General features: G+C 70.4%; 58 protein-coding genes and 3 tRNA genes (2 of these 61 only partly in view). 29 read left to right on the forward strand and 32 right to left on the reverse strand.

What is annotated here, in order from left to right:
- Positions 1-1010 carry the 3' end of an MMPL family transporter gene (locus tag ACZYRU_RS21935; protein WP_488959220.1) on the forward strand. Its footprint begins 1147 nt before the window's first position, so only the last 1010 of its 2157 coding nucleotides appear in the window; its start codon lies off the left edge, out of view; it ends in the stop codon at positions 1008-1010.
- Here ACZYRU_RS21935 and ACZYRU_RS21940 read toward each other — a convergent pair.
- Complete coding sequence (locus ACZYRU_RS21940; protein ID WP_488959221.1) at positions 1003-1467, reverse strand: Lrp/AsnC family transcriptional regulator; 465 nt, start codon at positions 1465-1467, stop codon at positions 1003-1005. The two genes, ACZYRU_RS21935 and ACZYRU_RS21940, sit on opposite strands and share 8 nt — an antisense overlap.
- Positions 1468-1563: 96 nt before the next feature.
- On the opposite strand from ACZYRU_RS21940, the gene ACZYRU_RS21945 reads away from it, so the two are divergent.
- On the forward strand, positions 1564-2502 hold the full coding sequence (locus ACZYRU_RS21945) for an EamA family transporter (RefSeq protein ID WP_488959222.1): 939 nt from the start codon (positions 1564-1566) through the stop codon (positions 2500-2502).
- Here ACZYRU_RS21945 and ACZYRU_RS21950 read toward each other — a convergent pair.
- From ACZYRU_RS21950 to ACZYRU_RS21960, 3 genes are all read right to left on the reverse strand, one after another.
- A complete protein-coding gene (locus tag ACZYRU_RS21950) occupies positions 2499-3068 on the reverse strand; it encodes an NADPH-dependent FMN reductase (RefSeq protein WP_488959223.1) in 570 nt (189 codons plus the stop codon). The genes ACZYRU_RS21945 and ACZYRU_RS21950 overlap by 4 nt on opposite strands.
- A 144-nt stretch (positions 3069-3212) precedes the next feature.
- Positions 3213-3767, reverse strand: a complete 555-nt coding sequence (locus tag ACZYRU_RS21955) for a YceI family protein (protein ID WP_488959224.1) — start codon at positions 3765-3767, stop codon at positions 3213-3215.
- Between the two features lie 107 nt (positions 3768-3874).
- Complete coding sequence (locus tag ACZYRU_RS21960) at positions 3875-4261, reverse strand: cupin domain-containing protein (protein WP_488959225.1); 387 nt, start codon at positions 4259-4261, stop codon at positions 3875-3877.
- Between the two features lie 92 nt (positions 4262-4353).
- On the opposite strand from ACZYRU_RS21960, the gene ACZYRU_RS21965 reads away from it, so the two are divergent.
- Positions 4354-4818 carry a MarR family winged helix-turn-helix transcriptional regulator gene (locus tag ACZYRU_RS21965; RefSeq protein ID WP_488959226.1) on the forward strand — a complete coding sequence of 155 codons (465 nt, stop codon included), beginning with the start codon at positions 4354-4356 and terminating at the stop codon, positions 4816-4818.
- 57 nt (positions 4819-4875) lie between these two features.
- On the opposite strand, the gene ACZYRU_RS21970 is transcribed toward ACZYRU_RS21965, so the two are convergent.
- Positions 4876-5073 carry a hypothetical protein gene (locus tag ACZYRU_RS21970; protein WP_488959227.1) on the reverse strand — a complete coding sequence of 66 codons (198 nt, stop codon included), beginning with the start codon at positions 5071-5073 and terminating at the stop codon, positions 4876-4878.
- Between the two features lie 323 nt (positions 5074-5396).
- Here ACZYRU_RS21970 and ACZYRU_RS21975 point away from each other — a divergent pair, with 323 nt between their 5' ends.
- Complete coding sequence (locus ACZYRU_RS21975) at positions 5397-6026, forward strand: ANTAR domain-containing protein (protein WP_488959228.1); 630 nt, start codon at positions 5397-5399, stop codon at positions 6024-6026.
- Positions 6027-6111: 85 nt separating this feature from the next.
- Here ACZYRU_RS21975 and ACZYRU_RS21980 read toward each other — a convergent pair.
- Positions 6112-6195: transfer RNA gene (locus tag ACZYRU_RS21980), tRNA-Leu, on the reverse strand.
- A 169-nt stretch (positions 6196-6364) separates the two neighbouring features.
- On the opposite strand from ACZYRU_RS21980, the gene ACZYRU_RS21985 reads away from it, so the two are divergent.
- From ACZYRU_RS21985 to pknB, 7 genes are read left to right on the forward strand one after another with little or no spacing between them, the layout of a single operon-like run.
- The gene (locus ACZYRU_RS21985; RefSeq protein WP_488959229.1) at positions 6365-7114 is read left to right on the forward strand and encodes an FHA domain-containing protein; all 750 of its coding nucleotides are present in this window, start codon (positions 6365-6367) and stop codon (positions 7112-7114) included.
- Positions 7107-7571, forward strand: a complete 465-nt coding sequence (locus tag ACZYRU_RS21990; RefSeq protein ID WP_179728620.1) for an FHA domain-containing protein FhaB/FipA — start codon at positions 7107-7109, stop codon at positions 7569-7571. The genes ACZYRU_RS21985 and ACZYRU_RS21990 overlap by 8 nt, the downstream gene beginning before the upstream one ends.
- Positions 7572-9038: a PP2C family protein-serine/threonine phosphatase gene (locus ACZYRU_RS21995; RefSeq protein ID WP_488959230.1), complete on the forward strand. Its 1467-nt coding sequence runs from the start codon at positions 7572-7574 to the stop codon at positions 9036-9038. It begins immediately after the preceding gene.
- Between the two features lie 8 nt (positions 9039-9046).
- Positions 9047-10435: an FtsW/RodA/SpoVE family cell cycle protein gene (locus tag ACZYRU_RS22000; RefSeq protein ID WP_488959231.1), complete on the forward strand. Its 1389-nt coding sequence runs from the start codon at positions 9047-9049 to the stop codon at positions 10433-10435.
- A complete protein-coding gene (locus ACZYRU_RS22005; RefSeq protein WP_488959232.1) occupies positions 10432-11964 on the forward strand; it encodes a peptidoglycan D,D-transpeptidase FtsI family protein in 1533 nt (510 codons plus the stop codon). Before ACZYRU_RS22000 ends, ACZYRU_RS22005 begins: the two co-directional genes overlap by 4 nt.
- Positions 11961-13490 carry a serine/threonine-protein kinase gene (locus ACZYRU_RS22010; RefSeq protein WP_488959233.1) on the forward strand — a complete coding sequence of 510 codons (1530 nt, stop codon included), beginning with the start codon at positions 11961-11963 and terminating at the stop codon, positions 13488-13490. The genes ACZYRU_RS22005 and ACZYRU_RS22010 overlap by 4 nt, the downstream gene beginning before the upstream one ends.
- Positions 13487-15367: a Stk1 family PASTA domain-containing Ser/Thr kinase gene (gene pknB, locus ACZYRU_RS22015; RefSeq protein WP_488959234.1), complete on the forward strand. Its 1881-nt coding sequence runs from the start codon at positions 13487-13489 to the stop codon at positions 15365-15367. The genes ACZYRU_RS22010 and pknB overlap by 4 nt, the downstream gene beginning before the upstream one ends.
- Before the next feature lie 12 nt (positions 15368-15379).
- Here pknB and ACZYRU_RS22020 read toward each other — a convergent pair whose 3' ends face one another.
- The gene (locus ACZYRU_RS22020) at positions 15380-16186 is read right to left on the reverse strand and encodes a DUF881 domain-containing protein (protein WP_488959235.1); all 807 of its coding nucleotides are present in this window, start codon (positions 16184-16186) and stop codon (positions 15380-15382) included.
- A gap of 44 nt (positions 16187-16230) precedes the next feature.
- Here ACZYRU_RS22020 and ACZYRU_RS22025 point away from each other — a divergent pair, with 44 nt between their 5' ends.
- The gene (locus ACZYRU_RS22025; RefSeq protein ID WP_488959236.1) at positions 16231-16740 is read left to right on the forward strand and encodes a cell division protein CrgA; all 510 of its coding nucleotides are present in this window, start codon (positions 16231-16233) and stop codon (positions 16738-16740) included.
- Between the two features lie 276 nt (positions 16741-17016).
- Here ACZYRU_RS22025 and ACZYRU_RS22030 read toward each other — a convergent pair whose 3' ends face one another.
- Both ACZYRU_RS22030 and ACZYRU_RS22035 read right to left on the reverse strand, forming a co-directional pair.
- Complete coding sequence (locus ACZYRU_RS22030) at positions 17017-17937, reverse strand: rhomboid family intramembrane serine protease (RefSeq protein WP_488959237.1); 921 nt, start codon at positions 17935-17937, stop codon at positions 17017-17019.
- Between the two features lie 10 nt (positions 17938-17947).
- On the reverse strand, positions 17948-18454 hold the full coding sequence (locus ACZYRU_RS22035; RefSeq protein WP_488959238.1) for a peptidylprolyl isomerase: 507 nt from the start codon (positions 18452-18454) through the stop codon (positions 17948-17950).
- 183 nt (positions 18455-18637) lie between these two features.
- On the opposite strand from ACZYRU_RS22035, the gene ACZYRU_RS22040 reads away from it, so the two are divergent.
- Positions 18638-18907 carry a hypothetical protein gene (locus ACZYRU_RS22040; RefSeq protein WP_488959239.1) on the forward strand — a complete coding sequence of 90 codons (270 nt, stop codon included), beginning with the start codon at positions 18638-18640 and terminating at the stop codon, positions 18905-18907.
- A 15-nt stretch (positions 18908-18922) separates the two neighbouring features.
- Here ACZYRU_RS22040 and ACZYRU_RS22045 read toward each other — a convergent pair whose 3' ends face one another.
- Positions 18923-19258: a DUF3817 domain-containing protein gene (locus ACZYRU_RS22045; RefSeq protein ID WP_488959240.1), complete on the reverse strand. Its 336-nt coding sequence runs from the start codon at positions 19256-19258 to the stop codon at positions 18923-18925.
- Positions 19255-20049, reverse strand: coding sequence for an SURF1 family protein (locus tag ACZYRU_RS22050; RefSeq protein ID WP_488959241.1), 795 nt, complete (start codon positions 20047-20049; stop codon positions 19255-19257). Before ACZYRU_RS22050 ends, ACZYRU_RS22045 begins: the two co-directional genes overlap by 4 nt.
- Positions 20050-20149: 100 nt before the next feature.
- On the opposite strand from ACZYRU_RS22050, the gene ACZYRU_RS22055 reads away from it, so the two are divergent.
- From ACZYRU_RS22055 to ACZYRU_RS22065, 3 genes are read left to right on the forward strand one after another with little or no spacing between them, the layout of a single operon-like run.
- The gene (locus tag ACZYRU_RS22055; protein ID WP_488959242.1) at positions 20150-20872 is read left to right on the forward strand and encodes a FadR/GntR family transcriptional regulator; all 723 of its coding nucleotides are present in this window, start codon (positions 20150-20152) and stop codon (positions 20870-20872) included.
- Complete coding sequence (locus ACZYRU_RS22060; protein WP_488959243.1) at positions 20869-21603, forward strand: sterol desaturase family protein; 735 nt, start codon at positions 20869-20871, stop codon at positions 21601-21603. The genes ACZYRU_RS22055 and ACZYRU_RS22060 overlap by 4 nt, the downstream gene beginning before the upstream one ends.
- A 12-nt stretch (positions 21604-21615) precedes the next feature.
- Positions 21616-22389, forward strand: coding sequence for an MBL fold metallo-hydrolase (locus ACZYRU_RS22065; RefSeq protein WP_488959244.1), 774 nt, complete (start codon positions 21616-21618; stop codon positions 22387-22389).
- Positions 22390-22395: 6 nt separating this feature from the next.
- On the opposite strand, the gene ACZYRU_RS22070 is transcribed toward ACZYRU_RS22065, so the two are convergent.
- The 4 genes from ACZYRU_RS22070 to egtB all read right to left on the reverse strand — a co-directional run bounded on the left by ACZYRU_RS22070 (position 22396) and on the right by egtB (position 28277).
- The gene (locus tag ACZYRU_RS22070) at positions 22396-23358 is read right to left on the reverse strand and encodes a hypothetical protein (protein WP_488959245.1); all 963 of its coding nucleotides are present in this window, start codon (positions 23356-23358) and stop codon (positions 22396-22398) included.
- Between the two features lie 103 nt (positions 23359-23461).
- Positions 23462-25087: an alpha/beta hydrolase gene (locus tag ACZYRU_RS22075; protein WP_488959246.1), complete on the reverse strand. Its 1626-nt coding sequence runs from the start codon at positions 25085-25087 to the stop codon at positions 23462-23464.
- Between the two features lie 935 nt (positions 25088-26022).
- Entirely contained in the window at positions 26023-26997 is a 975-nt protein-coding gene (egtD, locus tag ACZYRU_RS22080; RefSeq protein WP_488959247.1) for an L-histidine N(alpha)-methyltransferase, read from the reverse strand.
- The gene (egtB, locus tag ACZYRU_RS22085; protein ID WP_488959248.1) at positions 26994-28277 is read right to left on the reverse strand and encodes an ergothioneine biosynthesis protein EgtB; all 1284 of its coding nucleotides are present in this window, start codon (positions 28275-28277) and stop codon (positions 26994-26996) included. The genes egtD and egtB overlap by 4 nt, the downstream gene beginning before the upstream one ends.
- A gap of 116 nt (positions 28278-28393) precedes the next feature.
- On the opposite strand from egtB, the gene ACZYRU_RS22090 reads away from it, so the two are divergent.
- Positions 28394-29110 carry a flavodoxin family protein gene (locus ACZYRU_RS22090; protein WP_488959249.1) on the forward strand — a complete coding sequence of 239 codons (717 nt, stop codon included), beginning with the start codon at positions 28394-28396 and terminating at the stop codon, positions 29108-29110.
- A 26-nt stretch (positions 29111-29136) separates the two neighbouring features.
- Here ACZYRU_RS22090 and ACZYRU_RS22095 read toward each other — a convergent pair whose 3' ends face one another.
- From ACZYRU_RS22095 to recF, 11 genes are all read right to left on the reverse strand, one after another.
- The gene (locus tag ACZYRU_RS22095) at positions 29137-29478 is read right to left on the reverse strand and encodes a hypothetical protein (protein ID WP_488959250.1); all 342 of its coding nucleotides are present in this window, start codon (positions 29476-29478) and stop codon (positions 29137-29139) included.
- 48 nt (positions 29479-29526) lie between these two features.
- Entirely contained in the window at positions 29527-32409 is a 2883-nt protein-coding gene (locus ACZYRU_RS22100) for a DUF3427 domain-containing protein (RefSeq protein ID WP_488959251.1), read from the reverse strand.
- The gene (locus ACZYRU_RS22105; RefSeq protein WP_488959252.1) at positions 32406-32798 is read right to left on the reverse strand and encodes a (deoxy)nucleoside triphosphate pyrophosphohydrolase; all 393 of its coding nucleotides are present in this window, start codon (positions 32796-32798) and stop codon (positions 32406-32408) included. The genes ACZYRU_RS22100 and ACZYRU_RS22105 overlap by 4 nt, the downstream gene beginning before the upstream one ends.
- A 175-nt stretch (positions 32799-32973) precedes the next feature.
- A tRNA-Ala gene (locus tag ACZYRU_RS22110) sits at positions 32974-33049 on the reverse strand.
- A 64-nt stretch (positions 33050-33113) separates the two neighbouring features.
- Positions 33114-33239, reverse strand: a complete 126-nt coding sequence (locus ACZYRU_RS22115; RefSeq protein WP_488959253.1) for a DLW-39 family protein — start codon at positions 33237-33239, stop codon at positions 33114-33116.
- Positions 33240-33297: 58 nt separating this feature from the next.
- Positions 33298-33371 (reverse strand) — tRNA-Ile (locus ACZYRU_RS22120).
- Positions 33372-33555: 184 nt separating this feature from the next.
- Complete coding sequence (locus ACZYRU_RS22125) at positions 33556-34059, reverse strand: DUF3566 domain-containing protein (protein ID WP_488959254.1); 504 nt, start codon at positions 34057-34059, stop codon at positions 33556-33558.
- Complete coding sequence (gene gyrA, locus ACZYRU_RS22130) at positions 34059-36725, reverse strand: DNA gyrase subunit A (protein WP_488959255.1); 2667 nt, start codon at positions 36723-36725, stop codon at positions 34059-34061. Before gyrA ends, ACZYRU_RS22125 begins: the two co-directional genes overlap by 1 nt.
- A gap of 65 nt (positions 36726-36790) precedes the next feature.
- The gene (gene gyrB / locus ACZYRU_RS22135) at positions 36791-38860 is read right to left on the reverse strand and encodes a DNA topoisomerase (ATP-hydrolyzing) subunit B (protein WP_488959256.1); all 2070 of its coding nucleotides are present in this window, start codon (positions 38858-38860) and stop codon (positions 36791-36793) included.
- 258 nt (positions 38861-39118) lie between these two features.
- Positions 39119-39709, reverse strand: coding sequence for a DciA family protein (locus tag ACZYRU_RS22140; protein ID WP_488959257.1), 591 nt, complete (start codon positions 39707-39709; stop codon positions 39119-39121).
- Complete coding sequence (gene recF / locus ACZYRU_RS22145) at positions 39702-40862, reverse strand: DNA replication/repair protein RecF (RefSeq protein WP_488959258.1); 1161 nt, start codon at positions 40860-40862, stop codon at positions 39702-39704. The genes ACZYRU_RS22140 and recF overlap by 8 nt, the downstream gene beginning before the upstream one ends.
- 98 nt (positions 40863-40960) lie before the next feature.
- Between recF and ACZYRU_RS22150 the strand changes: the two genes are divergently transcribed.
- Together ACZYRU_RS22150 and ACZYRU_RS22155 are read left to right on the forward strand one after the other, a co-directional pair.
- Positions 40961-41497, forward strand: coding sequence for an NINE protein (locus tag ACZYRU_RS22150; RefSeq protein ID WP_488959259.1), 537 nt, complete (start codon positions 40961-40963; stop codon positions 41495-41497).
- A complete protein-coding gene (locus tag ACZYRU_RS22155) occupies positions 41497-41907 on the forward strand; it encodes a DUF2752 domain-containing protein (protein WP_488959260.1) in 411 nt (136 codons plus the stop codon). Before ACZYRU_RS22150 ends, ACZYRU_RS22155 begins: the two co-directional genes overlap by 1 nt.
- Before the next feature lie 4 nt (positions 41908-41911).
- Here ACZYRU_RS22155 and gnd read toward each other — a convergent pair whose 3' ends face one another.
- The 3 genes from gnd to dnaA form a co-directional block, all read right to left on the reverse strand.
- A complete protein-coding gene (gnd, locus tag ACZYRU_RS22160) occupies positions 41912-42796 on the reverse strand; it encodes a phosphogluconate dehydrogenase (NAD(+)-dependent, decarboxylating) (RefSeq protein WP_488959261.1) in 885 nt (294 codons plus the stop codon).
- Between the two features lie 49 nt (positions 42797-42845).
- Complete coding sequence (dnaN, locus tag ACZYRU_RS22165; protein ID WP_488959262.1) at positions 42846-43991, reverse strand: DNA polymerase III subunit beta; 1146 nt, start codon at positions 43989-43991, stop codon at positions 42846-42848.
- Between the two features lie 366 nt (positions 43992-44357).
- Positions 44358-45860 carry a chromosomal replication initiator protein DnaA gene (dnaA, locus tag ACZYRU_RS22170; RefSeq protein ID WP_488959374.1) on the reverse strand — a complete coding sequence of 501 codons (1503 nt, stop codon included), beginning with the start codon at positions 45858-45860 and terminating at the stop codon, positions 44358-44360.
- Between the two features lie 652 nt (positions 45861-46512).
- Here dnaA and rpmH point away from each other — a divergent pair.
- From rpmH to ACZYRU_RS22220, 10 genes are all read left to right on the forward strand, one after another.
- Positions 46513-46650, forward strand: a complete 138-nt coding sequence (gene rpmH / locus ACZYRU_RS22175) for a 50S ribosomal protein L34 (RefSeq protein WP_075018668.1) — start codon at positions 46513-46515, stop codon at positions 46648-46650.
- A gap of 43 nt (positions 46651-46693) precedes the next feature.
- The gene (gene rnpA, locus ACZYRU_RS22180; protein WP_488959263.1) at positions 46694-47098 is read left to right on the forward strand and encodes a ribonuclease P protein component; all 405 of its coding nucleotides are present in this window, start codon (positions 46694-46696) and stop codon (positions 47096-47098) included.
- Positions 47095-47418, forward strand: coding sequence for a membrane protein insertion efficiency factor YidD (gene yidD, locus ACZYRU_RS22185; RefSeq protein WP_488959264.1), 324 nt, complete (start codon positions 47095-47097; stop codon positions 47416-47418). The genes rnpA and yidD overlap by 4 nt, the downstream gene beginning before the upstream one ends.
- 3 nt (positions 47419-47421) lie before the next feature.
- The gene (yidC, locus tag ACZYRU_RS22190; protein ID WP_488959265.1) at positions 47422-48495 is read left to right on the forward strand and encodes a membrane protein insertase YidC; all 1074 of its coding nucleotides are present in this window, start codon (positions 47422-47424) and stop codon (positions 48493-48495) included.
- A complete protein-coding gene (locus tag ACZYRU_RS22195) occupies positions 48492-49061 on the forward strand; it encodes a Jag family protein (RefSeq protein ID WP_488959266.1) in 570 nt (189 codons plus the stop codon). The genes yidC and ACZYRU_RS22195 overlap by 4 nt, the downstream gene beginning before the upstream one ends.
- Positions 49062-49114: 53 nt before the next feature.
- On the forward strand, positions 49115-49891 hold the full coding sequence (gene rsmG, locus ACZYRU_RS22200; RefSeq protein WP_488959267.1) for a 16S rRNA (guanine(527)-N(7))-methyltransferase RsmG: 777 nt from the start codon (positions 49115-49117) through the stop codon (positions 49889-49891).
- A 185-nt stretch (positions 49892-50076) separates the two neighbouring features.
- Positions 50077-51027 carry a ParA family protein gene (locus ACZYRU_RS22205; protein WP_488959268.1) on the forward strand — a complete coding sequence of 317 codons (951 nt, stop codon included), beginning with the start codon at positions 50077-50079 and terminating at the stop codon, positions 51025-51027.
- A complete protein-coding gene (locus ACZYRU_RS22210; RefSeq protein ID WP_488959269.1) occupies positions 51024-52064 on the forward strand; it encodes a ParB/RepB/Spo0J family partition protein in 1041 nt (346 codons plus the stop codon). Before ACZYRU_RS22205 ends, ACZYRU_RS22210 begins: the two co-directional genes overlap by 4 nt.
- 107 nt (positions 52065-52171) lie before the next feature.
- Positions 52172-52636, forward strand: coding sequence for a GNAT family N-acetyltransferase (locus ACZYRU_RS22215; RefSeq protein WP_488959270.1), 465 nt, complete (start codon positions 52172-52174; stop codon positions 52634-52636).
- A gap of 174 nt (positions 52637-52810) precedes the next feature.
- A complete protein-coding gene (locus tag ACZYRU_RS22220) occupies positions 52811-53344 on the forward strand; it encodes a hypothetical protein (RefSeq protein ID WP_488959271.1) in 534 nt (177 codons plus the stop codon).
- Here the strand turns inward: ACZYRU_RS22220 and ACZYRU_RS22225 are convergent.
- The 3 genes in view from ACZYRU_RS22225 to ACZYRU_RS22235 are tightly spaced (at most 10 nt apart) and all read right to left on the reverse strand, a layout consistent with a single transcriptional unit that may run on beyond the window.
- A complete protein-coding gene (locus ACZYRU_RS22225) occupies positions 53290-54510 on the reverse strand; it encodes a sensor histidine kinase (RefSeq protein WP_488959272.1) in 1221 nt (406 codons plus the stop codon). The genes ACZYRU_RS22220 and ACZYRU_RS22225 overlap by 55 nt on opposite strands.
- 2 nt (positions 54511-54512) lie before the next feature.
- On the reverse strand, positions 54513-55181 hold the full coding sequence (locus ACZYRU_RS22230; protein ID WP_488959273.1) for a response regulator transcription factor: 669 nt from the start codon (positions 55179-55181) through the stop codon (positions 54513-54515).
- Positions 55182-55191: 10 nt separating this feature from the next.
- Positions 55192-55818: the 3' portion of a lysophospholipid acyltransferase family protein gene (locus tag ACZYRU_RS22235; RefSeq protein ID WP_488959274.1), read on the reverse strand. It continues 141 nt past the right edge of the window; 627 of the gene's 768 nt are visible here — the last part of the coding sequence; its start codon lies off the right edge, out of view; its stop codon occupies positions 55192-55194.

Consider the following 55818-nt stretch of genomic DNA (forward strand, 5'->3'; position numbering starts at 1 on the left):
CCTTCGGGATGAAGACCCACCAGGCCAGCCTCGAGACCCTGCCCGCCGACATCCCCGCCGTGCAGACGCTGCGGGCGATCACGAAGGCGTTCCCCGCCGAGGGGACGGCCGCGCAGGTCGTCGTGACGGGCGCTCCCGAGGACGAGGTCCGGGCTGCTCTCGAGCGGCTCACCGCTGCGGCGGGACGCGACGGGTTCGCCACCGACGGCGTGCAGGTACGCACCTCCAACGACGGCGGTACGTCGGTCGTCGACCTGCCGCTGCCCTACGAGGAGTCCGACGACCGGGCCACCGCAGCGATCGAGCGGCTCCGGTCCTCGCTCGCTCCGGCCGCGCTCGACCGGCTCGGCCCGGACAGCTCCTGGGCGGTCGGCGGCGGCGCGGCCGAGTCGCTCGACCACAACCAGCAGCGCGACCAGCGGATGCCGTGGTTGCTGGGGTTCGTGCTGCTGCTGACGATGGTGATGATGGTGCTGGCCTTCCGCAGCGTGCTGCTCGGCCTGGTCTCGACCGTGCTCAACCTGGCGTCGGTCGGCGTCGCGTTCGGGCTGCTGTCGATCGTGTTCCAGCACGGCGTCGGCGCGGACCTGCTCGACTTCACCAGCCCCGGCTTCGTGATCGAGTGGATCCCGATCTTCGTCCTCGTCGTGCTCGTGGGCCTGTCGATGGACTACCACGTGTTCGTGCTCAGCCGGATCCGTGAGCTCGTCGACCGCGGCCTGCCGGCGCGTGAGGCCGTGCACCGTGGCATCGCCGACACCGCGGGCGTGATCACCAGCGCCGCCGCCGTGATGGTCTCGGTGTTCGCCATCTTCGCGACGCTGTCGATGATGGAGATGAAGATGATGGGCGTCGGGCTGTCCGCCGCGATCCTGATCGACGCGACGGTGATCCGGCTGGTCGTGCTGCCGGCGGTGCTGGTGCTGCTCGGGGAGAAGGCGTGGCCGCGGCGGGCCCGGCGCCCCGTTGCCTCGACGGCTCCCGCGCAGGAGCCGGTGCTGGTCAGCTGATCGCGAGCGGCGAGACCTCCTTCGTCGTACCGAAGGCGAAGGTGGTCTCGATCGACGCGAGCGACGGGATCCCCCGGAGGCGGTCGCGGAGGAACGCCTCGTAGGCCGGGAACGACGCGACGACGACCTTGACCAGGTAGTCGGCGTCGCCGGCCAGCAGGTAGGCCTCGGTGATCTCCGGGACGTCCCGCAGCTCGCGCTCGACCGCGTCGACGACCTCGGAGGCGTGCGACGACAGGGTCAGCCGGACGAACGCGGTGATCGCGAGGCCGACGGTCTCCGGCGCGACGACGGCGCGGTAGCCGGTGATCACCCCGGCCTGCTCCAGCGCCCGCACCCGGCGCAGGCACGGCGACGGCGAGAGCCCGACCCGGTCGGCGAGCTCCTGGTTGGTGAGCCGGCCGTCGAGCTGCAGCTCGAGCAGGATGTGCTGGTCGATCGCGTCGAGGGTCGTCATGTGGCAGATCCTGCTACAGATCCCGTTTCTTGAGGCATTTTCGGCAATCGCCTGCCGTCACGATTTCCCTAATCTTGCGGCGTGAACGAGAGCGGGATGAGGAGATCCGGGTACGTCGCCCTCGCGGCGACCGTGCTGCTGTGGGCGTCCTTCGCCCTGTCGTCGCGGGCGATCGGCGGCTCGACCCTGACCGAGCACGACGCCGCGCTGGTGCGCTTCGCCGTACCCCTCCTGGTGCTGGCGCCCCTCCTCCCCCGCACCTTCCGGGCCCTCGCCCGGGAGCGGGCCGCGACCGTCGTACTGCTGCTGGCCGGCGGCCTGCCGCACTACCTGCTGTTCGCGCTCGGTGCACGACTGACCAGCGCCGGCCTCACCGGCCTGCTCGTGCCGGGCACGGTGCCGCTGTTCGTCACCCTGCTGCTCCTGCGGCAGCGCACCGTGTCACCGCGAGCCTGGGCTGCGCTCGGCGCGATCGTGGCCGGCGTCGTCGCGAGCGCGACGATGATCGGCGACGGCGCGGGGCCGGGCGGGATCGGCGTCCTGCTGCTGGCCGGCGCGGTGTGGGCGGTCTACACGCTCGGCCTGCAGCGCACCTCGTTGAGGCCGCTGGAGATCGTCGTCGGCGTGTGCGCCGGCTCGACCGTCGCCGCGCTCGCGGTGATGCTCAGCGGCCTCGCGCCCTCCCACCTGCTCACCGGATCGGTGCGCCCCACCGACCTGTTGTCCTTCGTCGTCCTCCAGGGCATCGGCACCGGTCTGCTCTCCACGCTCTGCTACACCCACGCCGTCCGCACGCTCGGCGGTGGTGTCGCCGCCGTCGGCGGCGCGCTCAGCCCGGTCGTCACGGCCGTGGCCGCCGTACCGCTGTTCGGTGAGGCGATCGGGACCGGCCTGGCCGTGGCGCTGGTGCTCGTCGTCGCAGGGGTGCTCGGGTTCAACGCGGCGCCACGGCCGGCGCGGATCGGGCGTCCAGTGGTGCGCGACGAAGTCCGCGTGCTCCAGCTGCGCCCCGTGACCGCAGCGGTCGATGCCTAGGGGTTGCGGGGCAGCACCGTCAGCACGCGCTCGACGTGGTCGCGGAACTCCGTCAGGTAGCCGCGCAGGAAGTCCGCCGTGCCCTCGTCGGTGACCTGCCCGTCGACGTACACCTCGGGGTTGAAGTAGATGTAGGCCTCGGGCGCGGTCATCTGGCGCGCGTTGCAGAAGCTGAGCACCCCGCGCAGGCTCTGCTGCGCGACGGCCGTCCCGATCTGGCCGATCGAGGCGCCGATGACGCCTGCCGGCACGTGGTCGAAGGAGTTCTGCCCCCACGGCCGCGACGCCCAGTCGATCGCGTTCTTCAGCGCGCCGGGGATCGACCGGTTGTACTCCGGGGTGATGAACAGGAGGGCGTCCGAGGCCGCGATGGCGTCCTTCAGCGCCCGGGCCTCGGGCGGGTAGTCGGCGTCGAAGTCCGGGCTGTAGAGCGGCAGGTTGCCGATCGGGATCTCGGTGAACGCGAGGTCCGCCGGCGCCAGGTTGATCAGGGCCTGGCTCAGGATCCGGTTGATCGAGGTCGAGGAGAGGCTGCCGACGAAGTATCCGACCTGGTACGTGCTCATGGATGGGCTCCTCACGACGGGTGTCCTCCCAGCGTGGCACCGCCGGGACCGACGCGACAGCCCCGGACCTTCGGCGCTTTCGCCGTACGACGACACCGGCCCGCCGCGCGTGAGCGTGACGGGCCGGTGTGGTGCTGGTGGAGCTCAGGCGTTCTTGATGGCGGAGATGTCGAACTCGAGCTTGATCTTCTCCGAGACGAGGACGCCGCCGGTCTCGAGTGCGGCGTTCCAGGTCAGGCCCCAGTCCTTGCGGTTGACGGTGACGTCGCCCTCGAACCCGACGCGGATGTTGCCGAACGGGTCCTTGGCGGAGCCGTTCTCCTCGAACTCGATGGTGACCGGCTTGGTGGTGTCCTTGATGGTCAGGTCGCCGGTGATGGCCCACTCGTCGCCGTCGCGGGTGACGTGGGTGGAGACGAACTTCCACTCGGGGAACGCGGCGGTGTCGAAGAAGTCCGGCGAGGTCAGGTGACCGTCGCGGTCGGTGGAGCCGGTCGAGACGCTGGCCGGGTTGATGGTCACGGTGACCGAGGAGGCGGCGGGGTTCGCGGTGTCGATGTGAGCGGTCGCGTTCCAGTCGGTGAACTGGCCGCGGACCTTGGTGACCACCGCGTGGCGCGCGACGAAGCCGAGGCGGCTGTGCGCGGTGTCGAGGGTGTAGTCGCCGGTGATGTCGGTGAGGGCGGTGGACTCGCTCATGGTGCTGGCTCCTGAGGCGGTAGGACTTTGGTTGATGAGTCAACCATCTCGGAAACACGTTGACATGTCAACCAACTGTTGGCGTGACGCCGCTCACCGCCCGGCGGTCACCGGATCCAGGCCGGTGCGACCGGATCCCCGGCGCCGTCGCCGAGCGGGGTCGCGAGCCCGTCGGCGGGACCGGTGACGACGAAGGCAGCCCCGGTCGACGTACCGATCCGCCGGCGACTGCCGCGCGGGAGGACCACGGTGTCGCCGGCGGCCAGCTCGATCGACCGCTCATCGACGACGACGGTCGCCACCCCGTCCAGCAGGTGCCAGGCCTGCTCGACGTCGAAGGCGTGCTCCGGACCGTACTGGCCGGCCTCCATGTCGACGCGCCACAGGCTCAGCGGCCCGGAGCCGCCCTGGGTCGGCGACGCGAGGGTCGTCATCGTGGCGTTCGGAGTGGTCGTGACCCGGGCTTGCGCACGGGCGATCTTGAGAACCGACATCTCTGCTCCTCGATATAGACAATGTGGTTGTCGATCACAGTAGACCGCACGTGCGATACCGTCAACCAGGTTGTCGATCAGGAGGCGATGTCGTGAACGAGCCCGCGTGGCGCGTGATCCTGCTGCTCGCCGGCGCCTTCCGAGACGGCGTCGACGCACTCCACGCCGAGCTCGCCGAGCAGGGACACGCCGAGGCCCGCCCGCTGCACGGCTTCGCCCTCCAGGCGATCGGCCCCGACGGCTGCACCATCAACGAGCTCGGCCACCGCCTCGGCGTCTCCAAGCAGGCCGCGGCCAAGACCGCCGCGGGCCTGGCCAACGCCGGCTACCTGCTCCGGGAGCCGGTCCCCGGCGACCGGCGCGCGGTACTGCTGCGGCGCACCCCTCGGGCCGACGAGCTCCTGGCCGCGAGCGCCGCCGGTTTCGAACGCGTCGCCGATCGCTGGCGCAGCGAGCTCGGCGCGGTCGAGTACGACGCCATGGTCGACGCTCTCGCCCGGATCGCCGGCAACCGGCCCGTCGGCGACCTGCCCGGCTGGCTCACCCAGCGTCCCTGACCGCTGGCGATCAGAGGTCCAGCACGAGCCGCGGGCACGCGTCCCGGGAGACGCAGATCAGCATCGACGTGGCATGACGTCCACCCCGGCGGCCCGGACCGCGTCGAGCACGCTCTGGTCGGGCGGTACGTCGACCAGCCGGCCACTGCTCGCCAGCTCGACCTCGAAGCCGCCGCTCCCGTCGGCCGGGGCGATGACGGCTGCGGGGGCGAAGCGCTCGAGGTGCAGCTCGTCGGCCCGGCCCTCCGCCGCCATCGCGGCAGTCAGCTGTGGGAGTTGCTGCGCCACAAGGTGAACCCGATCCCCGGCGTCACCAGCGTCGAGACCACCGCGATCCTGCAGGTGCACAAGCTGCGCTACACCACACCGGTCTGATCCGTCGCCGGCCCGGCTGTTCGAGGCGGCCCCCGGGGCAGGATTCTCGACCCCGAGAACCTCGACAAGACACGAGTCTGCAGCCCCCGACTCGCCGTGACCTCGCGGTACCCCCGAGCGATCGACGGCAGTCGGTCTCCGGCCCCTCGAACCGGTTGCGCCGCTGCTGGCGGAGCATCGAGGGGGTCTGCGATCCTGCTGTGATGGCCGACGAGCGAGAAGCCGTCACTGGCCGGTTCGCCTTCGACCTCGCGACCGGCGACTGGCAGTGGGACACCGAGACCTACCGCATCCACGGGCTCGCACCCACGACCGTCGAGCCCACCCTGCAGACCGTCCTGGACGCCGCCGCACCCGACGATGCGACCCGGATCAAGGACGCCCTGGACGCCATGGTCGCCACCGCGGCTCCCTTCAGCATCGCCTACCAGCTGACCGGCGCTGACGACGTGGAGCGATCGGTGGTGCTCGTCGGCCAGCGGGCGGTGTGCGACCCGGACGACGTCACCACCATCGAGGGCTACTTCATCGACCTCACCGACGACCTCGACGCCGTCGCGCGCGACGCCGCGCAGGCCGCCGTCGAGGCCAGCGCGGAGCACCGGGCCGTGATCGAGCAGGCCAAGGGCGCACTGATGATGGTGTACGGCTTCGGCCCGGACGCAGCGTTCTCGATGCTGCGGTGGTGGTCGCGCAACCGCAACGTCAAGGTCCGCGAGCTCGCCGGGGACCTGATGCGGGCCAGCCAGGACGGCGAGGTCAGCATCCCCGCCTTCCGGGGCAGCGTGGACCGCCTGCTGCACGACCTGACCGACCGCGAGGCCGCCGACTGATCACGTCGTGGACGCTCCGCGGCCGCGAGCGCCGGCGGGTCGAGAAGCACGAAGGCCCCGGTCTCTCGACCGGGGCCTTCTCACGTGCGCGAGGGGGGAGTTGAACCCCCACGTCCTTTCGGACACACGGACCTGAACCGTGCGCGTCTGCCTATTCCGCCACTCGCGCGTCACTGTCATGCAACAGCCGGGCAAGGTTATCCCAGCCATCACCCCACGCCCAAAACGGGGGGTGCGGCAGCCAAGGTCCCGGGTACGACGAGGCGCCACCGATACGATCGTGGAACCGTCGGGCAGGGGGCTCGGCGACTGAGGCGTGCGGAAGGAGGGCGAGCGACGTGGGTGGACTGCAGCGGTTCGAGCAGCGGCTCGAGCAGGCGATCTCCGGCGTGTTCGCGCGCACCTTCCGCAGTGCGGTGCAGCCGGTGGAGGTGGCTGCGGCGCTCCAGCGCGAGCTCGACAACAAGGCGCAGGTGCTGTCGCGGCAGCGGCGGCTGGTGCCCAACAGCTTCGTCGTGGAGCTGTCGGAGGGCGACCTGGAGCGGCTGGCGCCGTACGACTCCGCGCTGGCGACCGAGCTGGCCACCCAGCTGACCGAGCACGCCGAGCTGCAGTCCTACGTCTTCCCGGGCCCGATCCGGATCGTGTTCGAGTCGGCCGAGGACCTCGGGACCGGGCGGTTCCGGGTGCGCAGCCAGGCCGAGGCCGAGGTCACCGACCAGAGCCGCCGCTCCAGCAGCCAGCGCACCCGTGCGGTGCTCGAGGTCAACGGCACGCAGCACCCGCTGCGGGCGCCGGGCCTGGTGGTCGGGCGCGGCAGCGAGGCCGACCTGAGGATCAACGACCCCGGCATCAGCCGGCGACACGCCGAGTTCCTGATCACGGCTCCCACCCCGCAGCCCGGTACGACGACCGCCGGCACCGTCCACGTCGAGGTGCACGACATGGGATCGACCAACGGCATCCGCGTCGACGGCCAGAAGGTCGCTCGCGCGGCCCTGCGTGACGGCTCCCGGGTCCAGATCGGTCACACGTCCCTGGTCCTCCGACTGCTCCAGGAGACAAGTCAGGTGGTGGACGGTGTCTGAGCTGACCCTGTTCCTGGTCCGGATCGCCTACCTCGCGATCCTGTGGATCTTCGTGCTCTCCGCGATCTCGGTGATCCGCTCCGACATGTTCGGTGCCCGCGTGCCCGCGCCGGCTGCGCCCGGCAAGCAGCCGCGCGCGCCCAAGCCGGCCAGCCCGCGCCGCGGCCAGCCGACCAAGGTCGAGGTCGTGCAGGGCGTCAACACCGGCATCGTGGCCGACCTGTCGCAGGCGCCGGTGCTCATCGGGCGCGGCAACGACGCGGCGATCCGCCTCGACGACGACTACGTCTCCACCCGGCACGCGCGGATCGTCGAGTCCGGCGGCCAGTGGTACGTCGAGGACCTCGGCTCCACCAACGGCACCTACCTCGGCAGCCAGCGACTCACCCAGCCCGTCCCGGTCGGCCTGGGCTCGCAGATCCGGGTCGGGAAGACCATCGTGGAGCTGAGGAAGTAGATGAGCGACGAGACCTTCCCGGCCGAGCCGGACGAGGTGCCGCACGACCCCCAGCCCGACACGGTCGACGTACCCCTCCCCGTGACGCGCCCACTGCTCCAGCTCGACGGGTACGCCGTCTCCGACGTCGGCCGGGTGCGCAAGGACAACCAGGACTCCGGCTACTCCGGCCCGTGGCTGCTCGCCGTCTGTGACGGCGTGGGCGGCGCGGCGCGCGGCGACATCGCCTCCGGTACGGCGATCAGCGAGCTGCGCCAGCTCGACGAGTCGCCCGGCTCGGTCGACGTGATCGACCGGGTCAACGACGGCCTCCACGAGGCGCACGTCTCGATCGGCGCGCAGGTCGACCAGGACCCCGCCCTCAACGGCACCAGCACCACCGCGACGGTCGCGCTCTTCGACGGGCAGCGGTTGGCGGTCGGCCACATCGGCGACTCGCGGGCCTACCTGCTGCGCGACGGCGAGCTGTCCCAGCTGACCAACGACCACACCTTCGTGCAGAGCCTGATCGACGAGGGCCGGATCACCGAGGCGGAGGCGCGGGTCCACCCCCACCGCAACCTGATCCTCAAGGCGCTCGACGGCCTCCACGACGTGGAGCCCGACCTGTTCGCGCTCGAGCTGGTGCCGGGCGACCGGCTGTTCCTGTGCAGCGACGGCGCGTGCGGCGTGCTCGAGGACGACCGGCTCACCGAGCTGCTATCCCACGGAACGCCCGAGTTCTCCTCGATCGAGCTGGTGCGCGCCAGCCTCGACGCCGGCAGCTCCGACAACGTGACCTGCGTGGTGGCCGACGTGGTCGACCCGTCCGAGCACCCGCCGGCCGACCCGATGGTGGTCGGTGCGGCCGCCGACATGAGCCGGCGGCGGGCGCGCAGCCTGTTCCGCGGCCACCGCTCGGGCGACACCGGTGAGCTCGAGCCGGTGCCCGCCGAGATCCCGGGCGTCGGCTACGCGATCCCCGAGGACCCGATCGTCGACCCGGAGGCGCTGCGCTACGCGCCCCAGCCGCCGCCACGGTTCGCCTGGGCCCGGCGCCTGCTGGGTGCCGCGATCGTGCTCGGCATCGTGTGGATCGCCGTCGGCACGGCGTACTGGTGGAGCCAGCAGAAGTACTACGTCGGCGAGGGCACTGGCGACAGCGACGGGTACGTCGTCATCTACCGCGGCGTCGACGTCCCCGGCCTCTCCCACGTCTACGAGGTCTCCGACCTCGAGGTCGCGGACCTGCAGGAGTCCACGCAGGAGGAGGTCCGGGGCGGCGCGATGATCTACGGCACCGTCGAGCGGGCCCGCGCGGCGATCACCCGGATCGGCGCCAACGGGCGCCAGTCCGAGGAGCCGCCGGCCACCACCCCGCCGGCCACCACGACCACGGCGCCCCCGGCCGGCTCGGCGTCCCCGTTCACCACCCCGACCGAGGGCGGCGCCGCAGACCTGACCACCCTCGGCTCGCAGGGGTCGTGAGGCCCGCCATGGCCACCAACTCCGCGCTGATGGGATTCGTGCACCGCCGCCGGCGGGGCGCGGAGCTGTTCCTGCTCGTGCTCGCCCTGGTCGTCGGCATCGGCGCCTACGCCGCCGTCGGCCTGGGCGTCGACGGCGAGGTGCCCGCCAACCTGATCGGGTACGGCGGCTGGCTGACCCTGCTCGTCGTGGCGGCCCACGTGGCGGTCCGCATCGTCGCGCCGTACGCCGACCCGGTGCTGCTGCCCGTCGTGGCAGCCCTCAACGGCCTGGGCCTGGCGGTCATCCACCGCGTCGACCTGGCCAAGGACACCGGCCTCGCCAGCCAGCAGCTGACCTGGATGACGCTCGGCGTCGCGCTCTTCGTCGGCACCCTGATCGCGCTGCCCGACCACCGGCTGCTCGCCCGGTTCACCTACACCTCGGGCCTGGCCGCGATCGTGCTGCTGGTCCTGCCGATGGTCCCCGGCCTCGGCACCTCCATCAACGGCGCGAAGATCTGGATCTCGCTCGGCCCGTTCAGCTTCCAGCCCGGCGAGGTGGCGAAGCTGCTGCTCGTCATCACCTTCGCCGGCTACCTCGTCGTCCACCGCGACGCGCTCGCCCTCGCCGGGCGCCGCGTGGTCTTCGTCGACCTGCCGCGCGGCCGCGACCTCGGCCCGATCCTGATGATGTGGGTGGTCAGCCTCGGCATCCTGGTGCTGCAGCGCGACCTCGGCTCCAGCCTGCTGTTCTTCGGCCTCTTCCTGGTCATGCTGTACGTCGCCACCGAGCGTCCCGGCTGGCTCGTCGTCGGCGCCATCCTGTTCTTCGGCGGCGCCACCGCGGCGTACCGCATCTTCGGCCACGTGCAGAGCCGCGTCGACATCTGGTTGCACCCGTTCGCCGACGCCGACGGCAAGGGCTACCAGCTGGTGCAGGCGCTCTACGGCTTCGCGTGGGGCGGCCTCGTGGGTCGCGGCCTCGGTGAGGGCATGCCCCAGCGGGTGCCGTACGTCGAGTCCGACTTCATCCTCGCCGCCATCGGCGAGGAGCTCGGTCTCACCGCCGTGATGGCGGTGCTGCTGCTCTACGGCCTCGTCGTGGAGCGGGCGCTGCGCGCGGCCCTCATCTCCCGCGACGGCTTCGGCAAGCTGGTCGCGACCGGTCTCGCCGCGGTGTTCGCGCTGCAGGTCTTCGTCGTCATCGGCGGCGTCACCCGGCTGATCCCGCTGACCGGCCTGACCACACCATTCCTGTCGTACGGCGGGTCGTCCCTGGTCGTGAACTGGGTGATCATCGCCATCCTGCTGCGTATCTCCGACCAGGCCCGCCGGCCGCTGCCCGACCTCGCGCCCGACGCGGAGGACCCGGACGAGCAGGCCACCCAGATCGTGAAGGTGGTGCCCGAGCGATGAACAAGCCGATCCGAGCGGTCTCCATCTTCTGCATGTTCCTGTTCCTCGCCCTGATGGCGAACGTGACCTACGTGCAGTTCGTGAAGTCCGGCTCCTACAACAAGGACCCGCGCAACGCCCGGGTCGCCGAGGCGTCGTACAGCCGCGAGCGGGGCCAGATCATCGTCGGCGACGAGCCGGTGGCGACGAGCAAGCCGGTCGACGACCGCTACAAGTACCTGCGGGTCTACCCGGAGGCCGGCGCCCGGATGTTCGCCCCGGTCACCGGCTACCTGCAGCTCGGCAGCCAGACCGGCATCGAGCGCAGCCAGAACGCCGTGCTCACCGGCGAGGACCCGCAGCTGTTCGTGACCCGGCTCGTCGACCTGCTCAAGGGCGAGACCGCGCAGGGCGGCAACGTCGTGCTCACCCTCGACGCGGCCGCGCAGAAGGCCGCGTTCGAGGGCCTGCGCGACACCCTCGGCCCGCGCGGCGAGGGCTCCGTGGTGGCGATCCAGCCGAAGACCGGCCGGATCCTCGCGATGGCCAGCTACCCGTCGTACGACCCCAACGAGCTGGCCAGCCACGACTCCGCCAAGGCGTCGGCCGCCTACAAGGGGCTCGACGCCGACGAGCGGGAGCCGCTGCTCAACCGGGCGATCCGCACCCGCCTGTTCCCCGGCTCCACGTTCAAGCTGGTGACCGCGGCGGCCGCGATCGAGAACGGCAAGTTCCACGCCGGCGACCAGGTCCCCGCGGGCGCGACGTACCAACCGCCGGGCACCACCCACCGGATCGCCAACGACGGGCGCAGCCAGTGCAGCCCGGCGAAGGTCTCCTTCGCGACCGCCATGGAGTGGTCGTGCAACACGACCTTCGCGCAGCTCGCGGTCGACGTCGGCCCCGACAAGATGCGCGCCCAGGCCGAGGCGTTCGGCTTCAACAGCGACTACCTGCGCGACCTGCAGGGCCAGGTCCAGTCGGTCTACCCGGCCAGCGTCGATGTCCCGGAGAGCGAGGGCGGCGGCACCCGCGAGCTGAGCCTGGCCGAGACCGCGCAGACCGGCATCGGCCAGAACACCGTCCAGGCGACGCCGCTGCAGATGGCCATGGTCACCGCGGCGATCGCCAACCAGGGCACGTTGATGCGGCCCTACCTCGTCGAGAAGGTGCAGACCGCCGGCTTCAACGTGCTGCGCACGAGCGAGCCCGAGGTGTTCAACGAGCACGCCGTGTCGGCCCAGACCGCCGGTGAGCTCACCCAGCTGCTCGAGGCGACCGTCGACAACGGAACGGCGTCGCCGGCCGCGATCCCCGGCGTCAAGGTGGCCGGCAAGACAGGCACGGCGCAGCGCGGCGACTCGTTGTGCAGCGCGGGCGGCAAGCCGCCGTACGCCTGGTTCGTGTCCTTCGCCCCGGCGGAGGACGCCGAGGTGGCGGTGGCAGTCATGATCGAAGAGGCGCCGGACGTGGCGTGCGGCGAGATCGCGGGCGGCCAGCTCGGTGGTCCGATCGCGAAGGCAGTGATGGAAGCGGTGTTGAAGAAGTGACCGAGCAGAGCAGGTACGCCGACCGGGCCGGTCGCTACCGCCTCGACTCCGTGATCGCCACCGGCGGCATGGGCGTGGTCTGGCGCGCGACCGACACCCGGCTCGGCCGGCCGGTCGCGGTCAAGGTGCTCAAGCCCGAGTACGCCGACGACGCGACGTTCCGCAGCCGGTTCGAGGGCGAGGCGCGCAGCGCCGCCGCGCTCCACCACCCGGGCATCGCGGGGGTCTACGACTACGGCGCCGGCGGCCACGCCGAGGGAGCCGGCGACGACCTGCCGCCGTACCTCGTCATGGAGCTGGTCGACGGCCAGCCGCTCTCGGCGCTGCTGTCCAACGCCCGCGCCAGCGGCCGCACCCTCGACACCGGGGTGGTGCAGGACCTGATGGCGCAGGCCGCCGACGCGCTCGGCGTCGCCCACCGCGCCGGCATCGTGCACCGCGACGTGAAGCCGGCGAACCTGCTCGTGACCTCCGACCGCACGGTCAAGATCACCGACTTCGGCATCGCCCGCGCGCTCGACTCGGTCGCGCTGACCCGCACCGGTTCGGTGATGGGCACGCCGCAGTACCTCAGCCCCGAGCAGGCCCGCGGCAACCCGTCGACGCCCGCCTCCGACGTCTACTCGCTCGGTGTCGTGGCCTTCGAGTGCCTGTCCGGGCGCCGCCCGTTCGAGGCCGAGACGCCGGTCGCGACCGCGCTCGCCCACCTCCAGCAGCCCGTCCCGCAGCTGCCGCCGAGCGTGCCAGGGCCGCTCGCGGCCGTCGTACGCCGGGCGCTGGCCAAGGACCCGGCCGAGCGGTACCCCGACGGCGCCGCCTTCGCCGATGCGCTCCGCTCGCCCGAGGTGGCGGCCGCCGCCGCGACCCCCGATCCCGACGAAGGGACCCGGGTGCTGACCGGCGTCGTGCCGCCCGTGCCCGCCCCGGTGCCCGCCAGCCCGCCGTCGCAGCCGATGCGCCGCCTGGACAGCCCGGCGGCGTATGCCGGCGACAGCCGGCCCGCACCGGACGACGACGAGCGGCGCAGGTCGCCGTGGCCGATCGCGGTCGCCGTGATCGTGCTGGTCATCCTCGCCGTGGTCGCGGCCGTGCTGCTCCTCGGCAACCGCGGCGACGACACCCCCGTGGTCGAGGACACGACGACGCCGACCTCGGAGCCGACGACGGAGCCCACGACGGAGCCGACCACCGAGCCCACGACGGAGCCGACCACCGAGGCGCCGAAGACGGTCGAGGTCGACGAGGACCAGTACACCTGCTTCAGCGACTACCACGACGCCGTCGCCGACCTGCGCGCCGACGGCCTCAAGGTCACCTGGGAGCAGGACTCCCAGACCAACGACGGCGGCTGCGACGAGGGCACCGTGTCCCGGTTCTCCCGCAACGGCACGCTCACCGTCGGCGACGCGATCGTCGTCTACTACTGGGGCCCGGCCCCGGAGGAGCCGAGCACCGAGCCGACCGAGCCCAGCAACCCGATCACCCTGCCCACCGCTCCCACCGACCTGACAGGTGGTGCCCAGTGACCACTCCTCCGCACGAGCCCGGCGCCGGCCGGCCCGTCGTCGGCGGACGGTACGAGCTCGGTGAGCTCCTCGGCCGCGGCGGCATGGCCGAGGTCCGCAAGGGCACCGACACCCGGCTGGGTCGGGTCGTGGCCGTCAAGCGGCTGCGCACCGACCTCGCCAGCGACGCCACCTTCCAGGCCCGGTTCCGCCGCGAGGCGCAGTCGTCCGCGTCGCTGAACCACCCGGCGATCGTCGCGGTCTACGACACCGGCGAGGAGCGCACGACGCACCTCGACGGCAGCACCGAGGTGGTCCCCTACATCGTGATGGAGTACGTCGCCGGGCGCACCCTGCGCGACATCCTGCGCGAGGGCCGCAAGATCCTGCCCGAGCGGGCCCTGGAGATCACCAGCGGCGTGCTGTCGGCGCTCGACTACAGCCACCGCGCCGGGATCATCCACCGCGACATCAAGCCCGGCAACGTCATGCTCACCCCGTCCGGTGACATCAAGGTGATGGACTTCGGCATCGCCCGCGCGATGAGCGACGCCCAGTCCTCGATGACCCAGACCGCGGCCGTCGTCGGCACCGCGCAGTACCTCTCCCCCGAGCAGGCCCGTGGCGAGACCGTCGACTCCCGCTCCGACGTCTACTCCGCCGGCTGCCTGCTCTACGAGCTGCTGACCGGGCGGCCGCCGTTCGTCGGCGACTCGCCGGTGGCGGTCGCCTACCAGCACGTCCGCGAACCCGCCGTACCCCCGTCGCGGCACGAGGACGACCTCACCCCCGAGGTCGACGCCATCGTGATGAAGGCGCTCGCCAAGCGGGTCGAGGACCGCTACCAGTCGGCCGCCCAGATGCGCGCCGACATCGAGCGCTACCTCGCGGGACGGCCGGTGCAGGCCGTGCTGCCCTCCGAGACCAGCGAGACCTCGGTCGTCGCGCCGCGGCACGCCGCCCCGGTCGAGCACCACGAGACCGCGATCCGGCAGCCGCTGCCGCCCGACCGCGACCGCGAGAGCGACCGCCGCAGCCGGGCGACCCTGTGGGTCCTCCTCGGCCTGCTCATCGCCGCGCTGATCGGTACGGCGTTCTTCGTGCTGCCCCGGCTCTTCGACAACACGCCACCGCCGGAGCGGGTCCCGAACGTGGTCCGGATGACCGAGGACGACGCCCGCGCCGCGATCGGCAAGGCCGGCTTCGAGGTCGGCACCGTCAGCGTCCGCAACGACGACACCATCGAGGCGGGCCGGGTCATCGAGCAGAACCCGGTCGGTGACGACTACGTCGAGGCCGGCACCCGGATCAGCTTCGTCGTCTCGCTCGGCAAGGGGCAGTTCGCGCTGCCCTCGGTGGTCGAGCAGAAGCGCAAGGCGGCGATCCAGACCCTGGTCGACGCGGGGATCGCCGAGCGCAACATCACCTCGCGCGAGTGCGACACCGACGACCCCAAGAACACCGTCGTCGAGCAGACCCCGACCGCCAACACGATGGTCGACCAGGACGCCACCGTCCAGCTGTGCCTGTCCGACGGGCCGGAGACGGTGCCCAACGTGGTCGGCATGAAGCAGGCCGCCGCCGAGCAAGCGATCCGCGCCGCCGGCTTCGTACCCGTCGCCCGGGACGCCCGCGCCGACGACACCAGCCAGAAGAAGGGCCGGGTCACCGAGCAGATCCCCGCCGACGGGACGCTGCCGAAGGGTGCCAACGTCGTCATCCTGGTGTCGGTCTACGAGCCGGCGCCGCCGGTCGTCGACACCGACGGCGACGGGCTGCCCGACGCCGACGAGACTGCCCGCGGCACCGACCCGACCAACCCGGACACCGACGGCGACGGCGTCAGCGACGGCCAGGAGGTCGCCAACGGGACCGACCCGCTCAACCCGCTGGGGTGAGTCGGGGGCGCCTCAGCGCAGGGGCCGGGCGTACTGCAGGTCGACCAGGCCGTCGTACGCCGGCGCCTCGATCCGGTCCTCGACCTCGAGGTCCCATCCCATCTCGATGAGCGGGTTGTCGGCGTCCTTGCGGTAGCCGGCGACGATCGGGTCGCCGGCGACCGAGGAGTAGAGGTCGCCCTCGTCGCCGACCGCCTCGATGACGTAGGGCTGCGGGAACGGCTCGCCCTGGAGCTGGACCACGGGACCCTTGCAGCGGATGCCGGTCGTGGAGATCACCCGCTGGCCCGCGATGGTGACGGCGGTGGCGCCTCCCCGCCACAGCGCGTTGACCAGGGCCTGGATGTCCTGCTGGTGCACCACGAACCGGTTGAGGTTGAGCTGGTCGTCGGGGTCGAGGTGCCTGTTGCGCTCCACGGCGTCGTCGAGGAGCTCCTCCGGCGCGTCGGAGAGGGTGATCTTCAGGCCCGGCCCGGTGCGCGGCGTCATGCCCGCCGGGTCACGCAGCTTGGCGATCTCGCGCCGCGCGTCGCGCACTCCCTTGTCGCCGACGCCGGCGCTGAGCCGCTCGACCTGGTCGGACAGCTCCTGGTACCTCGCCTCGACCTTGCGGTAGTCCGACGCCTCGCCCTCGACCAGCCCCGCGAGGTCGGTGTAGCGACCGGGTCGCAGGTCGGATCCCTCGCTGTTGGTGGCCGAGACGGCGAGCAGCGCACCGCACAGCAGCACCACCGCAGGGGTGCCCACCCGCCACGCCTTGGAGCGATCGCGCGCCTCGGGTCGGCGGCCCGTCGTACCTCCGGCGTGGGCACCCGTCATACTGACAGTGTCCACCACCACTGAACCTGATCGAGGAGCCACCCGTGGCGAAGTCGTCCCGCCTGTCGAAGCGCAAGGAGCGCGAGGTCTTCGGCGACCCCGATCGCGGCCCGCTGCTGAGCATCCGCTTCGCCATCGCGCTGGTGCTGATCCTCGGCGGTATCGGCTGGATCCTCTACACGTACTACGGCATCCGCCCCTCGGACGGCTGGACCTCGACGTTCACGAAGAGCGGCAAGCCGGTCCAGCCGGGCGGTCCGTCCTTCTTCGCCGACCTCGACACGAAGAACTACCTGATCGGCTTCATCGCGTTCTTCCTCGGCCTGATGGTCTCCGCCCACCCGTCCACCCCGATGGGTCGTGGCCGCGGCGTCGTCATCAGCATGCTGGCCTGCTTCCTCATCGGCCTGCTGTGGATCTGCGTCTTCTACATCTTCCTGACGGGCAACGACCCCAAGGACATCCCGATCCTCAACGACCTGGGCCAGAGGAACCTGTTCGTCGGCATCGGGTTCATGGCCGTCGGCTTCGCCTTCGCCACCCGCTGGGAGTAGGCCTCCCGCTGCTCGTACGCCGCGCCGGCGGACCCTCGTGGTCCCGCCGGCGCGGTTGTTTTTCCACCGGTGGTTTTCCCCAAGGCTGTCCACAGCTGGGGAGAACTACATGGGTGTCATTCATCCACATCGGTGGAAAAGCCTGGGGAAAACGCCGACCCGGCAGAAACTGGCTCGAAAAAGCAGCCGACCCGGCAGAAAGTTCTGCCGGGTCGACGCGATTCGCGAGCCACTTTGTGCCGGGTCGACGCGATTCGCGAGCCAGTTCCTGCCGGGTCAGGTGAGGGTGAGCGTGCGGAGCACGGTGGCGGCGACGAGCACGGCGCCGATGGCCGACAGGCCCGCCGCCTGCACGGCCGTGCGACGCTCCTTCGGCGCCAGCACGAGCACGGCGGCGATCGCCGCGCCTCCGACCAAGCCGCCGAAGTGGCCCTGCCAGGAGACGTTGTGGACGCTGAAGGTCAGAGCCACGTTGATGCCGATCCAGACCAGCAGGCTCTGCACGTTGCCGCCGATCTTGAGGCCGACCACCAGGAGCGCGCCCATCAGGCCGAACACGGCACCGGATGCGCCGACGGTGGTGGCCTGCTCGTTGGACAGCCAGTAGACGGCCACCGAGCCGGCCAGTCCGGAGAGCAGGTAGAGCGCGAGGTACCGGCCGCGGCCCAGGATCGCCTCGAGCTGCGGGCCGAGCACCCACAGCGCGAGCATGTTGAAGCCCAGGTGCCACGGCTCGACGTGGGTGAACATCGAGGTGAGCAGCTGCCAGACGGCGCCGTCGCTGACGCCGCTCGCCCAGTGGGCGGTGGTGCCGGCGTGGCACTGCGCCTCGTTGATCAGCGGGTAGTAGCTGCCGTCGTTCTCCCGGCACGAGCCCGTGGCGGCGAGCGCGAAGAGCTCGTAGAGCTTGCTGCCGTAGCGGCCGGTCGCCATGATCGCCGCCCACACGACGACGTTGATGCCGATCAGCGCGATCGAGACCGCGCCCGGGTTGCCGGTGATCTGGCCGCCGTACGCCGTGCGCGCCTGGCGCACCGACGTGCGCCCCTCGGCGACGCACTCGGGGCACTGGAAGCCGACCGACGCCTCGCGCATGCAGTCGGGGCAGATCGGGCGGTCACAGCGCTGACAGCGGATCCAGGTCTCACGGTCGGAGTGCCGGTAGCAGGTCGGCACTCCGACCGGAGGGGTGCTCATGCGGGGTGGGTCAGCCGATGATCTCGACGGACTCGATGACGACGTCCTCGACGGGACGGTCCATGCGACCGGTCGGCGTCTTGTCGATCGCGTCGACGACGTCGCGGGAGGCCTGGTCGGCGACCTCGCCGAAGATGGTGTGCTTGAAGTTCAGCCACGTCGTCGGCGCGGTGGTGATGAAGAACTGCGAGCCGTTGGTGCCCGGGCCGGCGTTGGCCATCGCGAGCAGGTACGGCTTGTCGAAGGTGAGCTCGGGGTGCGGCTCGTCCTTGAACTGGTAGCCCGGGCCACCGGTGCCGGTGCCCTGCGGGCAGCCGCCCTGCAGCATGAAGCCCTCGATGACGCGGTGGAAGATCAGGCCGTCGTAGAACGGCTCGCCCGCACCCTTCGCCGAGTTCGCCTTCTCGCCCTTGGCCAGGCCGACGAAGTTGGCGACCGTCTCCGGCGCGTGGTTCGGGAACAGGTTGAGCGTGATGTCGCCCTTGTTGGTCTTCAGGACGGCCTGCTGCTCTGCCATGGAAGTGCCTCGTCTCCAGGTGGTACGGGTGTGGTGCGGAACGACCTCGATCCTACTGACGAGCACACGCACGGCCACACGCCCGGCCACCACTCGCCAGGGGTTGACCCCCGCCGCCGGGGACGTGGTGGGATGGAGTCGTCGACCCGGCCGGGGTCGGGAACGACGAAGGGAGCGCAGGGCATGGGAAAGCTGAAGAAGCTGGTGGTCCTCGGTGCACTGGGGGCGATCGTGAGTGCGGTGGCCAAGAAGCTGCAGGGCGGCAACGAGTCCCCGTGGCAGTCGGCCCCCGAGCCGACCTCGCCCGCGATGCCGACCGCACCGACCCCACCCGCTCCCCCTGCCGCGGCCGAGCCGATCGACGAGCCCGACCAGGTCCCGCCGCCGCCCGCGCCGGCCGACGCGCGCCCGGACCCGCTCACGGACCCGCTGCCGGAGGAGCCGCAGGACTAGTCGCCTGCAGCAGGCTCAGCCCTGCGCGAGCTCCGCGTGGTCCTCGCGCAGGCGCTGGGCGACCCGGCGCTCGACCCAGAAGATCAGGCCGGGGACGAGGCCGGCGATGAGCATCAGGCCGAGCTGGGGGATCGTCCAGCGCGCCTTCTGCGTGAGCAGGAAGGCGACGACGACGTACACGATGTAGACCCAGCCGTGCACCAGCCAGATCGGGGTGAGGTCGTCACCCAGCCGCTGGAGCGTGGTGCCGTCCTGGAGCAGGTACTTCAGCAGCGAGCCGACGGTGCCGACGAGCAGGAGCACGCCGACCACGAGCGCGAGCACGCGGTAGACGTTGAAGAGCTTGGTCACGGGTCCGAGCGTACGACGGGCTCCTCGCCCGCCTCGGCGTCGGCCTCCTCGAGCACCCGCTCGGACGTGGCGTCGCGCACGTAGCGGAACCACAGGAAGGCCGCGAAGGCGGCGAACACCCACCACTCGATCGCGTACAGGATGTTGCGCAGCCCGGTGAACCGGCTCGCCTCCGGCAGCTGGTCGAGCGTCGCGCCGTCGATCCCGGCCGCGGCGTCGGCGGCCAGCGGCTCCTCGGCGACCACGTAGGCGCCGTACAGGTCCTGGTCGACGCGCTGGACCAGGTCGGCGATCCGCAGCTCCGGCAGCACGTCGTCGCGCGGGTCGTCGTCCTCCTGGCCGCTGCCCTCGGGCGGCTGCAGCCAGCCGACCAGGTCGACCTCGCCGCTCGGCGGGGCCGGCAGGCTCGCGGGGTCGGTGCCGGCGGGCACCCACCCCCGGACCACGGGTACGGCGGGAGCGTCCGCGTCACCCACCGTGATCGGGGTGACCAGCCAGTCGCCGTCGACACCCGTCGCACCGGCCCGGCCGGACACCAGCACGGTGCCCTCGGGCAGGAAGGTGCCGCGCACCTCGACCGGACGTCCCAGGCCGGCCGTCGGGAACGGGTCGTCGGGGCCGATCAGGTCGGTCATCGCGACCGGCTTCGCGTGGGTCAGGTCGACCCGCTCGGCGTCGCGGCGAGCCTGCCAGGCGTCGTACTGCCACACGCCCATGCCGACCGCGATCGACACGCAGACCAGTCCGAGCAGGTGGGCACCCCACAACCGCATGCTCCACCACCGCACCACGTCAGCAGCCTACGAGTCGCCCGCACACCGGCGGGCATCGGGATCAGGCAACTGGTCTGACCACTTGACCACCTGCCGTAGGCCGGCCTACGGTGCCCCCATGGCCCTCCGCCCCGTCACCCGCCGCTCGGTGTCCGACCAGGTCTTCGACCAGCTCCTCGACGAGGTCGTCGACGGCGAGCTGCCCGCCGGCGAGCCGCTGCCCAGCGAGCGTCGTCTCGCCGAGGTGCTCGGCATCTCCCGCCCGGCCGTGCGCGAGGCACTGCAGCGGATCGCGCAGACCGGGCTGGTCGAGGTCCGCCACGGCGGAGCCACCCTGGTCCGCGACTTCCGCCGCGCCGCCGGTCTCGACCTGCTGCCGCGGCTGCTCGTCCGCGGTGGGCAGCTCGACACGTCGATCGGCCGCAGCGTGCTCGAGGCCCGGGCCGAGGTCGGACCCGGCATCGCCGCTCTCGCCGCCGAGCGCGGCGGCCCCGCTCTCGCCACCGACCTGGACGCCGTCTCCGACACGATGGCCTCGACCACCGACGCGGTCGCGTGGCAGGTGCTCGCCCTCGACTACTGGGACCTGCTCGTCGATGGCGCCGACTCGATGGTGTTCCGGCTGATGTTCAACAGCCTGCGCGCCGCCTACGAGCCCGCGCTCCCCGCGCTGGCGACCGTGCTCGCCGGCGAGGTCGGGCAGGTCGAGCCCTACCGGCTGCTCACCGCCGCGATCCGCTCCGGCGACACCGCCACCGCCCGCGCCGCCGCGGCCCGGGTGCTCACCCCGACGGCCGACACGCTGCTCGGTGCCTTCGCCGCGATGGGGGACGAGAGGTGAGCCCGCGTGAGGCGCACGCCGCACGACGGCTGGCCGAGGACGAGGCCCGCCTGGACGGGAAGTACGTCGGCGACCGGGCCGCCGGACGGCGTACCAACCAGACGCTGGGCGAGGTGTTCGTCGAGTTCTGGCGCCACCCGAGCCCCTACCTGCTGGCGACCTGCCTGGCCGCCGCGGTCACGGGCCGCATCCTGTCGGGGCCGGGGAGCTGGTGGGAGCTGGCGATCCCGGCCGGCCTGGTCGCGATCCTGCCGGTCGTGGAGTGGGTGGTCCACGTGTTCATCCTGCACTGGAAGCCACGCCACGTCGGCCCGATCACCCTCGACCCCCTGCTCGCCCGCAAGCACCGCGCACACCACGCCGACCCGCGCGCCATCCCGCTCGTCTTCATCCCGTGGCAGGCCCAGCTCTGGCTCGCGCCCGCCTGGACCGTGCTCGCCTGGCTCGTCACACCGACGACGAGCGCGATGTTCACCCTGCTGACGGCGATCTACGCGATCAAGTCGGCGTACGAGTGGACCCACTACCTGCTGCACAGCGACTACCGGCCCCGCTCGGCGTGGTACCGCAAGGTCTGGCGCAACCACCGCCTGCACCACTACAAGAGCGAGCACTACTGGTTCACCGTCACCACCGCGGGTACGGCGGACCGGCTGTTCGGCACCGCACCCGACCCGAGCACCGTGCCGACGTCACCGACGGTTCAGCGACTCCACGACCTCGAGCTGTGACACCCTGACGCCGTGCGGATCTCCCACCTCAACTGCGCGACCATGAGGCCCGCCCTCGCTCCCCCCATGGTCGCCCACGTCCTGCTCCTCGAGCGGCCCGACGGGCTCGCCCTCGTCGACACCGGCTTCGGTACCGGCGACCTCGCCGACCGCAAGCGGCTCGGTCGGCCGTTCCTCACCACCGTGCGCCCCGACCTCGACCCGGGCGAGACCGCCCTGGCGCAGGTGAAGGCGCGCGGCCACGACCCGGCCGACGTCACCGACATCGTGCTCACCCACCTCGACCTCGACCACGCCGGCGGCATCGGCGACTTCCCGAACGCCCGGGTGCACGTGCACGCGACCGAGCACGCCGCCGCCACGCACCCGAGCCTGCGCGAGAAGGCCCGGTACGTCGGCGCCCAGTGGGCGCATGGCCCGCAGTGGACCCTCCACGAGGAGGGCGGCGACGACTGGTTCGGGTTCGCGTCGGTCACCGCGCTCGCCGACGACGTCGTGATCATCCCGCTGCACGGCCACACCCGCGGCCACTCCGGGGTCGCCGTACGCCGTGACGACGGCCGCTGGCTGCTCCACGCCGGCGACGCCTTCTTCCACGGCGGCCAGCTCGCCGACCCGCCGACCTGCCCGGTGTCGCTCACCGCGTTCCAGCGGCTGATGGCGATCGACAACCGGGCGCGGCTCGCGAACCTCGAGCGGCTCCAGGCGCTGGCCCGCGGCAACGACGAGGTCACCGTCATCTGCGCCCACGACAAGGCGCAGTACGACGAGCTCAGTGGCGCCTGAGCGGCGTCAGCTCGGGCAGACCGTGAAGGGCAGGTGCCCCGCGCGGGTCAGCCGCGCCGCGGCCACCGGGTCATTGAGGACGTAGCCCAGCCGGCCGCTCGCCGGGTCCGCGACGCCGCGGCTCATGACCAGGCCGAAGTCCGGGTCGGTCGGCGGCATCACGTCGGCCAGCCGGACCCGGTCGAAGGCGTCGCTGCGCTTCTCGCCGAGCTGGACGGTCACCAGCTCGGTGCCGAGGGCGACCGACCAGGCGTCGAGCTCGTCGAGCCCGTGCAGAGCAGCGGCGGGTGCCGCGGCGAGCTGCTTCTCCATGCCGGAGCCGAAGACCGTGTCGAAGGGCGTGCAGCCGCGCTCGACGTACGTCGACACCGCCTCCGTGCCCGTCAGCGCGACCAGGGCCGGGTCGGCTCCCCAGGAGTCGGCCGCCGCGGGCGGGGCGGCGGAGGTGACGAGGTGGCGGCTGTCGTCGACGACGGCGCCGGCCAGCGGACCGACCCCGGCCTCGACGGCACGGTGGATCGCGGGCATCGGCACCTTGTCGTGGAACGCGAGGACCCAGCCCTTGCCGGAGTCCCCGGACCAGCCGGCCTCCCACGAGACGTCGTCCTGGCTGATCCCGAACTGGTTGCGCAGCCGCTGGTCGACCGGCCGCAGCAGCCCCTCGGAGAGCGCCGCGGTGTGCGGGACCTTCTGCCAGAACTGGTCGCGCTCCGGGCCGGGCGTGGCCCCGTCGAGCGTCGAGAAGCCCAGCACCAGGCGGAGCTGGTCGAAGTCGGTGACCTCGAGCGTCGTGGCGGCCGCCGGCACCAGGGCCAGCACCGCGGCCGACGGCTCCTTCGAGGCGTCGTAGTCGGTGACGACCGCCTCGGGCGTCGGCACGGCCTGGTGGACGACCTTGGGCTCCCCGCTGCAGCCCGTCAGGAGCAGGACGCCGACGAGCGCGGCACCGAGACTCCCCACACGACTCACGCGCCGAATCTTGCCATGACAGCCGAGCGGGCGCCGACGAGTACGCCGACGCCCGCTCGTGGGTGAGGTCACCCGGTGCTTCCGTGCCTTCTCAGGGCCCTCCTCAGCGACCGCTCGCCTGGGCCTCGAGGAGCAGCCGGCGCAGGTCGGCCGGCATCCGGTCGTCGACCGTCAGCGGACCGGTACCCCGGGCGGACACGCTCGCCGCCGGCGGCGGGACCGGGTCGCACTTGAGGTCGCTGCCCTTGTGCTTCTTGCGCTTCGGCAGCACGCCGGTGTCGAGGTAGCTGGCGACGAGGTCGTCGGTGCAGGCGACGCCGGACAGCGAGCCGGAGTGCGTCGTACCACCCTTGCCCTCGATGAGGAACGAGGTCGGGAACGCCTTGCGGGTGACGATCGCGCCGGAGAAGATCGTCGCGGCGTCGTTGGTCTCACCGATCATCAGGATCGGCGACTTGACCTTCTTGCCGCTGACCTCGAACGCCTTGCGCGACGGGGCCGGCCAGTTCAGGCAGGGGGCGTTGTACCAGGTGTTGCCCCACGTCAGGAACGGGTGCTTGGCGTGCACGCGCCAGGCGTCGGCCTCGGTCTTCTTCCAGTTCGGCCACACCGCGTCGGTGCACTGCACCGCGTTGTAGACGGCGAAACCGTTGTCGTCGCCGGGACCGGCGTACATGTCGATCAGGTCCGCACCGTCACCGGTCTTGACCAGCTTGGCGTAGGCCAGGCCGATGGTGTTCCAGTCGTAGACGTAGTAGCCGGCGCTCAGCAGCACGTCACCGAGCTCGTCGGGACCGAGCTTGCCGCCCGCGGCGGGCTGCTTGTCGAGGTGCTTGAGCAGCTTGTAGTAGCCCTTGCGGATCGCCTTGCCGTTGGTGCCGAGGCCGAACACCGCGTTGTTCTGGGCCAACCAGTTGAAGTAGGTGCGGATGTTCTTGTCGAACTGGATGTTCTGGTCGACGTTCGACTCGTAGAACGCGCGGTCGGCGTTGAGGACGCCGTCCCACACGAACCGGCCGACCTTCTTCGGGAACATCGTCGCGTAGACCTGACCGAGGTAGGTGCCGTAGGAGAAGCCGTAGTAGTTCAGCTTCGGCGCACCGACCGCCTTGCGCAGGCTGTCGAGGTCCTGGGCGACGTCAGTCGTGTGCATGTGCTTGAGCAGCCGCTTGGCGTCAGACTTCGAGCACGCCTTGGCGTACCTCTTGGTGACGCGCTGCCACCACTTGAGGTCCTTCTTCTTGGTCGGCACGTAGTTCGGCCGGTCGTAGCCCGCACCCTTGTAGTCCGGGTTGCAGCTCAGCGACGGCGTGCTGCTGCCGACACCACGGGGATCGAAGCCGTACCAGTCGTACTTGGCGCCGACACCGTTCGGGATCGCCGCACCCAAGCGGGCCATGCCCAGGCCGGAGCCACCGGGACCACCGGGGTTGCCGACGATCATGCCCTTGTAGTCGGCGTTGGTGTGCAGGATCCGGCTGACCGCGACCTGGATCTTCTTGCCCTTGGGCTTGTCGTAGTCGAGGGGTACCTCGAGCATCGCGCACTGGGCGCCGGCGTCGATCAGACGCTGGCTGGTGCACGCGCCCCAGACAGGGGCAGGTGGGGTGTACGACGGCGCCTTCGCGGCGACCTGGGGAGCCTGCGGTGCAGCGCTGCTGCTCCCCCCGGGCACCAGCAGTGCTGTTGCCGTCGCAACCGACGCAACGATCGTCAGTGCTCTCTTCACGTCACAACCTTCCGAGATCGATGGGTGTCCGGGATCTTCCGGCGTGGGTCCGACCTTGCCGCGTCATCTCCGTCACGTCCACCCCGACGCGCGGGTAAAAGATGGGCCGCAGGCCTTCCTCGACGGTCCGCTCGGCAGGACGATGCACGGATGGCGAACCTCCGACTCGCGATCGCCTCGGTAGTGACGCTCGCCCTTCTCGGGTGGGCCCCACCTTCGTCCGCCGCCGTCTCGGCCACCGTCACGCTCCGCGCTGCGTGTCCCTACCAGGGCGAGTACGACGCCACCGTGTTCCTCTCCGAATCCATGTCCGGTCTCGACACCGGGGCCTGGAACTACGGCGTCGTCGCCAACCACGACGTCGACGGGGCGAACAGCTTCACCATCGTCGACGGCTCCTGGTACGCCGACCCGGACGGATCGCACACCCAGACCGACACCGGAACCTTCGCCTACAACGGCGGTCCGGTGACTCCGAAGGTCGTGCCCGGTGACACCTGGACGTGGCAGCTGACCAAGACCTACGGCAGCTCACAGGTGATCGCCACCGGGACGACCGTGGTGGACGCTGCGACGGGGTGCCCCGGCACGCCACCTCCCGGTGGTGGAGGCGTGGTCGCCCAGCCACCAGCTCCTGCAGCGTTCGCGGCATCGCCGAAGGCCGTCAAGGTGCACCCGAACGGCACCTTCCACTTCGCCTTCGGGGCGAACGCGGCCGGCACCGTCGTCGTGCTTGCGAAGGGTGTCGCGATCGCCGAGGCCACCTTTACGACGCCGGCGAACGGCTCGGTGTCGGCCAGGCTGAAGCTGACCAGGGCAGCGCGTCGAGCGCTGATGCGCAAGCACCGGCTGAGGACGGTCGTCACGGTCGCCCTCACCACGAGCGGCGGCAGCACGACCGCATCGACGCGGCTGCGCCTGAACTCCCGTGACCGTCAGGCCTTCACGGCGAGCGTGAGCGCGAAGTCGCCCGCGTCGTCGGTCCACACACGTGCGACGCCGAGGCCCGCGGCCTCGAGCTCGGCGGCGATCCGGCTGACCCGGAACTTGGTCGAGATCTCGATCCGGATCTCCTCCCCCATCGCCAGGTCGAGCACGACGTCGGCGCCCGGGATGCTCACCCGCTGCGGAACCTCGGCCCGCAGCCGCAGGTCCATCCGCTCCATGTGGGGGTCCCAGAACGGGACGTAGGAGAAGGCCTCGGGATCGAAGTCCGCGCCGAGCTCGCGGTTGACGACGACCAGGCTGTTGCGGATGAACTCCTCGGTGACGCCCTGGCTGTCGTCGTACGCCGCGATCAGCCGGTCGGCGCTCTTGACCAGGTCGGTGCCGAGCAGCAGCGAGTCGCCCGGCTGCAGCTGGTCCGCCAACGCGCCGAGGAAGGCGGCGCGCTCCTCGCGGTAGAGGTTGCCGATCGTGCCCCCGAGGAAGGCCACCATCCGGCGCCCACCTTCGGGCAGGTGCGCGAGGTGGAGGGTGAAGTCGCCGACCACGGCCACCACCTCGAGGCCGGGGTGCCGGGCCGCGATCTCGTCGGCCGCCTGCCGCAGCGTCCCCTCGGCCACGTCGACCGGCGCGAACCGCTTCAGCTGACCGGTCCTCGTGAAGGCGTCGAGCAGGATCCGGGACTTCTCGCTCGTCCCGCTGCCGAGCTCGACCAGCGCCGTGGCCCCACTGGCCGCGGCGATCTCGTCGGCGTGCGCCTCGAGGATCGAGCGCTCGGCGGTGAACGGGTAGTACTCCGGCAGGCGGGTGATCTCGTCGAAGAGCGCGGAGCCGCGGTCGTCGTACAGCCATCGGGGCGGAAGGGTGCGCGGATAGGTGCTCAGACCACGGCGTACGTCGGCCGCGAGGCTGTCGCTGGCCCAGTCGGGCTCGAGCAGCACGCAGACCCGGGGCGTCTCGCTCATGCGCGGACCCCGCCGTCCGCGAGGCGCAGCCCGCTCAGCGCCCAGCGTGCGCCGGGTGGGAAGAAGTTGCGGTAGCTCGCCCGCGCATGGCCCGGCGGCGTCAGCGCGCAGCCGCCGCGCAGCACCATCTGGCCGGACATGAACTTGCCGTTGTACTCGCCGATCGCGCCGGCCGCCGGGTGGAAGCCGGGGTAGGGCAGGTACGCCGAGGAGGTCCACTCCCAGCAGTCGCCGTAGACCTGCCGCAGCCGGCCGGTGCTCGCGCCGGCGGCGCGGGGGTGCCAGGTCTCGGTGTCGGCGAGGTTCCCACCGGGAGCGACGTCGCCGGTGTCGAGCCGGACGGCGTGCTCCCACTCGGCCTCGGTCGGCAGCCGCTTGCCCGCCCACGTCGCGTAGGCGTCGGCCTCGTAGTGGCTGACGTGGCTCACCGGCAGCCCGAGGTCGACGGGGAAGGTGCCGTGCAGGGTGTGCTCGAACCACACGCCGTCGACCTGGGTCCAGTAGAACGGCGCCCGCCACTCGTGGGTCTTGACCTGGGCCCAGCCGTCCGACAGCCAGAGCTCGGGACGCTGGTATCCGCCGTCGGCCATGAAGTCGAGCCACTCGCCGTTGGTCACCAGCCGGTCGGCGAGCCGGAACGACTCCAGCCAGACCTGGTGCACCGGAAGCTCGTTGTCGAACGAGAACCCCGCGCTGTCGTGGCCGATCTCCACCAACCCGCCCTCCACCTCGACCCACCCCAGCGGGTCCGGGGTCGTGATCGCGGCCGGGGCGCCGGCGTACGTCGGGCGCAGGGGGTTGAGCGAGAGCACGTGCTTGATGTCCATCAGCAGCAGCTCCTGGTGCTGCTGCTCGTGGTGGAACCCGAGCTCGATCGTGCCCGCCAGCTTGTCGATCGTGCCCTGGTCGAGGCTGCTGACGAGGTCACGCATCCGGTCGTCGACGTTGCCCCGGTAGACGCCCACGTCGTGCGCCCCCGGCCGACTGATCACCCCGCGCTCGGCGCGGTTGTAGCGGGGCCCGACCGCCTCGTAGTAGCTGTTGAAGAGGAACCAGTACTTGTCCTGGTACGGCGCGAACCCGGCCTCGTTCTCCGCCAGCACGAAGGTCTCGAAGAACCACGTGACGTGCGCCCGGTGCCACTTCGTCGGCGACACGTCGGGCATCGACTGGACGGTCTGGTCCTCGGGACTGAGGGGTGCGGCAAGGCGCTCCGTGTGGGACCTGACCTCGTCGTACCGGGTCAGGAGGGTGTCCGCCGTCCACTGGGTTGCGGTCATGGCATCGAATGTAGGACGGGGCACCGACACTCACCAGAGGTGCGGGACAGGCGTCAGCATTTGTTCACGCATCCGGGCGATCCGCCGGGGCCGCCGTCCGGGCCATGCTGGGAGGCATGACGGACATCGACCTCGACTTCAGCGACCTGCGGGCGACCTTCATCAACTGCACCCTCAAACGCTCCCCCGACCTGAGCCACACCGGCGGCCTCGTCGACGTGAGCGCCGCGATCATGCGCAAGCACGGCGTCGCCGTCGAGACGATCCGCGCCGTCGACCACGACATCGCCACCGGCGTCTACACCGACATGCGCGAGCACGGCTGGACGAGCGACACCTGGCCGGAGATCCACGAGCGGGTGATGGCCAGCGAAATCCTGGTGCTCGCCGGCCCGATCTGGCTCGGCGACAACAGCAGCGTCATGAAGCAGGTGATCGAACGGCTGTACGGCGGCAGCGGCGACCTCAACGAACGCGGCCAGTACGCCTACTACGGGCGGGCCGCCGGGTGCCTCATCACCGGCAACGAGGACGGCATCAAGCACTGCGCCATGAACGTCCTCTACTCGCTCCAGCACCTCGGGTACACGATCCCGCCCCAGGCCGACGCGGGCTGGATCGGCGAGGCGGGTCCCGGGCCGTCGTACCTCGACCCGGGCAGCGGTGGACCCGAGAACGACTTCACCAACCGCAACACGACCTTCATGACGTGGAACCTGATGCACGTCGCGCGGATGCTCAAGCGCAACGACGGCATCCCCGCCCACGGCAACCAGCGTTCCGCGTGGGACGCGGGTGCCCGGTTCGACCACGAGAACCCCGAGTACCGCTGACCGCGCACGGCGCATGAATCAACCCGTCAGCCGATCCCGGTGCAGAGCAGTGCCGGGTCGCCGATCACCGGATAGGCGTCGACGCCGTCCGGTGAGGTGTGAGTCGCGCGGAGACCGAACCGGTACGGCAAAACCCGCGGCACCTGGATCTTCATGCTCATCCCCGGCGTCAGCACGGGCAGACCCGGCGACTGGTAGATGCTCACGTCGTCCGCGGTGACCGCGATCGTGCCGCTCGATCCGTCATCGGACTGGTCGTCGACTCCCAGGATGCCCGCGAGAGCCCTGCAGTTCCTCCCTGGAGTGAAGCGCGACTCCCAGGACCCGATGTTCGAGTAGGTCGCCGCGCCCACGGCCCGGTCCGGCATGCGTCAACCCTAGGGGAGTTGCTTGGCGCGGTCCGCAGATCTGTTCTCTCAAGCGGTGATCTCTGGGTGGAAGTAGTCGAAGAGGGCTGAGTCGATCGGTTCCTCGAAGCGCAGAAGCATCCGCACAACGTCCAGGTCGTGACCACTGTCGCTCCGCATGGTCGTCTGTTCGGCATCCGAGGATGTGGCTTGGCCGAGGTAGTAGAAGTCCGATCCTTCAGCGTCGTCCTTCTTGACGAAGACGTGCAGGTCGACCTCGTTGTCGACGATCGCCTTGACCTCGTCGCTGGCCAGCGTCCTGCGGCTCCTCGTGTACCAGAGCATGGTGTGGCGATCGAGGATTGTGTCCTCGTAGGCCGTGCTCGCGGTCACCTCTTCGGACTTGTGGAGCGTCACGAAGATCGGGCAGGTCCTTGATGCGCGGTCGACCTTGTAGCCGTACAGGGTCGACGTCCACTTGCGCGGCAGGGTGAGGAGCCTGGTCGACTCCTTGCGGGAGTACTGGCGCCCTGGGGTGAATGTCCGGTCCCGTTCGTAGCGACTGGAGACAAGTGTGTCTGCGGTCTCGAGCAGGTCGTCCACGGCCGTGGCGAAGGCGCCGCCGGCCTGATAGGCAGTGAGGACGTCGGGCTCGAGCACGACCTGGCCCTCATGGATTCTCGCGATCCCTCCGCCGTACCGCTTGATGTCTGCCTCGGCGTGATGAGCCAAGGTGAGGGTGTCGACGGCGCTGTGCATCTGTCGCTCGCTCGCAGGGATGCCGGCCGCGGTCAGACCCGCGAACAACTCCCCCATCGTCTGACTCGGGGCGTCGAGCAGTGCCCGAACGACCGCGCGCTCGTGGGGACGCCTCGCCGTGAGGACCTCATGAGACAACAGTTCCAGAGCACGTCGTTCCGTGGCCGTAAGGCCGCTGTCGGTGGTCCGGAACAGACGCTCAAGGAGCGCTGGATAGTTCTTGTCCTTGGTGGCGACCAGGACCGGATCGACCGACTCGAAACGAAGGAAGTCGGTCAGCGATGGCATGTGGCCGAGGCGGTTGCGCAGCACATCAATCGACTTCTTGATGTTCTGTATGCTGTCGAGCTTCGTGTCGGTGATGGCTCGCAGGACCCGCTCCTGAGCGATCCGGTCGAACCGCACACTCGACAGACCGGGCAGGACTCCGGACTCCTCCGCGGCGATCAAGTTTTGTCGGAGTGACTCCTTGTTCAGGGACTCGTCGCCGAAGAGCGCGATCGGGATGAGGAAGTTGTTGGCGTAGTTGCCGATAAAGTCGATGACGACGAGGTAGTCCTTGCCGTCGACCTTGCGCAGCCCGCGGCCGAGCTGTTGGACGAACACAATCGCCGACTGCGTCTGGCGCAGCATCACGACCTGGTTGACGGTGGGGATGTCCACGCCCTCGTTGAAGACGTCGACGGTGAGGATGTAGTCGAGGTCGCCACGCTCGAGCGCTCGGACCTGGTCCTCGCGATGGCTGACGGAGTCCTGTCCCGTCAGTGCGACCGTTCGCAGTGAACGGGCGTTGAGAGCGATCGAGAGCGAACGCGCTTCATCGCGGCTGCTGCAAAAGATCAGCCCCCGCGGGGCGACGCCCGCCTGGCCGTAGATCTTCAACGCCTTGAGGAGGTGCTCGACTCGCTCTGGCGAGATGAGGACCTGGAGCTCGGTCTCGTCCGTAGTCGTCCGACCGTCCTCGAAGGTCAGGTCACCGACGCCGTAATAGTGGAACGGCGAGAGCATCTCCTCCTCGAGCGCGTGGCTGAGACGGATCTCGTAGGGCACGTTGTAATCGAAGAGCTCGAAGACGTTGAAGCCGTCCGTGCGCTCCGGCGTCGCCGTCATTCCAAGCATGAACTCGGGTGTGAAGTAGTCCATCACCCGGCGATGCGTCGGCGATGCCGCACGGTGAGCCTCGTCGATGATCACGTAGTCGAATGAATCCGGTGCAAAGCTCGCCAATACCTCGGGCTGCGACAAGGTCTGCACGGTGGCAAACACGTACCTGCGCTCACCCTGCTTCTGCGATCCGGTGAGCTTCCCGTACTCATGCTCCGCGCCGCCCAACACCCGCCTGTACTCGCTGATCGTCCGGTCGAGGATTTGCTCGCGGTGGACGACGAATAGCAGCCGGACAGGATCCACCGCACGGACGTCGAGTGCCGACAGGATCGTCTTGCCAGTGCCGGTGGCCGAGATGACGATCGCCTTATCGTGGCCAGAAGCGCGCACACCTGCGATCGCCTCAAGCGCGACTTCCTGCATGGCGTTGGGGACGACCCCGATGGTGGCAGGAGGATCCGCGGGATCAGCGATCTTGCGGGGTCGGGGCGCCGGCGGGGCGTAGGAGGCGGCGTAGGCCTGGACCCAGTCCTCGGTCAGAGCGACCGATTCATCGAGCTGTCCGGCAGACAGTTCTGCGAGCTGACTGCCAAGATCGCTCCCCAGGGCCGCAGTCACCTTGAGGTTCCACTCGTGGTTCTTCACGAGAGCGTTCTTGGTGAGGTTGGAGCTGCCCATCATCGCCGTGACCGAGTCAGCACGGGTGAAGATGTACCCCTTGGGGTGGAACGCCCTCGCCGGGTGGATCCGGACGTCGATGCCGAGCTGTCGAAGGTTGAGCAGTTCCTCGAACGCCGCGGGAGAGTTGAAAGCCAGGTAGTCCGAGGTGACGATGCGGCCCGTTCCCTGGAAGTCGACCAACTCCTGCTTGATCAAGGCAATGGCACCCGGTGTCACGAACGCGACGGAGAACAGGAAGTCGTGGCACTGACCAAGCTCATCGCGCAGCGTCCTGAGCACAGACGTGCCGTCGGTGTTGAGCACAACCTTCGGGTTGTGCCGCTTGGGAGCGAGGACTTCCGGGTTGAGGTAGCCGAACTCGATGTCGAGATCGAGGCCGTTCGGCCAGACGAAGTCCGCACTCATGCGTTGCAGATGATCTCGACTGCGGGGACGTCCGCCGGAGCCCACTCGAGCTGGTCAAGCTCGTCCGTCCCGAGCCAGCGGACCTCAGCGTGCTCGGTCAGGGTCGGCGTCCCGGCAACGAGCGCACACCAGAAGGTCGTCAGCGTTACGACTCCGAAGTCGTACTCGTGCCGCGTGGTCGTGACCTCGTCCCCCACGGCGATCTCGCAGCGCAACTCCTCGTCGATCTCACGGATCAGGGCGTCGCGCGGCGACTCACCGCTCTCGATCTTGCCGCCCGGGAACTCCCACATGCCGCCCAGGCGTCCTCCCGGACCTCGCTGGGCACAGAGGATCCGCCCGTCCTGGTTGATCACGGCGCCCACGACGTTGATCTGCTTCAAACTCACCCGCCCAGCTTGGCGGAAACGACCTGGCGAGGAGAGGCTATCGGTCCGGTGCGGCCGGTCGGTTTCCGCCGTTGCAACGGGCCGCTTCCCCCTACAGTCCCCCCAGCGCCCGATCTCGAACCAAACCAGAGCAGTCTTGAAATGAAAGAAACCGCAGGCTGACCTGCGGTTTCTCTGGTGGAGCCTGCGGGACTCGAACCCGCAACCCCCTGCTTGCAAAGCAGGTGCGCTACCAATTGCGCCAAGGCCCCTCGCGGTCTCGATTCACCCTCGCCTGGGGGCTCGGGCTACTCGACCAGCTTGGTTGCAGCCGATTCAGTTCTTGGGAAGCGTGTCGGTGGCCTCGGCCCAGAGGGCCTGCTCGGCCTTGCTCTCCTGGAGCTTCCGGCCGGCCAGGACGACGCCGGCGAGGCCGAAGACCGCGAGAAGAATCTTCTTCATGAACCGCTCCTCCTTCGAAGAAGCCCCGGTCCGCGGTGTACGCGGCCGGGGCTTTCCGTGGGCCTAAGAGGACTTGAACCTCTGACCCCCACATTATCAGTGTGGTGCTCTAACCGTCTGAGCTATAGGCCCGGGTGGCTCGCTGGTTCTGGGTGGAAGCCCCTCCGCAGCAAGCCGAGGTCAGACACTACCGGAGGGGGTGAGTCGGGGACAAAACGGGGCGTCTCGATGCGTCCCTCTGGCGTCTCGATACGCGCTCGCCTAGCGGCTCGCGCTACTCGACGAACTCACCGCGTCTCGACGAGCTCCGGAGGGGTCAGGCGTCCTCGGCGAGGGTGATCTCAACGCCCCCGAGGAGAGCCGCCGACATGTTGTAGAGGAAGGCGACGAGGGTGGCCGCGGCGGTGATCAGGACGACGTCGATGGCCGCCACGAGCATGGTGAAGCCGAGCACGCGGCTGGTGCCGACGTAGTCCTCGATCCGGAAGGACGCGACGTCCTCGCCGCCGATGCCCTCCTGGATCGTGGAGTTGATCGAGTCCCACACGCCGGCGGCGCCGAGCACCTGCCACACCATCGCCACCGACACCACAGTGACGACGGCGAAGGCGATGGACAGCAGGAAGGACGTCTTCATGACCGACCAGGGGTCGACCCGGGTCAGGCGTAGGCGGGCGCGGCGCGGCGCGCGACCCCGGGCCGCAGCAGCGGGTACGCCGCCCGGCACAGCCGGGGGGACGGGCCCGGGCGCCGAGGGCGCGCCGGCAGGGCGGCCGGCGGCCGCCGGCCGGACCACGGTGTCCTCGACGCGCTCGGTCATCAGCTCTCACTCTCCCCGTCGGCCTCGTTCGTGCCCTCGGATCCCTCGATTGTGGCATCCGGAGCCTGAACCGACGATTCCGTCGAGCCCTCACTGGCGGCACCGGCATCCTCGACGGCACCCTCCTCGGCACCCTCCTCGTCGGCGTCCTTCGCCTCGACCGAGCGGGCGACGACGGCGACGGTGTCCTTGCCGCGCAGGCTGACGAAGCGCACGCCCTGGGTGATCCGGCCCTTGGGGGCGATGTTGGCGTCGATCGGCGAGCGGACGACCTGGCCGGCGGCGGTGATGGCGAGGATCTCGTCGCCCTCCACGACGATGAAGGCGCCGACCAGGCGGCCCTTCTTCTCGTCGATCAGCTGCATCGCCTTGATGCCGGTGCCGGTGCGGCCCTGGACGCGGTACTCCTTGATCGGGGTCCGCTTGGCGTACCCGGTGTCGGTGATGGTGAAGACGTACTGGACGTTGTCGTCGCTCTCCTCGCGCGCCGCGTCGTCGGCCCGGATGACCGACATGGAGAGCACGGCGTCCTCGTCGTACTTGAACTTCATGCCCGTCACGCCGGCCGTGGCCCGGCCCATCGGGCGCAGGGTCTCGTCGGTGGCGCGGAAGCGGATCGACTGCGCCTTCTGCGACACGAGCAGGATGTCGTCCTCGACGTTGACCAGCTCCGCACCGATCAGCTCGTCGTCGTCGTGCTTGAAGTTGATCGCGATGACGCCGGCCTGGCGCGGGCTGTTGTAGTCGCCGAGGCGGGTCTTCTTGACCAGGCCCTTCTTCGTCGCGAGGACGAGGTACGGCGCCTGCTCGTAGTCCCGGATCGCCAGCACCTGGGCGATCGACTCGTCGGGCTGGAACGACAGCAGGCCGGCGACGTGGCCGCCCTTCGCGTCGCGCGAGGCCTCGGGCAGGTTGTAGACCTTGGTCCGGTAGACCCGGCCGGCCGTGGTGAAGAACAGCAGCCAGTGGTGCGAGGTGGTCGAGATGAAGTGGTCGACCACGTCGTCGCCGCGCAGCGTGGCGCCGCGCACGCCCTTCCCACCGCGCTTCTGGGTGCGGTACTGGTCGGCGCGGGTGCGCTTGGCGTAGCCGCCGCGGGTGATCGAGACGACCTGGTCGTCGTCGGGGATCAGGTCCTCCATGGACATGTCGCCGGCGGCCGCGATGATCTGGGTACGGCGGTCGTCGCCGTACTTCTCGACGATCTCACCGAGCTCGTCGATGACGATCTGCCGCTGGCGCGCGACGTTGGCGAGGATGTCCTTGAGGTCGGCGATCTCGAGCTCGATGGCGGCGAGGTCGTCGATGATCTTCTGGCGCTGCAGGGCGGCCAGGCGGCGCAGCTGCATCTCGAGGATCGCGTCGGCCTGGAGCTCGTCGACGTCGAGCAGCTCCATCAGGCCCTGTCGCGCCTCGGCCACGTCGGGCGAGCGCCGGATGAGGGCGATCACCTCGTCGAGCATGTCGAGGGCCTTGACCAGACCACGCAGGATATGGGCCCGCTCCTCGGCCTTCTTGAGCCGGAACTCGGTACGACGACGGATCACGTCGATCTGGTGCTCGACCCAGTTGCTGATGAACTGGTCGACGGTCAGGGTCCGCGGGACGCCGTCGACGAGCGCCAGCATGTTGGCCGAGAAGTTGGTCTGCAGCTCGGTGTGCTTGAGCAGGTTGTTGAGGACGACCCGGGCGACGGCGTCGCGCTTGAGCACGACGACGATCCGCTGGCCCACGCGCGAGGAGGTCTCGTTGCGGACGTCGCTGATGCCCTGCACCTTGCCGGCGTCGGCGAGCTCGGCGATCTTCATCAGCAGGCTGTCGGGGTTGACCATGTAGGGCAGGTCGGTGATCACGAGGACCGTGCGGCCCGACTTCTCCTCGTCGACCTCGATGACCGCGCGCTGGGTGATCGAGCCGCGGCCCGTGCGGTAGGCCGTCTCGATGCCCTCGCGGCCCACGATCAGCGCACCGTTGGGGAAGTCAGGGCCCTTGATCCGCTCGATGAGGGCGTCCTGCAGCTCCTCGCGGGTGGCGTCGGGGTGCTCGAGCGCCCAGGTGGCGCCGGCGGCGACCTCGCGCAGGTTGTGCGGCGGGATGTTGGTCGCCATGCCGACCGCGATGCCGGCGCTGCCGTTGACCAGCAGGTTGGGGAACCGGGCCGGGAGGATCGTCGGCTCGGTGGTCTTGCCGTCGTAGTTCGGGGTCATGTCGACGGTCTCTTCGTCGATGTCCCGGACCATCTCCATGGCCAGCGGCGCCATCTTGCACTCGGTGTACCGCATGGCCGCCGCGGGGTCGTTGCCCGGCGAGCCGAAGTTGCCCTGCCCGCTGACCAACGGGTTGCGCATCACCCACGGCTGCGCGAGGCGCACCAGGGTGTCGTAGATCGCGGTGTCGCCGTGGGGGTGGTAGTTACCCATCACGTCACCGACGATGCGGGCGCACTTGTTGAACCCTCGGTCGGGGCGGTACCCGCCGTCGTACATGGCGTAGAGGACGCGACGGTGCACCGGCTTGAGGCCGTCGCGTACGTCGGGCAGCGCGCGGCCGACGATGACCGCCATCGCGTAGTCGATGTAGGAGCGCTTCATCGACTCCTGGAGGTCGACCGGCTGGATCCGGCCGCCGCCCGTGCCGCCGCCGATGTTGCTCTGGGTTTCAGTCACGATGGTTCTTTCTGACGTGATCTATGAATGTCTAAGAAATGAGTTAGAGACCTAGATATCGAGGTCTAGATGTCCAAGAACCTGACGTCCTTGGCGTTGCGCTGGATGAAGGAACGGCGCTGCTCGACGTCCTCGCCCATGAGGATCGAGAAGATCTCGTCGGCCTGCGCCGCGTCCTCGAGGGTGACCTGCAGCAGCACCCGCTGGTCGGGGTCGAGCGTGGTGTCCCACAGCTCGTCGGCGTTCATCTCGCCGAGACCCTTGTAGCGCTGGATCGGCGCTTCCTTGGGGAGCTTCTTGCCCTGCTCGAGGCCGTCGCGCATCACCGCGTCGCGCTCGCCGTCGGAGTAGACGAACTCGTGCTCGTGGGGCTTGTTCCACTTGATCCGGTACAGCGGCGGCTGCGCGAGGTAGACGTGGCCGGACTCGATCAGCGGGCGCATGAACCGGAACAGCAGGGTCAGCAGCAGGGTGTTGATGTGGTGGCCGTCGACGTCGGCGTCGGCCATCAGCACGATCTTGTGGTAGCGCAGCTTGTCGAGGTCGAACTCCTCGTGGACGCCCGTGCCGAGCGCCGAGATGATCGCCTGGACCTCCTGGTTGGCCAGGACCTTGTCGATGCGCGCCTTCTCGACGTTGAGGATCTTGCCGCGGATCGGGAGGATCGCCTGGATCCGGTTCTCGCGGCCCATGACCGCCGAACCACCGGCCGAGTCACCCTCGACGATGAAGACCTCGCACTCCTCCGGGTTGCGCGAGCTGCAGTCGCGCAGCTTGCCGGGGAGACCGCCGCCGCCGAGCAGGCCCTTGCGGTTGCGGGCCAGGTCGCGGGCCTTGCGGGCCGCGATCCGCGCGGTCGCCGCGGCCTGCGCCTTGCGGATGATCTCCTTGCCCTCGTTGGGGTTCTGCTCCAACCAGGCGCCGAGCTCGTCGTTGACGGCCGACTGCACGAAGCCCTTGGCCTCGGTGTTGCCGAGCTTGGCCTTGGTCTGGCCCTCGAACTGCGGCTCGGAGATCTTCAGGCTGATGATCGCGGTGAGACCCTCGCGGATGTCGTCACCGGTCAGCCGGTCCTCCTTCTTCTTGATCAGGCCCCACTCCTCGCCCCACCGGTTGACCAGCGAGGTGAGCGCGGCGCGGAAGCCCTCTTCGTGCGTGCCGCCCTCGGGGGTGTTGATCGTGTTCGCGAAGGTGTGCACCGACTCGTTGTACGACGACGCCTGCCACTGCATCGCGATCTCGAGGCTCATCGGGTTGGCCACGTCGTCCGCGGTCTGGTCCTCGAAGGCGATGATCGAGCTGATCGGGGTCTTGCTGCGGTTGAGGAAGTCGACGTAGTCGGCCAGGCCGCGCTCGTACTGGAAGACCTGCTCGAGCGCCTTGTGACCGTCGACGTCGACCGCGTGGACGGCGGACGCCGCCGCGGCGACGCCGGCGGCCTCGTCGACCGTCCCGTCCTCGACCGCGTCGGCGAGGTCCTCGGCCTTGGGCCGGGCGTCACGCAGCTCGATCCGCAGGCCCTTGTTGAGGAAGGCCATCTCGCGGAACCGGGTCGAGATCGTCTCGAGGGTGTAGTCGGTGGTCTCGAAGATGTCGTCCGAGGCGTACCAGGTCACCGTCGTTCCGGTGCGCTCGCCCTCCTCGAGGGGGCGTACCGCGCGCAGGTCGAAGTCGGGCACGCCGAGGGAGAAGTCCTGCTCCCACAGGTAGCCGCGGTTCTTGATCTCCAGGCGCAGCTTGGTCGACAGCGCGTTGACCACCGACGAGCCGACACCGTGCAGACCACCGGAGACCTTGTAGCCGCCGCCGCCGAACTTGCCGCCCGCGTGCAGGACGGTGAGCGCGAGGGTCGCGGCCGGCAGCTCCTGGCCGGGCGCGGTGTCGGTCGGGATGCCGCGGCCGTTGTCGGCGACGCTGACCGAGCCGTCGGCGTTGAGCGTGACCTTGATCGTGTCGCACCAGCCGGCGAGCGCCTCGTCCACCGCGTTGTCGACGATCTCCCAGATCAGGTGGTGGAGACCGCGCTCACCGGTGGAGCCGATGTACATGCCGGGTCGCTTGCGGACCGCCTCGAGACCCTCGAGAACCTGGATCGCCGAAGCGTCGTACTCGGGGGACTGGTCGTCAGTGGACACGCGGGACCTCATTCACTTTGGTCGTTCGGGGCACGCCGGGCCGACATTTGTCGAAGGCATGGCGAAGGCCGAGTCAGGCGTCCCGAGACGCGTTCCCGGCCGATGGCCCATTCTAGCCTTCTGAGGGCCTCAGGACACGCGTCGCGACGCGGTCTGGGGACAACGTCGGGTGAAATGTGGCCACAGATGGCCCAGAAACGGCGATGGGAGCCCCGAACAGGGGTGTCGCTGAGCCCCGGTACGTCGCCGGGCTCCCGATCAGCCGTACGTGTCGCGCGGGCCGCGGCTCCCGGGAGCCTTGCGGCGGCCGTGCTTCCAGCTCGGCGCGTGCGGTCCGAGGACCTCGACGACCGTGACCGTGCCGTTGCCCAGCTCCTCGTTGAGCCGCCGGACGACGGTGACCGCGAGCAGCTTGAGCTGGGTGGCCCAGGCGGTCGAGTCGGTGCGCACCACGAGGACGCCGTCGACGAGCGACTCCGGCGTGCTGTGGGCGCCGATCTCCGGGCCGACGATCTCGGCCCAGCGCGCGAAGACGCCGCGCACCTGCAGGTCAAGACCCCAGCCGCGACCGTCGATCAGCCGGCCCACCTCGTTGCCGAGGCCCTGCGGGTCTCGACCGTCTGGGTAGGCGCTGCTCAGCTGTGGATCGGAGCGACCGCCCCGGCGCCGGAAGGAGCCGGTGCCGCCCTTGCCGGCGTTGACCCGCGGCAGTCGGCGCGCGGGCGTCGCACTGGATCCGGCGGTGCCGAGCATCTGCGCACGCGCCAGGTCCAGGCCGTCGGCCCGGTGCTCCTCGACCTCCTCGCCGGACGCCTCTGACGGCACCGACGGCTCGTCGGGCTCAGCCACGGGTCACCTCCCCCGCCGCGACGTGGAAGGTGGCACCCGCCAGCTCAGCCGGTACGTCGGCCGGCACCGCCGCGGTGACCAGCACCTGCTCGGCGCCCGCGACCAGCCCGGCGAGCTGCACCCGACGCTCGGCGTCGAGCTCGGCGAACACGTCGTCGAGGATCAGGATCGGGTCGTCGCCGTCGGCCCGCAGCAGGTCGTACGACGCCAGCCGCAGCGCCAGCGCGAACGACCACGACTCCCCGTGGCTGGCGTAGCCACGCACCGGCAGCCGCTGGTCGTCGCCCGGGCCGAGGCTGAGCACCAGGTCGTCGCGGTGCGGCCCGACGAGCGTCACGCCGCGGCCGATCTCGTCGGCCTGGCGCCGGACGAGCTCGGATCGGAAAGCGGCTTCCAGCTGGTCTCGAGACGGTTGCTGCGCAACCTCCTCGACCTCCGAGGGCCAGACGGTCGGCTCGTAGCTGATCCGTGCGTCGTCGCGTGATGCTCCGCGGGCGACGGCCTCGTAGGCCTTCCCGACGTACGGCGCCAGGTCGGCGCTCAGCGCGAGCCGCGCGCCGAGCAGCTCGGTGCCGGTCGCGACCAGCTGGTCGTCCCACACCGCCAGGGTCGCGAGCGCCGCCTCGCGACTCGAGCCGCGGGCGGCGTACAGCGTCTTGAGCAGGGTGTTGCGCTGCTTGAGGACACGCTCGTGGTCGGAGATCAGGCCCGCGTAGCGCGGCGTGCGCAGCACCAGCAGGTCGTCGAGGAAGCGGCGCCGGCCGCCCGGGTCGCCCTTGACCAGCGCGAGGTCCTCGGGGCTGAACACGACGGTGCGCACGATGCCGGCGAGCTCGCGTACCCGCGGCAGCGGCGAGCGGTTGATCCGGGCCCGGTTGGCCTTGCCGGGGTTGAGCTCGACCTCGAGCACGGCGGTGCGTCCCTCGCGGACCACCGCCGCGCGGATGATCGCCTGGTCGGCGCCGGCGCGGATCAGCGGGGCGTCCGTGGCGACCCGGTGCGACGACAGCCGGGAGAGGTAGTCGACCGCCTCGACCAGGTTGGTCTTGCCCTGGCCGTTGCGCCCGACGAAGGCCGTGACACCGGGTTCGAGCTCGACGACGACGTCGGCGTACGACCGGAAGTCGTGCAGGCTCAGCCGTGCGACGTGCATGCCTCCACCTCCCTCGACCCGGTCACGTGACGATTCTCCCCCGAACCCACCGCAGTTGGGGGGTTTGCACGTGGCCCGAGAACCCTAGGCTGGCCCGCATGACGCAACCACCCAACCCTCCCTACGGCGGCTCGGACCCCTACGGTCAGCAGCAGCCGCCCCAGCAGCCTCCGGCGGGCTACGGCCAGCCGCAGTACGGCGCGTACGGCGCCCCGGGTGTGCCCGGCCAGCCCGGCGGGCAGCCCGGCCAGCCGCAGTACGGCGCCACGATGAACGGTCCCTTCTTCATCAACTACCTCGGCCAGGAGCAGGGCCCGATCGAGTTCGGTCAGCTCGCGCAGATGGCCGTCGCCGGGCAGATCAAGCCCGACACCGCGGTACGGACGGCCGAGAGCCAGCAGTACTGGCTCGCCAAGGACGTCCCCGGCCTCTACTCCGACAAGGAGTGGCTGACCACTGTGCTGCTGTCGTGGCTGGTCGGCACCTTCGGCGTCGACCGGTTCTACCTCGGCTACACCGGCCTCGGCGTCGCCAAGCTGCTCACCCTCGGCGGCTGCGGCATCTGGGCGATCATCGACCTGATCCTGATCCTGATGCGCAAGGTCCCCGACGCCCAGGGCCGTCCCCTGCGCTGATGTCGACCACCCACGCGCCGGCGACCCGGCGGCTCGCGAGCTCCGAGCTCGTCGGGGCCGTCGGCGTCGCCGCGCTGGGCGTGAGCGCGCTGCTCTCGCCCGACCACATCGAGGACGGGCCGGTCATCTGCCCGTTCCGCCGGTTGACGGGGCTCCCCTGTCCCGGCTGCGGGCTGACCCGCTCGTGGACCTACCTCACCCACGGCTGGTGGCAGGACTCCCTGCAGGCCCACGCCTTCGGGCCGCTGCTCGCGCTGGTCGTCGTCGTGCTGGCGGTGCTCGCCGTCCGGGCACGGGTACGACGTACGCCGGCCCCCTCGCTCGACCGCCTGGTCAAGCACCCGCTCGCGATCGTCGTGATCGTCGGGTGGCTCGGCTGGGCGGTGGTCCGTGCCGTCCTGGCGGCGTAGGAGCCTAGGACTCCTTCTTCACGGCGTGCCCGCCGAAGCCGTTGCGCATCGCCGCGATCGCCTTCATCGCCGGGCTGTCCTCCTGGCGCGACACGAACCGCGCGAACAGGCTCGCCGAGATCGCCGGCATCGGCACGGCGTTGTCGATGGCCGCCTCGACGGTCCACCGGCCCTCACCGGAGTCCTCGGCGTACCCCTGCAGGGCGTCGAGGTGCTCGTCGGCGCGGATCTGGTCGACCAGGAGGTCGAGCAGCCACGAGCGGACGACGGTGCCGGTGCGCCAGGAGGCGAAGATCTCGGGCACGTTGTCGACGATGTCGACCTTCTCGAGCAGCTCCCAGCCCTCGGCGTAGGCCTGCATCATCGCGTACTCGATGCCGTTGTGGACCATCTTCGCGAAGTGGCCGGCACCGGGCGTCGCACCGCAGTGGACCAGGCCGTCCTCGGTGTCGGCGGGCTTGAGCGCCTCGAACGCCGGCATCACCTTCGCCGCGTCCTCGGCCGCGCCGCCGTACATCAGGGCGTAGCCGTTCTGCAGGCCCCAGACGCCGCCGGAGACGCCGCAGTCGACGAAGCCGATGCCCTTCTCGGCCAGCGAGGCGGCGTTGAGCGCGTCGTCGGTGTACTTGGAGTTGCCGCCGTCGACGACCAGGTCGCCCTCGCCGAGCAGGTCCTTGAGCTCGGCGATCGTGGAGCGGGTCGGGTCGCCGGCCGGCACCATCACCCAGACCACCTTCGGGGCGGGCAGTGCCTCGACCATCGCGGCCAGGCTGGCGACGTCGGCCAGGTCCGGGTTGCGGTCGTAGCCGACCACGGTGTGGCCGGCGTTGCGCAACCGGGTGCGCATGTTGCCGCCCATCTTCCCGAGTCCGACGAGTCCGATGTGCACAGCGGTTCTCCCTCCGGTTGGCGGTGCGACGGGCGGTGCTGCGGCCAGATCAGCTGAGCAGGCGGCGCGGCATCAGCAGGTAGCGGAACGACCCGCCGTCCTCGGCATCGCTCTCGTCACCGGTGCCGCTGATGACGACCGGCTTCGAGGGCTGCGTGAACGCGAGCTCGACCACGGCCTGGTCGATGGCGCTGAGGCCGTCGAGCAGGAAGGTCGGGTTGAAGCCGGTGACCAGGTCGTCGCCCTCGATCTCCGCGGAGACCGACTCGGAGGCCTGGGCGTCGTCGCCGGAGCCGGCGTCGAGGATCAGGGCCCCGTCGCGGAAGCTCAGCTGGACCGCGGTGTTGCGGTCGGCGACGAGCGAGACGCGCTTGACCGACTCGATCAGCTCCTGGCGGTCGATCTTCGCGATCGTGAGCTTCTCGTTGGGGAACAGGCTGCGGACCTTGGGGAACTCGCCGTCGAGCAGGCGGGTCGTGGTGCGTCGTACGCCGCCGGGGCCGGTGCCCTCGAAGCCGATGATGCCCTCACCCGAGCCGGACGCGGACAGCGCGATGGTGACCTCGGGACCGGCGGTCAGTGACTTCGCGGTGTCGCCGAGCACCTTCGCCGGCACCAGGGCAGCGAGGGTGGCGTCGGGGGTGCCCGGGTTCCAGGCGAGCTCGCGCTGCGAGAGGCGGAACCGGTCGGTCGCGAGCAGCGCGATCGTCGAGCCCTCGATCTCGAGGCGGACGCCGGTGAGCACCGGCAGCATGTCGTCGCGGCCGGCGGCGGTGACCGCCTGGGCGACGGCGTGGGCGAACGCGTCGCTGGAGACGGTGCCGGTCGCGGCCGGCATGTCGGGGATCGTCGGGTAGTCCTCGACCGGCAGCGTCTGCAGGGAGAACCGCGACGAGCCGCAGGTCAGCGAGACCCGGGTGCCGTCGAGCACCAGGTCGACCGGCTTGTTGGGGAGGCTGCGGCAGATGTCGGCGAGGAGGCGGCCGCTGACGAGGGCCCTGCCCTCGTCGTTCACCTCCGCCGCGAGCGTCGCACGTGCGGAGGTCTCGTAGTCGAACGTCGAGAGCACCAGGCCGTCGTTGCCGGCCTCGATGAGCAGTCCCGCGAGCACGGGCGCGCTGGGCCGGACGGGCAGGCTGCGCGCAGCCCAGGCGACGGCGTCGGCGAGGACGTCGCGGTCGACACGGAACTTCACGTCGTCGTACCTCTCACGTGGTTGGTGGGAGTTGCATCCTGCCACGTCGTCCCTGAGGGCGGGACGGCGAGGGAACGATCGGGCATTGATCCACAGATCGGAGGTCCGGAGGAGTTCCGGCGATCGAGGTCCGCATGTAGTCACGGAGTGGTCGTAGCGGTGGTGGAAACTGTGGAGAACCGATGTTTCCGCAGGTGAGCGACCAGATGGCCGGTGGATGACGGCTGTGGACGAAATCGGGAATCACAAGGATCGATGTGCACCGCGCCGCCGCTGTGGACGGCCGCGCAGGTGCCTCCACGGAATCCTCCCCGTGTAGTTCTCACAATTCCGCCGGTTTTCTCCACAGGAATTGTGATCGCGCGGTCAGCCCTGGCGGGCCTGCATCTTCACCCGGTTCGTCAGCTCGCTGACCTGGTTGAAGACGGCGCGGCGCTCGCCGAGGAGCTGGTTGATCTTCCGCTCGGCGTACATGACCGTGGTGTGGTCGCGGTTGCCGAACTGGGCGCCGATCTTGGGCAGGGACAGTCCGGTGAGCTCGCGGCACAGGTACATCGCGATCTGCCGGGCCATCACCAGGTGCCGCCCGCGGCTGGGGCCGGTGAGCTCGTCGATCGAGAGCCCGAAGTACGCCGCGGTCTGCGCGATGATGAGCGACGCGGTGATCTCCGGCTCGCCGCCCTCGGGGATCAGGTCCTTGAGCACGATCTCGGCCAGCGTCATGTCGACGTCCTGGCGGTTGAGGTTGGCGAAGGCGGTCACCCGGATCAGGGCGCCCTCGAGCTCGCGGATGTTGGTCTGGATCTTGCTCGCGATGAACTCGAGCACGTCGGAGGGCGCCGTGAGGCGGTCCATCGCGGCCTTCTTGCGCAGGATCGCGATCCGGGTCTCGAGGTCCGGCGGCTGCACGTCGGTGATCAGGCCCCACTCGAACCGGTTGCGCAGCCGGTCCTCCAGCGCCTCGAGCCGCTTGGGCGGGCGGTCCGAGGTCAGCACGATCTGCTTGTTGGCGTTGTGGAGCGTGTTGAAGGTGTGGAAGAACTCCTCCTGGGTCTGGGTCTTGCCCTCCAGGAACTGGATGTCGTCGATGAGGAGGACGTCCACGTCGCGGTACTTCCGCTTGAACCGGTCCTGCCGGTCGTCGCGGATCGCGTTGATGAACTCGTTGGTGAACTCCTCGCTGGAGACGTAGCGCACCTTGGAGCCGGCGTAGATCGTGCGGACGTAGTGGCCGATCGCGTGCAGCAGGTGGGTCTTGCCGAGGCCGGACTCGCCGTAGACCAGCAGGGGGTTGTAGCTGCGGCCCGGCGCCTCGCTCACCGCGACCGCGGCGGCATGGGGGAACCGGTTGGACGAGCCGATGACGAACGTCTCGAACGTGTACTTGGGATTGAGCCGGGACTCACCGCTCGGCGTCGCCGGCGGCACGCTCGGGGAGGGCATCGAACCCAGGTCCGGCGCGGGTGCCTTTGTCGACAGATCGACAGGTGGCTTTGTCGACATGGCGACTTGTCGATCCTGCGGCTCGACGGGCGCCACGTCCTCGCGCGGGCGCTCGTACGCGGGCGCGGCCTCGTAGGTCGGGTAGCCGGTCGGCTCGCCGTAGGACGGGCCGTCGTCGTACGACGGGTTGGCGGTCGCGTCCGGCCCGAGCTCGTGGCGCAGCGAGCTGTCGACGGTGACCGCGAGCTGGACGTCGTGGCCGAACCGCTCGGTCAGCGCGTCCTCGAGCTCACCGCGCAGCCGGCCCTCGAGGCGCTTGCGGGTGAAGTCGTCGGGGACCGCGACGATCGCGGTGGTGCCGTGGAGGGTCACCGGGCGGCTGGCCTGGAGCCAGGCGCGCTGGTGGGTCTGCAGCTCGCCGACCACCGTCGTCCACTCCTGGACGAGGCGTGCGGTCGCCGGATCGACGGGCGGGGTGTCCGGGGCCGGGGTGCTGGTCTCGTCCTGGGGCTGATCCGGGTTGCCGGTCACGCCACTCCCTCTCGCTCGTCTGTCTGCGGAGGAGCCGGATCACGTCTGGTCGACGCTGGCTCCACAGGTTTGTCCACAGGTTGTGAACTCTTGCATCATTGGGCTGACAATGCCGAACCGAGGCCTGTCCGGACCGTCCTCTGCTCACCGTTTGCGCAGGTCAGCCGCACTTTCCCGAGCAGGAGAGAGCAACTGTGCGGCGAACGTCGACCGAGGCGGCCGGCACCGGCGGGGAATCCCGGATCTGTCGAACCTAACTGCCGGGATGCCTGGGGATCAACCCGCTATCCACAGGTTTTGATCTGGCTCACACGCGACGTGTCTCACGGTGCCCGGGACGCCGCCGGTTTGACCCCTGATCCGGCGTCCGCGTACCGTTGATTGGTCAAACCGGTGTCGACCGGTGCCGCATGTCCACGACGCCCCGGGTCCACCGGTCATCGTGGCTGCGCGGTGCCGGCCGACATGCTGTGCGGCTCCCGATCGGAGCTCGCTCGAGGCTGCCGGTGACCCTTCCCGACATCTGCATCATCCTGAGAGGCCGATCGTGAGCAAGCGGACGTACCAGCCCAACAACCGACGTCGCCACAAGGTGCACGGTTTCCGACTGCGCATGCGCACCCGCGCCGGTCGCGCCATCCTGGCGAACCGTCGCCGGAAGGGCCGCTCGAGCCTGTCCGTCTGAGGACGGACCAGCGTGTCCGCCCAGCGGTTCCCGTGGGGCTGACGTGCTCGCTGCCGACCAGCGGCTGACCGAACCGGACCTGTTCCGGACCGCCAGTCGCAAGGGTCGTCGTGCCGGCTCGCGCACCCTCGTCGCCCACCTGCTGCTCCCTGGCGAGCAGCAGGTTGTCGGCATGTCCGGGGACCGTACGGTCCCGGCGCTCCCCGCACGGGCGGGCTTCGTGGTCAGCAAGGCCGTCGGCAACGCCGTCGTCCGCAACCGCGTGAAGCGGCGGCTTCGGCACGCCGTGCGACCGGCGCTCGCGGGACTTCCCGCGGGCTCCGTGCTCGTGGTGCGCGCGCAGCCGGCGGCGGCCGAGGCGTCGTACCCGGAACTGGGCGAGGACCTCGCACGTTGTCTGGACCGCGTGACCTCGCAGGGTCCCGCAGCCGGTCAGGAGGCGCGATGAAGTGGTTGCTCATCGGCCTGGTGCGCGGCTACCAGCTCCTCATCAGCCCGCTGCTGGGCCCGACCTGCCGCTACTACCCGTCGTGCTCGGCGTACGCCGTGCAGGCGCTGCAGGTGCACGGCGCGTTCCGTGGCACCTGGCTGGCGATCCGGCGACTGCTGCGCTGCCACCCCTGGTCGCCCGGCGGCGTCGACCACGTCCCGCCGCGGCGCGGCCACACGCACGTGGAACCCGGCACGCCCTCCCCCACGCGCGCTGAGCGCGACTCCGAACTCCGCCCGGCGACCGCCGGGCGTCACCCCTTCCAGCAAGGAGCCTGATTCGTGGGCATCATCGGCGACATCGGCCACTTCATCATGGTGCCGCTCTACTACATCATCTCGGCGGTGCTCCTCGGCTGGCACAAGTTCTTCACGGTGATCGGCCTCGACCCCAAGGGCGGCATGTCCTGGGCGCTGTCGATCATCGGCCTGACCCTGGTCATCCGCGCGGCGCTGATCCCGCTGTTCGTCAAGCAGATCAAGTCCAGCCGCAACATGCAGCTGCTGCAGCCGAAGGTGAAGGAGCTGCAGAAGAAGTACGGCCACGACCGGCAGAAGCTGGCCGAGGAGACGATGAAGCTCTACAAGGACGCCGGGACCAACCCGTTCGCGTCCTGCCTGCCGATCCTGCTGCAGATGCCGATCTTCTTCGCGCTGTTCCGCCTGCTCTCCGGTGCGACCAAGAGCGACAAGCCGCACGGCTTCCTCACGGTCGAGAAGGCGCACCAGTTCGGTGAGTCCAAGCTCTTCGGCAGCCTCCCGATCAACGGCAACTTCTGGGAGTCGCGCACCTGGGGTGCCGACCCGAACACCGCGGTCATGATCGTCGCGGCGATCCTGGTGCTGGCGATGACGGCGACCACGTTCACCACCCAGCGCCAGCTGATGGCCAAGAACATGCCGGCCGAGGCGATGAGCGGTCCGTACGCGCAGCAGCAGAAGATGCTGCTCTACATCCTCCCGGTGGCCTTCGGTCTCGGTGGCATCGCGTTCCCGATCGGTGTCCTCCTCTACTGGACGACCTCGAACCTGTGGACCATGGGCCAGCAGTTCTACGTCATCCGCAACAACCCGGCGCCCGGCACGCCCGCCTTCAAGGCCAAGCAGGACCGTGACAAGGCCAAGGCGGCCCGTCACGGCCACACCGCGACCGAGGTGATCACCGAGGCCGCCCCGGAGACGGAGCAGCGGGCCAGCACGCGCCAGCAGCCCAAGCGGCAGAGCCGTGCCGCGCGCAAGACCACGCCGAAGCCGGGCGGCGCAGCCGCCGGCGGCAGCGCCAAGAACCCGTCGGCCGACGGGGAGAGCTACAACCCCGAGGCCGGAACCGAGAAGAACGAGGGAGACACCAAGTGAGCGCCGAGACCGAGACCGGTGCCGAGGTCGTGACCGAGGCAGACGAGATCGTCGAGACCGAGCAGGCCGACGACACCCAGGACGACGCCCCCGCCGGCGAGGGCGACCGCATCTCCCGCCTGGAGCAGGAGGGCGACATCGCCGCCGACTACCTCGAGGAGCTCCTCGACATCGCGGACCTCGACGGCGACCTCGACATCGACGTGGAGGCTGACCGGGCCGCCGTGTCGATCGTCGGTGCTGACCTGACCCAGCTGGTCGGTCGCGACGGCAAGGTCCTCGAGGCCCTGCAGGAGCTCACCCGCCTGGCCGTCTACCGGGAGACCGGTGAGCGGTCCCGGCTGATGCTCGACATCTCCGGCTTCCGTGCGGACAAGCGCACCCGGCTGACCCAGCTCGGCGCCGAGACGGCCGCCGAGGTCGCCAAGTCGGGCGAGCCGGTCTCGCTGGAGCCGATGTCCCCCTTCGAGCGCAAGATCGTGCACGACGCCGTCGCGGCCGCCGGCCTGCGCTCGGAGTCCGCCGGTGTCGAGCCGCGGCGCTACGTCGTGGTCCTGCCGGCCTGACACCCCACCTGTCGACGTTTCACGTGAAACACGACGACGACACCACACCCCCGGTGTCCCCCGGCCCTGAGGACCGGGCGGACCCGGGGGTGCTGCGTGCTGCCCTCCCCGCTCCCCCGGCGATCCTGGCGGAGGTCTTCTCCGCTGATCGCCTCGATCTCGTGCTGGCGTACGCCGACCTGCTGGCGACCGACGGTGTCGTCCGTGGCCTGATCGGCCCCCGCGAGACTCCCCGGCTCTGGGAGCGCCACCTGATCAACTGCGGCCTGCTGGCCGCCGCCCTGCCCGCCGACGCCACCGTTGCCGACGTCGGGTCCGGAGCGGGCCTGCCCGGCCTGGTTCTCGCGATCGCCCGCCCTGACGTGCAGGTGACGCTGATCGAGCCGCTGCTGCGCCGTACGACGTTCCTGGAAGAAGCCGTCGAGCGACTGGGCCTCGACAACGTCACCGTGATCCGGGGCCGCGCCGATGCGGTCCACGGCGTCGCGACGTACGACGTCGTCACGGCCCGCGCCGTGGCCGCCCTCGACAAGCTGGCGGCCTGGTGCATGCCCCTGGTGGCTCCCGAGGGCGCCCTGCTGGCCATGAAGGGCTCCAGTGCGGCCGAGGAGGTCCTGGAGGCCGAGGAGGCCACGCGACGGCTGGGGTGCGCTCCGGCGGTCGTGGAGGAGCTGGGTGCGGAGCTCGCGGCCGACGGTGACGTCGAGCCGATCCGCATCGTCCGTCTGTCGTGGGCCGATCCGGCCCGCGTATCGTTGCCGCTTCGTGGCCAGCGCGGTTCTCGGGGATCACGCGAAGGCTCGACGCGGAAGAAGAGGAGGAAGTCGTGAGCGACTCGTTGGGTCCTGGTCCCGGGTTTTCCACCGGTCCAGAGGCGGGTGCTGAGCGTAAGTCTCCACAGAACGCCCCAAGTTATCCACAGGCTGCCTCCGAAGGGACCGTAGTGACCGAGGACCACGTTTCACGTGAAACCGGGGCTGTCGACGTGGAGGACGTTTCACGTGAAACGGCTCCCGTGGCATCGGCCGGCCCGCTGACGGCCGCCCAGCTGGCCGAGCGCGCCGCCGGGTACGACGACGACCTCACCCCCCTCGCCCGGGCCGCCCAGGCCACGGTGATGGTCCGGGCCGGCATCCCGCAGGAGCAGCTGAGCCGCCCGTCGGAGACCCGGGTCTTCGTGGTCGCCAACCAGAAGGGCGGCGTCGGCAAGACCACCTCCACGGTCAACCTCGCGGCAGCGCTCACGCAGCTCGGACAGCGCGTGCTGGTGATCGACCTCGACCCGCAGGGCAATGCCTCGACGGCACTCAACATCGAGCACCGCCAGGGCACCCCGTCGTCGTACGAGCTGCTCGTCGACGGCCTCGCCATCTCCGACATCTCCCAGCCGTGCCCGGACGCGTCCGGCCTGTGGGTGGTCCCCGCGACCATCGACCTGGCCGGCGCCGAGATCGAGCTGGTCAGCGTCGTGGCGCGCGAGCAGCGCCTCAAGAAGGCGCTCGACGCCCACCCGCGCATCGGCACCGCCGAGGCGATCGGCGAGGACCGCTTCGACTACGTCTTCATCGACTGCCCGCCGTCGCTCGGCCTGCTCACCCTGAACGCGCTCGTCGCGGGCGCGGAGATGCTCATCCCGATCCAGGCGGAGTACTACGCCCTCGAGGGCCTCGGTCAGCTGCTCGCCACCGTCGACATGGTGCGCGCCCACCTCAACCCCGAGCTCGCGGTGTCGACCATCGTGCTGACCATGTACGACGCCCGCACCCGTCTCGCCGCCGGGGTGGCGACCGAGGTGCGCGAGCACTTCGGTGACCAGGTGCTCAAGACCGCGATCCCGCGCTCGGTGCGGGTGTCGGAGGCGCCGTCGTACGGGCAGACCGTGATGACCTACGATCCGGGTTCGCCGGGTGCGCTCAGCTACCTCGAAGCGGCGCGCGAGATCGTCGTCCGAGGGAGTCTCTCGTGAACGCCCAAGCCCCCCGCCGCGGCCTCGGTCGCGGCCTCGGCTCGCTCATCCCCACTGCCCCGCCGGCGCCGGTATCTGCCCCGGCCACGGGTGAGGATGTCAACCACGGTGCCCAGAATTCGGACTTTGCTGCTGGAGCCATTTCCAGCGGTCCGGCGGACCCCAGGTCCACCGGGTCCGCGAACGGCGCTCAGATCGCAGATTCGGTCCTGCAGCCCGTCGACGGTGCCTACTTCGCCGAGCTGCCCGTCGGGCAGATCTCGCCGAACGCGGTCAACCCGCGGACCGTCTTCGACGAGGAGGCGATGGCCGAGCTGGTCCACTCCATCAAGGAGATCGGCCTCCTCCAGCCCGTCGTGGTCCGCAAGACGGGCACCGACGCGTACGAGCTGGTCATGGGCGAGCGCCGCTGGCGCGCCACCCAGGCCGCCGGGCTCGCCACGATCCCCGCGATCGTGCGCGAGACCGACGACACCGACATGCTCCGCGACGCGCTGCTGGAGAACCTGCACCGCAGCAACCTGAACCCCCTCGAGGAGGCGGCGGCGTACCAGCAGCTGCTCGAGGACTTCTCCTGCACCCACGACGAGCTGGCCCAGCGGATCGGTCGCTCGCGCCCGCAGATCAGCAACACCCTGCGTCTGCTCAAGCTCTCCCCCGCCGTCCAGCGCCGGGTCGCGGCCGGCGTCCTGTCGGCCGGCCACGCCCGCGCGCTCCTGGGCGTCGGCGACGGCGAGCAGCAGGACCGCCTGGCCCAGCGCGTCATCGCCGAGGGCATCTCGGTCCGGGGGCTCGAGGAGATCGTCGCGATCGGCGACGGCACCACCAGCACGCCGCCCCGCCCGCGCCGGGCCAAGCCGCAGGCCCCCGGCCTCGGCGAGCTCTCCGAGCGACTCGGCGACCGGCTGGAGACCCGGGTCAAGATCGACCTGGGCAAGGCCAAGGGCAAGATCTCGATCGAGTTCGCGAACACCGGCGACCTGCAGCGCATCGTCGACCTGATCGACCCGCGCAACCGGAACGACCGCCCGATCTGACGTACTGCCGGATCCCGGGCGCAGGGCGCGACCACCTCGGTGGTCGCGCCCTGTTTCACGTGGAACGCCGAGCGGCCCGGTCCTGGCCGGCTGCCAGACTGCGGGACATGACGACCAACGAGCCGGCGATCCGGACCGCCACCGCCGGTGACGAGGGAGGGGTGCTTGCGCTCTGGGGCCTGCTGTTCGACGACGAGGACGTCGCAGCCACAGGATGGCGCGACAACGCTGCCGCCTGGCTCCGATCCGCGGTCGGCGACCCGACCCGGACCCGGGTCGTCGTGGTCGAGGTCGGGGGCGACGTGGTGGCGACGGCGACCGGTGTGCTGCGCACCGGGGTCCCGGATCCCCACTCTCCGCGCGGTCGCAGCGTCCGTCTGACCAACGTCGTGACCCTGCCGGCCCACCGGGGCCGGGGATACGCAGGCCGGCTCGTCGACGACGTCGTGGCGTGGTCCCGCAGCGTCGGTGCGGACCGGGTCGACCTCAGTGCGTCGGCGGCGGGAATCGGTGTCTACGAGCGGGCCGGGTTCGTGCGGACCTCGGCTCCGCGCCTGAAGCTGGTGCTCTGACCTGCGCGAATGGCCATTTGTCGACAAGACGACAGATCGACATACCGATATATCGGGAAAGCGACACGCCAGCTGTGAGGCTGTTGTGACCTTCATGCCGGGTTCGTGTGAGGCTGGGGAGCGACGCTGGTCAGGCCGGCGAGATCCGCCGGAGTCCCAGCAGAACGGAACCCCATGAACACCACCCGCACCCGTCGTACCGCCGCCCTGGCCGGGGCCCTGGTCCTCTCCCTGGGTGCGCTCGCCGCCTGTGGTGTCGAGGACGACGCACCGGTGAAGGCGCAGCCCGGCGCCGGATCAGGTACGACGGCCGCGACCGACCCGGCCGTCGCGGCCCGGGCCGCGGTGACCTACATCCTGGACTGCGTCGGCGAGCCCGTGGCCAGCCCGGCGTCGGTGACCGTGGCCTGTGCCGACGGCAACCAGAGCCTGACCGACCTCGCGTGGACCGACTGGGGAGCGGACGAGGCGACGGCGACCGGGAAGCTCGTTGCCAACAACTGTGACCCGAGCTGCGCCGAGGGCACCGACGTGACCGTGCCGGCGAAGGTCGTGGTGTCGGACATCGTGGAGGGCGAGGCGTCGGCGACGTACGGGACGATCACCATCACCGTCCAGGGCACGGTCCCCGACGGGATGCTCGCGACGCAGACCTACCCGCTGCAGACGGTGGACCCGGTCGACCCGGAGATGGGTCCCGGTTCCTGAAAGGTCACCACGACCTCGGCGCCGCCGGTCGGTGGGTTCGCCATCGTCACGGCAGCGCCGAGCGCGCGGGCCTGGCCCTGCACGATGGTGAGGCCCAGGCCGGTGCCCTTGCCGGTGCTGTGGAACCGGATCGCCCCGGCAGCCAGCACGTCGGCGGGGAAGCCCGCTCCCCCGTCGCGTACGACGACCCGCGGCCCGTCCACGAGCAGCGCCGTCACGCCCCCACCGTGCCGCTCGGCGTTGGCGACCAGGTTGGTGACGATCCGCTCGACGCGACGTGGATCGACCAGGACGTCGGCATCGGCGACGAGCGAAGCGCCGGGGACCAGGGAGCCGAGCCGGTGCACGGACAGGGCGACCTCCTCGGTGCCGCTGTCGAGACGGGCCACCTCGAGCAGGTCCTCGACCAGGCGACGCAGCCGGGCGACCAGGCCGCGGGTCAGGTCGGTGGTCTCCCCGGCCGGCAGCAGCTCGCTGGCGCTGACGAGGGCTGCGACCGGGGTGCGGAGCTCGTGGGCGACGTCGGCGGAGAACGCTTGTTCCACGTGGAACCTTCGCTCCAGGGCATCGGCCATGTCGTCGACGGCGCGGGAGAGCGCGGCCACCTCGTCGCGGCCGGCGACCGTGCAGCGCGCCGTCCCGCCGTGGCTGATCACCTCGGCTGCCGCCGCAGCCCGTCGCAACCGCCGACTGAGACCTGCACCCACCAACAGGCCCAGCAGCGCGGTCAGGGGCAGGACCGCTCCGGCTGCGACCAGCATCCGGCGCCGCAGCGACGACCGGGCCGCCCGGACGGGTCCGTCGTCCAGCGCCACGCTCGCGACCCGGTCCGCAGACAGCCGGCGGGCTGCCCACATCCGGCCGTCGGCGTAGTACGTCGCCGCGCGGCCCTCCCCCGCCGCCGGCAGGGAGATCCGCAGTGGACCGGGCAACCGGTCCGGGTCCAGGGACAGGTCGTAGCGCAGCGTCGAGGTCACCTCGAGCACCGCGATGCCGGCGTCCAGCTCCGTCAGCGCCTGCGTGCGCAGCCGGTCCCGGGCGTCGACGGCCGACTGGTGGTCGACGACCAGGCCGACACCCACCAGGGTCGCGAGCGCGGCACCCACCACGGCGACGGTGATCCGGGTCCGCAGCGACTGCCGCCAGCCGGCCCACCAGGACGGCACGCTCAGGCCCGCGCCATCTTGTAGCCCGCACCGCGCACGGTCACCACCTGCTCGGCGCCGATCTTGGCGCGCAGTCGCTGCACGGTCACGTCCACGACGTGCGGGTCGCCCCAGGTCGCGCTCCCCCAGACCAGCTCGAGCAGCTGGGTGCGGCCCAGGACGATGCCTGCGTTGTCGAGGAACGCCGTGAGCAGCCGGAACTCGGTGGCCGACAGGTCCACGGGTACACCGTCGCGCTCGATCGTCATCCCGTCGACGTCGATCCGCAGTCCGTCGCGCTCCACCACCCGCGAAGGAGCGGAGCCACCCCGCCGGCGCAGCAGCGAGCGCAGCCGCGCCTCCAGCACGTCGCCGTCGAACGGCTTCACGACGTAGTCGTCCGCGCCCGCCTCGAAGCCGACCACCTGGTCACGCGGCAGGTCGCGGGCGGTCAGCAGGAGCACCGGCAGGTCGCCGTCGGCGCGGATCCGCTCGGTCAGCCGCAGCCCGTCGAGCTTCGGCAGCACGACGTCGACGACGGCGACGTCCACCGGTTGGGTGACGTACGTCGTCCACCCGGCCTCGCCGTCCGCGGCCGTGACCACCTGGAAGCCGCGCGACTCGAGGACCAGGCGGGTCGTCGTACGCAGGTCGTCGTCGTCCTCGACCAGCAGGACCAGCGGCGACTCCACGGCGACGGTGTCAGCCGGCCTTCTTGGCTGCCCGCTTGGCAGCCCGCGCCCGCAGCTCGGCCTTGTCGAGCGCGTCGGCCTCGTCGGGCGTGGGGGCGGAGCCGCCGAAGCGGGCGGGGGTCCACCAGCTGCCGGGGGCCTTCTCGGCCTCGGGGTACTCGGCGATGACCTCGTCGAGCATCCGCTGCATCACGACGCGCAGCTCTGCCGTCTCGGCGTCGACGTCCTCGCCGGTGGGATACATCGGCTCGCCGACCTTGACGATGATCGTCTTGGCCGAGCGCGAGAAGTCCTTGGGGTGGTCCTTGGTCATCAGCCGGTGGGCGCCCCACACGATGACCGGGATGAGCGGCACGCCGGCGTCGGCGGCGATCCGTGCGGCACCGGACTTGAGCTCCTTGATCTCGAAGGAGCGCGAGATCGTGGCTTCGGGGTAGATGCCGACGATCTCGCCGGCCTTGAGGTAGGCCAGCGCGTCCTTCATCGCCTGCAGGCCCGAGGAGCGGTCGACCCGGATGTGGTGGAAGGACCGGAGCAGGTGACCCACGCCGGGCGCGTCCATCATCTCCTTCTTGATCATGAACCGGACCAGCCGCTTCTTCGGCTCCGCGCCCGCGCCGGCGTAGATGAAGTCGAT

This window comes from Nocardioides sp. F233, from assembly GCF_057813895.1.

Bases quoted from the DNA above. Each gene is read 5' to 3' on its own strand.
- ACZYRU_RS21960 (WP_488959225.1), bottom strand. From the start codon at position 4,261: ATGTCGGTTCTCAAGATCGCCCGTGCGCAAGCCCGGGTCACGACCACT.
- ACZYRU_RS22090 (WP_488959249.1), top strand. From the start codon at position 28,394: ATGACGGACATCGACCTCGACTTCAGCGACCTGCGGGCGACCTTCATC.
- ACZYRU_RS21970 (WP_488959227.1), bottom strand. From the start codon at position 5,073: ATGGCGGCGGAGGGCCGGGCCGACGAGCTGCACCTCGAGCGCTTCGCC.
- ACZYRU_RS22040 (WP_488959239.1), top strand. From the start codon at position 18,638: ATGGGAAAGCTGAAGAAGCTGGTGGTCCTCGGTGCACTGGGGGCGATC.
- ACZYRU_RS21950 (WP_488959223.1), bottom strand. From the start codon at position 3,068: ATGAGCACGTACCAGGTCGGATACTTCGTCGGCAGCCTCTCCTCGACC.
- egtB (WP_488959248.1), bottom strand. From the start codon at position 28,277: ATGACCGCAACCCAGTGGACGGCGGACACCCTCCTGACCCGGTACGAC.
- ACZYRU_RS22055 (WP_488959242.1), top strand. From the start codon at position 20,150: ATGGCCCTCCGCCCCGTCACCCGCCGCTCGGTGTCCGACCAGGTCTTC.
- ACZYRU_RS22095 (WP_488959250.1), bottom strand. From the start codon at position 29,478: ATGCCGGACCGGGCCGTGGGCGCGGCGACCTACTCGAACATCGGGTCC.
- ACZYRU_RS22020 (WP_488959235.1), bottom strand. From the start codon at position 16,186: ATGACGGGTGCCCACGCCGGAGGTACGACGGGCCGCCGACCCGAGGCG.
- ACZYRU_RS21995 (WP_488959230.1), top strand. From the start codon at position 7,572: ATGAGCGACGAGACCTTCCCGGCCGAGCCGGACGAGGTGCCGCACGAC.
- ACZYRU_RS21975 (WP_488959228.1), top strand. From the start codon at position 5,397: ATGGCCGACGAGCGAGAAGCCGTCACTGGCCGGTTCGCCTTCGACCTC.
- ACZYRU_RS22155 (WP_488959260.1), top strand. From the start codon at position 41,497: ATGTCGACCACCCACGCGCCGGCGACCCGGCGGCTCGCGAGCTCCGAG.
- ACZYRU_RS22215 (WP_488959270.1), top strand. From the start codon at position 52,172: ATGACGACCAACGAGCCGGCGATCCGGACCGCCACCGCCGGTGACGAG.
- ACZYRU_RS22220 (WP_488959271.1), top strand. From the start codon at position 52,811: ATGAACACCACCCGCACCCGTCGTACCGCCGCCCTGGCCGGGGCCCTG.
- egtD (WP_488959247.1), bottom strand. From the start codon at position 26,997: ATGAGCGAGACGCCCCGGGTCTGCGTGCTGCTCGAGCCCGACTGGGCC.
- ACZYRU_RS22115 (WP_488959253.1), bottom strand. From the start codon at position 33,239: ATGAAGAAGATTCTTCTCGCGGTCTTCGGCCTCGCCGGCGTCGTCCTG.
- ACZYRU_RS22035 (WP_488959238.1), bottom strand. From the start codon at position 18,454: ATGGCAGAGCAGCAGGCCGTCCTGAAGACCAACAAGGGCGACATCACG.
- ACZYRU_RS22125 (WP_488959254.1), bottom strand. From the start codon at position 34,059: ATGACCGAGCGCGTCGAGGACACCGTGGTCCGGCCGGCGGCCGCCGGC.
- ACZYRU_RS22005 (WP_488959232.1), top strand. From the start codon at position 10,432: ATGAACAAGCCGATCCGAGCGGTCTCCATCTTCTGCATGTTCCTGTTC.
- ACZYRU_RS21940 (WP_488959221.1), bottom strand. From the start codon at position 1,467: ATGACGACCCTCGACGCGATCGACCAGCACATCCTGCTCGAGCTGCAG.
- ACZYRU_RS22100 (WP_488959251.1), bottom strand. From the start codon at position 32,409: ATGAGTGCGGACTTCGTCTGGCCGAACGGCCTCGATCTCGACATCGAG.
- ACZYRU_RS22000 (WP_488959231.1), top strand. From the start codon at position 9,047: ATGGCCACCAACTCCGCGCTGATGGGATTCGTGCACCGCCGCCGGCGG.
- recF (WP_488959258.1), bottom strand. From the start codon at position 40,862: ATGCACGTCGCACGGCTGAGCCTGCACGACTTCCGGTCGTACGCCGAC.
- yidD (WP_488959264.1), top strand. From the start codon at position 47,095: ATGAAGTGGTTGCTCATCGGCCTGGTGCGCGGCTACCAGCTCCTCATC.
- ACZYRU_RS21955 (WP_488959224.1), bottom strand. From the start codon at position 3,767: ATGAGCGAGTCCACCGCCCTCACCGACATCACCGGCGACTACACCCTC.
- ACZYRU_RS21945 (WP_488959222.1), top strand. From the start codon at position 1,564: ATGAGGAGATCCGGGTACGTCGCCCTCGCGGCGACCGTGCTGCTGTGG.
- ACZYRU_RS22030 (WP_488959237.1), bottom strand. From the start codon at position 17,937: ATGAGCACCCCTCCGGTCGGAGTGCCGACCTGCTACCGGCACTCCGAC.
- ACZYRU_RS22150 (WP_488959259.1), top strand. From the start codon at position 40,961: ATGACGCAACCACCCAACCCTCCCTACGGCGGCTCGGACCCCTACGGT.